The sequence below is a fragment of the Shewanella morhuae genome (assembly GCF_900156405.1).
Classification (GTDB): domain Bacteria; phylum Pseudomonadota; class Gammaproteobacteria; order Enterobacterales; family Shewanellaceae; genus Shewanella; species Shewanella morhuae.
This window is the reverse complement of record NZ_FTNN01000003.1, coordinates 115,344-172,315: the sequence shown is the minus strand read 5'-3', so window position 1 is coordinate 172,315 and position 56,972 is coordinate 115,344. Positions and strand designations below refer to the sequence as shown.

Genomic DNA, 56,972 nt, shown 5'->3' with positions numbered 1-56,972 from the left:
TTAGTTATCAATTTAAAAGGTCTGCATTGCAGACCTTTTACTTTTTGCCCATAGTAAGGATATTAACCATAGGCGTTTAGGTGGGGAAATGCGGTTTAAGCAAAAAGATGGTCCACAAAGGCGGCATTTAAAAATAAGTCATACAAGACTCAACATCTACTTAGGCGTAGCACTAACTCTTTTTGCCCAACTGCCGACTTCGGCTTTAGCGGCTAAGGTCAGTTTTAAGGAGTTTTGCCCTCAATTTGTCGGACAGTGGGCGGGTGATTCTGCCAAAGTTGGGGAAATTCCTAAAAAAGTCACCGTCAATGGTTTTTGCTCCCAAGATCAGCGGCAGTTAATCTTATCTGTGAGTATCGGCACGAGGGCGCCTTTTAGCGAAACTTGGTGGTTTCGGGAACAAGGTTCACAAGTGCTGCTGACCTACTACGACGGTGTAGCAGAAGATAAACAGCAAGTGTTTAGCTTATATCGTCAAAATGGCGATTATTCACTGCTAGGAGAAGGGATTGTCAGCACACGACCCGCATTGATCCAACTACTCTTTGATACCAAAACGCCTGCTGGCGCATGGCTGTGGACGCAAAATATTCAGTATTTAGATGATGATATTGACCGCTATCAGCTATTTCGCGGCATAGAGATGACGCCTGTCGCGCCATCTCCTTAATCGTTAATTCAGCTTACCCTTAATGGTATTTAACTGAAGTTTGCTTACAGTGCGCCTGTAAAATCTAGCTGACGCCAAGCTTCATAGCTGATAATCGCCACCGCATTAGAGAGGTTTAAACTACGACTCGTGGCGGCCATAGGGATACGTAATCTTTGTTCGGTAGGAATCGACTCGATAATGGCCATCGGTAAACCGCGGGTTTCTGGGCCAAATAGCAGTACATCATCTTTTGCAAAACGAAGTTCTGAATGTGGGCGACTTCCCTTAGTGGTACAGGCCATAATGCGCTTGCCCGCCATAGCCTCGAGAAAGGCATCAAAGTTTTTATGCCGAGTGACGTTAGTTAAATCAGCATAATCTAAGCCGGCTCGACGTAATTTTTTTTCTTCTAAATCAAAACCTAAAGGTTCAATTAAATGCAGTTGGCAGCCATTGTTAGCGCATAAACGAATAATATTGCCTGTATTAGGTGCGATTTCTGGCTCATAGAGTGCGATATGGAACATGCTTGCCCGCCTGTAGAAAATGACGGCTGATTATACGGTAAACTGCGCCCAAACGCAGTGTTTGTCATGCTTATGTTGTTAGGATTCAGACAATGCTTGCTAGTTTATTCGCCTCAAGATAACATATCTCTACATCAAGATACTTCTCAAAGACTCATTATGCCTTTTGTCATAGCCTTACTCGCCCCGGTATTTTGGGGTACGACTTATGCGTTAGTTAATTTGTATTTACAAGATATGTCGCCTTACTGGGTAGCCGTATGGCGCGCTTTACCCGCAGGGATTTTGCTGCTGATGCTGCGCCCTCGTTTGCCGACTCTGGCATGGTCAAAGTTATCTTTACTTTCTTTTTGTAATATCGGTGCCTTCTTTGCTTTGTTGTTTATTGGGGCTTATCGTTTACCTGGCGCAGTGGCGGGCACATTAGGTGCCACTCTGCCGTTAATTTTCATCATCTTAGCTTGGGTTATTGACAAAAAACGTCCGGGAATGAAGTGGTTACTATTGGGGTTAATGGGACTTGGTGGGGTAATGTTACTGCTCAACCCTTCAGCGGATCTTGATCCTATCGGCGTGCTCTGCATGTTGGGGGCGACAACCCTAGTGGCTTTGTCATCCCGCTGGATGCAACGATGGGATGTGGGTGACTACTTAGTGCTGACCGCGTGGCAGTTATTCTTGGGGGGATTGATGTTAATTCCGCTGGCGTGGTTTATGTCTGGTGCGCCACAATTACCAGCGATGCACGTGGTGCCTTCACTTATCTGGTTAGTGATAGCCAATACAGCGCTAGCCTACTGGGCTTGGTTGTGGTCGATGCGACATTTAGGGCCAGACATTATGGGTATGGTGGCATTAGTTAACCCTGTAGTCGCGGTACTATTGGGGGTATTAATCGTCGGTGAAACCTTTGATTTTCGCCAATGGGCGGGGATTGGCGTAATTTTATTGTCGCTGGTGTTGATGAAGTTGCCGCCGAAGTTCAGCATCTACCCATTTAAAAAAAATCGTCCGTAGTAATATGTTGAGATAAATGAGAAGTAGATGTTAAAACGACTAGATCTGAATTTACTGCCCGTGCTTGAAATTCTACTAGAAGAGCGCAGTGTTACCGCTGCGGCAGCTCGTTTGCATTTAAGCCAATCGGCGGTGAGTAAACAGCTGACTCGTCTTAGGGAAGTATTTGATGATCCGTTGTTTGAGCGAGCCGCCTATGGTCTTAAACCCACACCTAAGGCGTTATCCCTTGCGCCTGAGTTACGCCAATGTTTACAACAATTAGCCCAATTTACGCGGCCAGATAGTTTTGAACCCGCCTTAAGTCAGCGCCAATTTAGAATGCATTTAGTCGAAACGACTTACTCGCTCACTCTGCCTTATTTTATGCCTGAGTTGCTGGTACAAGCACCGAATGTGAGTATTAATTGCCAAACGTGGCGCCTTGATACTATGGACAGATTACTGCGTTGTGATATTGATTTGGCGATTGGTTGCCGTGAATGGGATGAGCGTTCGCCCATGCATGTGAATGATATGTCAGACGATCTCTCTTATGTCGAATTAGTACAAGATTACTCAGTATGTTTAATGCGCCGCGATCATCCTGCGTTAAAGCAAGAGTGGAATTTAGAAACTTTTTTGAGTTATCGTCAGTTACAAGTGGCTTTTGGTGGCCTAGAGCATTGGCTGCTGGATGATGTGTTGCAGCTTGAAGGGCGTAAGCGCGATATTGCAGTGAATATGACCGATTTTCAGAGTGCGCTCTCCTTATGTGAACAAAGCGATTTAATTCTCTGCGCGCCTTCCCGTTACGCCTTAGTCTTGATGAAATCCTTTGATCTGCAATATTTACCTTCGCCTATTCACTTGATCCCCGGCGCTTACTTGCTGATGTGGCATAAACATTTTGAACACGATCTGAGCCATAAATGGCTGCGAGAGTTGATCATTAGCCGAGTTCAGCAGTCACTTATCGTTTAGGCATAGTTAGTGTGTTAACTAACTCGAACTCGATAAGCCTTGCGACTCTACAGATTATTCCCTCTTTATTTGCATTAACGTTGCGACTACTCGCTCGCCATTAGTCGCAACGTTGTTTTGATAACGAAAAAATGACCTCTGAAGCATTAATTTTGTGGATAAGGCCATAAAGTTAATCAGTTACCACAGCCACAATTCCGAGTTTAGGTTAACTAGAGTAAGCACGAAGTTCGCGCCTAAATATTTCCTTTATGTTTTTACTAAAAAATTAACTCAGCGTTTATGGTATTAAATTTTAAGCGGCGCCGCGTTTCACGGGTTGGCAAAAACCACTCTGACCAAAATATTGGCTGAGGGTGTTTAAAGCTTCTTTCACTTTTGCGGGCTGCTTATCCCGCGCCGATGTCACGCTGTAAACTTTATAGGTACTGAGTGACCATTCTGGTAATAGAGTCACAAGCTGGCCGCTTTTCAGGTATTTGTAAATTTCAGGCTCTGGCAGGGCGGCAAACCCTAGGCCGTCAAGAGTGAACTGAATTAACGCCTGCATGTTGTTAACCGCAATTCGTGAGCTTGCAAGCTCAAAGCGCGCTTGGCTGTGATCATGGGTTAATATTTCGCTCTTAGTGCAGGCATGATTTACTCTGGTATAAGTATGGTTAACTCGATTAAAGGCTGCTAATTCAGTTGGATGGTGAATATTTTTATGCATGGGTAAGTAATCGGGTGAGACACACAGCAACATACGCCAATCAGCCAAATGGCGGGCAATTAAGTTGGAATCAGATAAAGGGCCGATGCAAATCGCCAAATCAATGCCGTCGTTGACTATATCTATCGGACCATCCTGTAGCAGTAAATTCAAACTAATTTGTGGATGGGCTGCTAACAGATACTTAAAGGGCTCGCTCAACAGGCCGCCGCCAAATCCTATGGGCGCGGCAATTTTCAATTCACCCGAAGGGATCCCTTTCATGTTATTAAGTTTCTGCTCTGTGGTTTCAACTATCGCGATAACTTTGCAACAATTCTTATAGAACAAACTGCCCGCCTCAGTAAGCGTGAGGTTACGAGTATTTCGGTGCAGCAAGCTGATCCCCATGTCCATTTCAAGTTTAGTCACCTGCTGGCTCACCGCTGACGAGCTAAGATTTAACTGCTGCGCTGCGGCGCTCATTGAACCTCTTTCTACGATAGTCGTAAAAACGATCATCCCTCTGATCATGTTTTTATTCATTGTTAAGTCGCTCTTACAAGTGAATACCTAAAGTCTAACTTGAGCTGATTGTAACATAGGGATACATTGTCGTATTGAAAACCATTCTCATTTAAAAGATATTAACTTAATGGAGATTTGTCGGTTATGTTGTTAAGTCGTAAGAAATACCTCGCTCAAGTGATCACTGCTTTATGTTTGTTGCCCGCAGTACCAGTAACAAGTGCCCTTGCCGATACCGCACCAGATAAAGAAAAGATGATGGAAAGAATCGTGGTGACAGCCTCGGGTTTTGAACAGCAAATTCGCGATGCACCAGCCTCTATCAGCGTGATCACCCGTGAGGATTTAGATAACCGTTTCTACCGCGACTTAACCGATGCCATGTTAGAAGTCCCTGGCGTGGTTATCACCGGCGGCGCTGACCGGCAGGATATTAGCCTGCGAGGAATGGGTAGCGAATACACGCTTATTCTCGTTGATGGTAAACGCCAGTCCTCACGCGAGACGCGCACAAATAGTGATGGTCCAGGTGTTGAAGGCGCTTGGACGCCGCCATTGGCGGCTATTGATAGAATTGAAGTTGTTCGTGGACCAATGTCATCACTTTATGGTTCGGATGCGATTGGCGGTGTAATTAATATTATTACTCGCAAGGTACCCAATGAATGGCAGGGGGAATTACGACTAGATACGACCTTGCAGGAAAAATCCACATCGGGCAACGTATACCAGAGTAATTTTTTTGTTAACGGTGGTGTGATTAAAGATCTGTTGGGGATACAGCTCTACGGTCAATATACCCAACGTGAAGAAGATCAAATCTATGGTGGTTATCGTGGTCGTGATGCGACGAATCTGACAGCAAGATTTGCACTTACTCCTAACGAAAACCACGATATCATGTTTGAAATGGGCGTATCTAATCAAGAGATTGATAGTAGCTTAGGTAAAACGGTCGCCCCTTTAGCGCCTGGTGAAACCTGCGGACGTAACGGTTGTCCCGCTTCCTCGACCACCGAATACGACAATAGTACGTTTTCGCTTTCACACACAGGGCGCTGGGACTTTGGTACCTCTGATACCTATATTAAGCATGAGGTTTTTGATAATAAAACCCGTGAGATGAAGATTACCAATACAGATGCTCAATCTAGCCTGATCACCACATTAGGCCAAAGCCATACCGCGACCTTTGGTGCGGCATTTAATCATCAGGATTTAACGGATAAGACAGGTAATAAGATCAGTGAGTTAACTGATATTAGCCGTAACCAATGGTCAGTATTTTCTGAAGATGAATGGCGTATCGTCGATAATTTTACGCTGACCATGGGACTGCGTTTTGATGATGATGAAAACTTTGGTAACCATGTTAGCCCGCGAGTTTGCGGCGTGTGGGGATTAACCGACAGCACCACTTTAAAAGGTGGGGTATCGACGGGCTTTAAAGCACCGAGCTTACGCCAGACCGTGCGCGATTGGGGGCAAGTGAGTCGTGGCGGTAACATGTATGGTAATCCGGATTTACAGCCTGAAACGTCCATTAACTATGAGCTTGGCTTATATTCGGATCTTACCGAGAGCATTACTGCCAGTGCAGGGGTGTTCTATAACGAATTTAAAGATAAAATTACCCGCGTGGCGTGCCCTGCAACCCAATGTACCGATGGCCCTAATCAGTTTGGTTCCGACCCGACAACGTACGTGAATATTGACGATGCTGTAACTCAAGGGATTGAGTTGAGTGTTGACTACCGTATTCGCTCAAACTTGAGCTTAACGGGTAATTACACTTATACGGATTCGGAGCAAAAGACGGGTGCTTATAAAGGCAGTCCATTAAATCAATTGCCTAAGCATTTGATTCAAGCGTCAGTGAACTATGAGCCCATTGATAATGTCAGCACTTGGCTGAGGGTGAATTACCGTGGCGAAGAGAGCCAGCCGACGACAGGGCCGTCATCGAGCAGTTTAATTGCGCCTTCTTATACGCTACTGGATTTGGGGGCAAATTATCAATTGAATGATAGTGTTAAATTTAGCGCGGGTATTTATAACGCCTTCGATAAAGATATTACCCAAGAAGAATACGGCTATATCGAAGATGGTCGTCGTTATTGGTTAGGTATGACGTATAGTTTTTAAGCCGACACCTTGCTGCTAACACTTAAACTAAAGCCAGAGTGAATCACTCTGGCTTTTTGTTAGCTGTATTCATCAATATAAATGACTATTTTTTTGCTAACGGGTGCGCGCAAGCTCAATGGCCGCACCTATGGCGTTTCGTGCTTGGGGGCTGTTTTTCCAGCACGTGGTGCGCAGCATACTGGCGACTAAGTTGGCAATATCATCGACTTCGTGTTGTGCTAATTGCTGTAGAGAATGGATACCAATTTCTTCAAAGCGCTGAATCACCGTCGGGCCTACGCCTTTAAGTGCCAGTAATGCTTGTTTTTCCTGTGAATTAAAACCCATAACCCATACTCCTTTATGATTGGGGATTACATTTTATCGTCAAATTAAGCCAAGATTACCTTTAAACCGAGTTAACAAAAAGGCCCTCTAAAGGGCCTATTGAATCTTCATTAACGCCAGCATCAATAAGTATTACATATCGCAAGGCTTGAGTGGTTTGCGTAATTGAGCACGCACGTTATCCATGCCTGAGTAAAACTCTTTCATCATTAATAAACCCATCATCTTACCGTTGTCGGTCACGATCAAATTATCGGGTTCCGTTGGGTCATTTTTGATCGCGCCAATTAACTTCATTGAGGTCATTTCTTTAAATAAGGCTGTATCTAAATTGACGCCAAAATTATCACGGAAATATTTACGTGATAAACGGCCAGAGAACATACCGAGCAAGAAGCGATACTGCATCACATCTTTTTTGCTGTAGTTCTTTTGCTGCTCAACGCCCATTTTTCCTGCAGCAACGCGCTCTTGGTACTTACGCAATGAGAAGGTATTGACGTAAAGGGTATCATTTAAAAAGCTGAATGAGCCAGAGCCCACGCCTAAGTATTCGTCGTAATCGATAACGTATTCGTCAAATCCTTCGTTATCGGTTTTACCAAATGCCCAGGCAGATAATTGATTATATTGGCCATTTAAACTATTTAATATTTGGCGATATTGGTTTGCCATCTCTCCTTGTGGTGCAGCCAGCTTACCTTTAACGCTCTTACGGGTCTGATGGGTGATCATCAATGGATAAGTGGTAATTTGTCTTGGGTCTAAACGCGATGCCATGTCGAGATCATGCTGGATCACTTCATCGGTTTGGCCACGGAAACCAAAAATCAGGTCAACGTTAATAATTGGGAACAGCTCTTTGGCGCCCATGATTTTGTCGAAGGTTTGCTGACCTGTGCCGAATTTTTCCAGTCTGTCGGTCATCTTTAAAATATCATCATTAAAACTTTGCACGCCAATAGACATGCGATCGACTAAGCCTTTAAGTTGTTTAAACCCTGGGCTGTCTAAATGCTGCGGGTCGGACTCGCAGGACACTTCTTTAATGCTGGGAAACAGCGTTTTAGCATGCTCAATAGTGCGGGCTAATTCATCTTCTAATACAGTGGTTGTGCCGCCGCCAATGTACATAGATTCAAAGTCATAACCTAATGCTTTGACCATATCCATTTCTTTACGCAACGAGATAAAGTAAGCGCGCGCCTTATCTTCCTTAAATATAAAACGGTGGAAGGTGCAGTAGGAACATAGGGTGTGACAGAAAGGAATATGCGCGTATAACATGTACTTTTTGCCTTCAACTGGCGCAGGCATCATTTCGGCAGAAATAGTATCAAGGCGAAGATTTTTGTCGACATAATACTGCATCACCCGTTCCATTGAGCTGAGCATCCAGTTAGGAACGGTAATATTAGCTTGATAAGGCTTAATGATAGCGCTGTTGGGCGTTTGGATAATTGAAGACATAACGATTCCTATCTGAGAGTGCTAACCGTAAATACCGGAATTGCTTTAGGTAATTCACGACCACCTAGCGTAATTAGACTAACGGGTATGTTGCCAATAAAACGTGAACTGGTTACAAGTTACGGCTTCCTAACATATAAATCACGGTGTTTTGTTAAGCAGATCATGTTTTAGTGATCTGCAATGCATTTTTAATGGCAAGTGGTTCAAAAGGGATGCTTAAAATGTGGTTCACCCTATTTTATTTAAGCTGAACTCGGGATAACGAGTGTTAAAAAATCTAAATTTAACAAACTAAATCAATGCTATAAATGATTATTTTGAAACGAAAAATATATGTTCTGACTGAATCCGCAGATTTTTGCGCATATCAAGGCGCTCTGTCGTACGCCATAGCGAGCTATGGTTAGACAGCGCAACGCAGAGAAGCCTGAAAAGATGCCGATTCAGCGGCTCTGCTTATCCCGAACGTAGGTTATTTAGTCTTAATCCCCCATAGCGGGCTTGTCTATCTAGATTGTGACTGTCATGATCTGAGCGTTAACATAACCTCTGCGGTAAAAAAGGCTGGTTATATTGGTCAATATAAATCGATTCTTTCCACTGTTAGCATTGTGTGGTGCTGTGCTGGCTTATGTTATGCCCAATAGTTTTATTGAGTTTAAATCCGCCATTGTGCCGCTGCTGGTGGTCATCATGCTATCTATGGGGCTTACCTTAAATCTGTTCGATTTTGCTAATGCCTTCAAACAGAAGCGTGCGGTACTCACGGGGTTGGTGCTGCAATTCTCAATAATGCCGCTTAGCGCATTATTGATTAGCCAGCTATTGGGCTTAGATAGGGAGCTCACCATTGGCATGGTGTTGGTGGGTAGCGTTGCGGGTGGCACGGCTTCTAACGTCGTTTGTTACTTGGCAAAAGGTGATGTGGCGTTATCAATCACTATGACGGCACTGTCGACCTTAGCGGGAGTGGTATTAACTCCGCTGATTATTAAGCTGCTGATTGGTGAGATGATCGATATCCCTTTTACCGATATGCTGCTGAGCTTGGTGAAAATCGTGTTAATTCCGGTCAGTGCTGGCGTGATTATCAATCATTTTTTTAAATCACAGGTGGCCAAAGTCGCTCCCGCATTACCGTTGATTTCAATCTTGGCAATCGTGATGGCGATTACCATTATCGTGGCGTTAAATGCCAATCAGTTTGATAAGGTCGGCTTTATTATTTTGCTGGCTGTGTTCTTACACAATGGTTTTGGTCTCGCACTAGGCTACTTTTGTTGCCGTTTATTGGGCTTTAACCATACGGTTTGTAAGACCATATCTATTGAAGTCGGCCTACAAAATTCCGGCCTCGCTACGGCTTTGTGTATTAAGTTTTTTAGCCCTATCTCTGCTATTCCTAGCGCGATATTCTCGATATGGCATAACCTGTCAGGCGCTATGTTGGCGGGCTATTGGGCGAGTTTAGAGCAAAAAAAGCGGAAAAATAATAGGGTGTAGCTGCACTTGTACAGTTTGATATTATCAAGAGAAGTGCGCTAGCAGTTGGCGGCTTTAAAGAAAAAGCCTCTGTAAGCAAACTCACAGAGGCTTTTTTTTATCGTTAAAGTAACAAGATTTATTCTTTGTACTTCAAGGTGCCGTTAGCTTTGATTTCGTCAAACCACAGGTTGTGATGTTGGCTTGCCCAGTTTTCATCACAGTAGCCCGATACCATACATTCCATCCCGCCTTCTGACATCACGGTTGCCATAAAGATGTGCACGATAGAGAAAGCACAGATCACGATAGCGCTTACAGAATGCAGCACGAGTGCTATCAAGCTCAATGTACGGCTAGGTTCAAATAGGTTAGGGAAGAGTAACAACATGCCCGAGGCCGAAATCACTAATCCAAACAGGGCAAAGGCCCAAAACCACATTTTTTCACCCGCGTTAGCAAAACCCGCATCTGGGTGCTTACCTTTGAATGGACCAAAGTTAATGTAGCCACCGACCACCATAAACCACTTTACGTCGTACATTTTTGGCAGTTGGTTTTTCGCCCATAATACGGTCATTAATGCCCAACCGATCATGAAAGGAAACGCCATTACGTCATGGATTTGTTTGGCACCGTAGACAAGGCCAGCCCAAAATCCTTCACCTAACCAAGGTTGGAAAAAGAATCGTCCAGCCAGTAAGGTTAAGCCCGTTAAAATCAACAATAAGCACGGGATCGCGCCTAACCAGTGGATTGAAACATCGAACTTAGACCAACGATGCACCAGCTTGCCAGAAAAACCATGGTGCAGCGTAGAAATGCCGTTCACCTTGATAAATAAGACAAAGATAATAATCATACCAAATAACGCTGCCATTAAGGCCGGCGCTAACCAGTCGCTGCGTAACGTTAATACCCGTAAATCATAGGTATTAATGGGTTGAGCGTGAAACTCACTTTGGGAGGTAGTGTATCCCGTGGCGCCATCTTTCAGTTGTGCCCACATTTGCGCATCAGACTGTTCAACTTGAGCCAGTTCACCACCATTAGCGAAGCACACAGCACTAAATAACAGTGCGATAGCTAACCCTATGTGCTTGAACCATTTATTTATCATATATCCTCTCTCACTCAGCTACACCTACCGAGATGGGCGCAGCCAAGTTGTGGACAGATCCTGTTGACCTGAATTAATTCCAAGCCGCGTCTTTAGCACCACGGTAAGCCACACGTTCACGGAAGATGCTCGAAATAATTTCCGCATCACCTGCTAGCAGGGCTTTAGTGGCGCACAGTTCTGCACACATGGGCAGTTTGCCTTCAGCAATACGGTTTGAGCCGTATTTTTGGCGTTCTGCGTCTGAGTGATTTTCTTCTGGGCCGCCGGCACAGAAAGTACATTTATCCATTTTTCCGCGGCTACCAAAGGCACCTTTTTTCGGGAACTGTGGTGCACCAAACGGACAGGCGTACAAGCAGTAACCGCAACCAATACAGGTATCTTTGTTATGTAGCACTATGCCGTCGTCGGTTCTGTAGAAGCAATTTGCTGGGCAAACTGCCATGCAAGGTGCATCACTGCAATGCATACAGGCGACAGAGATTGAGGCTTCTCCACGTTGGCCATCGTTAATCGTTACTACACGGCGGCGTTGAATTCCCCACTCAAGAGCGGAGTCGTTTTCGTTTTTACAGGCAGTGACACAACCGTTACATTCGATGCAGCGCTTGGTATCACACAAAAATTTCATTGTAGCCATAATGGCAATTCTCCTAGCTTAAGCTGCACTTACGCTTTAACGATCTGACAGAGTGACGCCTTGGTTTCCTGCATTTGGGTCACAGGATCATAGCCATAGGTCATCGCAGTGTTACAGGATTCACCTATAACATAAGGCACTGTGCCCTCTGGATAGTTAGGCGCTAAACTTTCTCCGTGCATCACACCGGCAAAGTGGTATGGCATAAAGGTTACACCGGGTTTAACCCTTGGGGTCACCAGTGCTTGTACCTTAATACGGCCACCTTCGGCGCCTTCTAACCACACGTCTTCACCGTTGCGTATACCGCGATCGGCAGCATCGGCAGGGTTCATTTCAACAAACATTTCCTGTTGAAGTTCAGCTAGCCATGGGTTAGAACGAGATTCTTCACCACCCCCTTCATATTCCACTAAACGACCAGAGGTTAGCGCTAATGGGTATTTACCGCTGAAATCTTGGTCTTGAATTGACTTATAAAGTGTTGGTAGACGGTGCACTTGCATGTCGGCATAGGTTGGATATTTGCTTACCAAGTCACGACGCGGCGTGTATAACGGCTCACGGTGAATTGGCACTTGGTCTGGGAAAGTCCAAACAATACAACGAGCTTTAGCGTTACCAAAAGGAATACAACCATGCTTAATCGCCACGCGAACAATGCCGCCTGACAAGTCGGTCTTCCAGCTTTTGCCTTCAGCTTCTGCTTTTTCTTCGGCGGTTAGATCGTTCCACCACCCCAGCTGCTTAAGCATATCGGCGGTAAACTCTGGATAACCGTCTTGAATTTCAGCACCTTTTGAGTAGGACCCGTCTGCTAGAATGTTTTGACCGTTATATTCAACACCATAACGGGCGCGGAAGTTACCACCACCGTCTTTTACGTGTTTTGATTGGTTATACAGAATTTGGGTACCAGGGTGTTTCGCTTCTGGCGTGCCCCAACATGGCCAAGGTAAACCATAGGTTTCGCCCTTCGCTGGGCCGCCGGCCGCTTCGAGTGTTTTATTACTAAAAGTGCCCCAGTTTTGGGTATGCAATTTGATGCGCTCAGGGCTTTGCCCCGTCATACCGATAGTCCACATACCGCGGTTGATTTCGCGGGTGATATCTTCAATCACAGGTAAGCCGTTTTCTTTAGCGATACGTTTAGTGTATTGCTCATCAATACCGAGCTTTTGCGCTAAACGGTACATGATTTCGATGTCAGTTTTAGACTCGAACAGTGGCTCTATGACTTTTTCACGCCATTGAATCGAGCGGCCAGAGTTTGATACTGAGCCTTCGGTTTCAAATTGCGTTGCAGCGGGTAATAGATACACACCATTCTTACGACGGTGCATTACGCCTGCCATAGTAGGGAATGGGTCGACAACAACGACGGTGTCCATCTTATCTAAGGCATCGCGCACGTCACGCTGGCGGGTTTCAGTGTTAACCGATTGTCCCCAGAAAAACGCCATACGGATATTGTCTTTCTGCGCTAATTTACTCTTTTCTTCTAACACACCATCGTGCCAGCGAGAACAAGGAATGCCCGGCGTGGTCATTGGGTCTTTGCCCAAATAAGGCGTTTGGTCGAAACGGTTTTTAACCCATGCCATATCCAAGTCCCACACGTGGGTCCAGTGAGTCCAAGCACCTGTTGTTAAGCCGTAGTAACCGGGTAAGTTATCAAATAACAAGCCTAAGTCTGTTGCGCCTTGGACGTTATCGTGACCACGGAAAATGTTAGTGCCGCCGCCAGAAACGCCCATATTGCCTAGCGCTAATTGCAGAATACAGTAAGCGCGGGTGTTGGCATTACCGACGTGATGTTGAGTACCACCCATGCACCAAATCACTGTGCCAGGACGGTTGTCGGCCATCAATTTGGCTGCTTGGTACACCTCGGTTTCACTTACGCCGGTGATGTTTTCCACTTCTTTAGGTGGGAACTTTTTCACTTCGGCGCGGATGCTTTCCATCTCGAAAACGCGTTGTTTGATAAAGGTCTTATCTTCCCAACCATTTTCAAAAATATGCCATAACATGCCGTAAATAAACGGAATGTCAGTACCTGGACGGATAGCGCAATGTAAGTCTGAGTGCGCTGCAGTGCGGGAGAAACGTGGGTCAACCACAATAATCTTGGCGTGTTTTCTTTCTTTTGCGATCAGAATATGTTGCATTGCCACTGGGTGAGCTTCTGCTGGGTTTGCCCCAATCAGAAAGATAGCATTGGCATTTTGAATATCGTTAAAAGAGTTAGTTTGCGCACCGTAGCCCCAAGTGTTAGCAACACCGGCTACCGTGGTAGAGTGACAAATTCGAGCTGAATGGTCGACGTTGTTTGTGCCCCACATCGCCGCTAATTTGCGGTACATGTAGCAACCTTCGTTAGAAAACTTAGCGCTACCCATGAAGTACACTGAGTCTGGGCCGGATTCTTTACGAATGTTGAGCATTTGATCGCCCACTTCGTTAATCGCATCTTCCCAAGAAAGTTTTTTCCACTTGCCATCAACCAATTTCATTGGATATTTCAGGCGTTTTTCACCGTGGCCATGTTCGCGCAATGCTGCACCTTTGGCGCAGTGACCACCGGCGTTAAACGGATGATCGAATGCCGGCTCTTGGCCTGTCCAGACGCCATTTTGCACTTCGGCATATAGACCACAACCGACCGCACAGGCACTACAAATAGTGCGCTTTACTTCGATGGGGGCATCATGCGGCACTTCTTTGGCTTCGACGCGACGCATCATGCCAGTCCCCATGAGTGATGCTGCTGCAATACCGCCAGTAGCAATACCTGCGTGCTTCATAAATTGACGACGGCTAATGCCTAACGCCGGTTTGTCTGCCACTGGGGCAGTATTGGACTTGCGAGTTAACTTCATCGCTTACTTCTCCTAGATTAGCTGCGCAAGCTATCGTAATAGCTGCTGATATGCGCAGTTTCGTGGTAACCATTTGACTCTTTAGTGGTTACCTTGCTGCTCTCGCTGGCCTTTGCCACGCTTATGCCCGTTGCCGCAATCGTGGCACCTGCTACGCTGCCGACGGTGAGCGCTTTTAGCAAAGTTCGGCGAGATAAATCGCTGGGTTGCTGCTTCATGCTGACTCCTAAAATTAAGGTGTAGTGTTAAGTTCGCACGACTTTCTTTTGGGTTATCTTGTTATCAAAAAGTGAATCTCGATGGTGGGGAAGATAATGGAATCATCTTACTTACCATCAATCATCGCGCGTGGTGGTAATCTAGTCCGAAAGGGGTAGGTGATAGTTGATCTAGAACAGTTTGCGGCCTTGGAATGAAGAGCTGTTTTCTTAAAGCGTTAACTGGCTCATAGTTTGACAGACCCCTTGGGAGTCATGGGATAGCTGCTTTTTTACCTCAGAATTTTAGTTGTTAATTTTTCGTGTTTTTACGGCAGTAATAAATAAAAAAACACCTCGCATTGCGAGGTGTTTTAAGGTCATAAAAGCTGCGGTTTAACTTAGTCTTTATAGGTTAAGCTACCGTTGGCTTTGATTTCGTCATACCAGAGATTGTGGTGCTGGATGGCCCAGTTTTCATCACAATAACCCGACTTCATACACTCCATACCGCCTTCGCTAAGTACGGTCGCCATCCAAATATGCACTATGGTAAAGGCAATCAGGATAATCGCGCTGATAGAGTGGATCAGCAGTGCGGCCATTGAGGCCGTACGGGGTAGTTCTAAGCCAGGCAATACCAACATGATGCCAGAAACACTGATGAATAAACCAAACAACATCAGCGTCCAAAACCACATTTTTTCACCAGCGTTGGCAAAACCACTGTCTGGGTGTTTACCTTTGAACGGACCAAAGTTGATATAACCACCCACCACTAAAAACCATTTTAAATCATACATTTTAAAGGTTTGTAGTGGCATCCATTTAACTACGCATACCGCCCAAGCCGCGATAAATATGGGGCCAGCCCAATCGTGGATTGTTTTGCTACCGTAGATCAATGGCGCCCAAAGGTCGGGCCCTAACATTGGCTGCACAACGTGCTTACCTAGCATAATGGTTAGACCGGTAAACATCAGTGCAATACAACTGCTTGCCATGATCCAGTGGATCCACAGATCCGCCTTAGACCAACGTGCGACCAACTTACCTGAAAAGCCTTTGCTCAGTTTTGATGGACCATTCACCAGATAAAATAATAAGAAAGCACCAAAAACACCGACCACGGCTAACGCCATGATTGGGGTCAGGTATTCGTTTCTCAGTTCTTTACCTTGGTTACCGGCAACGTTAATCAACACCCCAGTTTCTATGCCTTTAGCTGTGGTATAGCCGGCATCGCCTGCTTTTACCGCGCGCCAAAGATCGGCCTCACTGGTTTGCGCTGTCGCCTGTTGTTGACTCGATTGCTGATCACTTGCTTGTACTGGGGTTGCGCTCATGACTGAACCTAATCCCAATCCCGTGACGAGTACCAACAGAGCAAACAGACTGCGCAGTGATTTGTTTAACTGTTTGTTTAACATTTTCACTCCTTGCCAGAGGTTAGGGAAAACTCCCTAACTCTCGCTCTGCTTAGATAATCTCACCTGTCTTGGGGTTGTAGCCCCAAATCACGTTAGGATTGCCTCGAGAGGCCATACGTTGACGGTAGATGTTTGATACCACTTCCGCATCACCTGCGAGTAGCGCTTTAGTCGAACAAAGCTCTGCACACATAGGTAACTTGCCCTCAGCAATACGGTTTGCACCGTATTTTTTACGCTCGGCTTCGGAGAATGTTTCTTCTGGACCACCGGCACAGAAAGTACACTTATCCATCTTGCCACGACTACCAAAGGCTGTCTTTTTCGGGAATTGCGGTGCACCAAATGGGCAAGCATAGAAGCAATAACCACAACCGATACAGGTATCTTTGTTGTGTAGCACTATGCCGTCTTCGGTACGGTAGAAACAATCTGCCGGACATACGGCCATACAGGGAGCATCGGTACAGTGCATACATGCCACTGAAATAGATGCTTCGCCAGGTAGACCATCGTTAATCGTCACCACGCGGCGACGCTGAATTCCCCACTCGAGAGCGGAGTCGTTTTCGTTCTTACATGCCGTGACGCAACCGTTACACTCGATGCAGCGTTTGGTGTCACACAGAAATTTCATGACTGCCATAATGGCTTATCTCCTCATCAAGTAGGTTAGGCTTTGCTGATTTGGCACAAGCTGGACTTAGTTTCTTGCATCTGAGTCACAACGTCGTAGCCATAAGTTAAAATAGTGTTTGCGGATTCACCGATCACGTAAGGCACTGTGCCTTCGGGATAGTTTTTCGCGAGGCTTTCGCCTTCAAACACACCAGCAAAGTGGTATGGCATAAAACATTCACCGGCGATTACACGCGGTGTCACCATAGCCTTAACCGTAATCTTGGCGCCTTCTGGACCATGTACAAAAACGTCATCGCCATCACGGATACCGCGATCTGCCGCATCGGCGGGGCTGATTTCAATGAACATTTCTTGTTGCAGTTCAGCAAGCCAAGGGTTAGAACGAGATTCTTCACCACCGCCTTCATATTCCACTAAGCGACCAGATGTCAGTGCCAGTGGGAAGTCTTTAGCAAAGTCTTTGTCCTGAATTGACTTATACAGGGTCGGCAGACGTGCAACCATACGGTCTTCGTAGGTTGGGTACTTGGCGACTAAGTCACGACGAGGAGTGTAAAGTGGCTCACGATGTTTCGGGATATCGTCTGGGAAGGTCCAAACAATACAACGCGCCTTAGCGTTGCCGTAAGGGATACAACCGTGTTTGATTGCCACACGTTGAATACCACCAGAAATATCGGTCTTCCAGTTTTTGCCTTCAGCGTGTTTTTTCTCGTTTTCGGTTAAGTCATCCCACCAACCCAATTGCTTGAGCATATCGGCGGTAAACTCAGGGAAACCATCTTGAATTTCACTGCCTTTAGAGAAAGAACCGTCAGCAAGAATGTTGACGCCATCGTGTTCAACACCATAACGGGCACGGAAGTTACCGCCACCATCTTTAACGTGTTTTGATTGGTCGTAGAGGATTTGGGTACCAGGATGTTTCATCTCTGGCGTACCCCAACAAGGCCAAGGTAAACCATAAATTTCACCTTTGGCTGGGCCACCCGGTGCTTGTAAGCTGTTGACGTCAAAAGTGCCCCAGTTTTCTTGGTGCATTTTCAAACGTTCAGGGCTTTGACCTGTGTAACCCACAGTCCACATACCCGTGTTGAACTCGCGGGTAATGTCTTCAATTAAAGGTTCTTCGCCATTGACTTTGATGTGCTTAAACAGCTCTTGGTCAATACCGACTTTTTTAGCGAGTTTGTACATGATCACGTGATCAGGTAGCGACTCAAACAAAGGTTCGATAACCTTTGAGCGCCATTGTAACGAACGGTTAGTGGCAGAGACCGAACCGTAGGTTTCAAACTGCGTGGCCGCAGGCAGTAGGTATACACCGTCCTGACGCTGGTGCATAACGCCTGCCATCGTTGGGAATGGGTCGACGACCACAACCGTGTCCATCTTGTTCAGTGCTTCGCGCACTTCACGACCACGGGTTTCAGTGTTAACTGATTGCCCCCAAAAGAACGCTAGACGAATGTTGTCTTTCTGCGCGATTTTAGCTTTATCTTCTAACACACCATCGTGCCAGCGAGAACAAGGGATACCTGCAGAAGTTTGTGGGCTTTGACCTAAGTATTCACCTTGGTCAAAACGGGCGGCAATCCATTTAGGATCCAGATCCCATACATTTGACCAGTGAGCCCAAGCGCCAGTGGTTAAACCGTAATAACCAGGCAAGTTATCGAATAACAAACCAAAGTCAGTTGCGCCTTGGACGTTATCGTGACCACGCAGAATGTTAGTTCCGCCACCAGAAACGCCCATGTTGCCTAGGGCTAACTGTAAAATACAGTATGAACGAGTGTTGGCATTACCAACGTGGTGCTGGGTGCCACCCATACACCAAACGATAGTGCCTGGTTTGGTTTCGGCCAGCATTTTAGCGACACGGTACATTTGTGCCTTAGGTACGCCGACAACTAGCTCAACTTCTTCTGGGGTGTATTTTTTCACTTCTTCGCGGATACGTTCCATACCGTATACACGTTGTTTTAGGAACTCGGTGTCTTCCCAGCCGTTTTCAAATATGTGCCATAACAGGCCATAAATAAATGGGATATCGGTACCTGGGCGGATATGCACGTACTCGTCAGATTTAGCTGCAGTACGGGTGAAACGTGGATCAACAACAATAATTTTTGCGCCGCGTTCTTTGGCGGTCAAAAAGTGCTGCATCGCTACTGGATGTGCTTCACTAGGGTTTGAACCTATAAACATGATGCATTTAGAGTTGCGAACATCATTTAAAGAGTTAGTTTGCGCACCATAGCCCCAAGTGTTAGCAACACCGGCTACCGTGGTAGAGTGACAAATACGAGCAGAATGGTCGACGTTGTTAGTGCCCCATAGTGCCGCTAATTTGCGATACAAATAAGCTTGTTCGTTAGAGAACTTGGCGCTACCCATAAAGTAAACGGAATCTGGTCCTGATTCTTGACGGATCGTGGCCATCTTGTCGCCAACTTCATTAATCGCTTGTTCCCAAGAGAGTCTTTTCCACTTACCGCCTTCTAACTTCATTGGATATTTTAGGCGTTTTTCGCCATGGCCATGCTCACGCAGTGCCGCACCTTTCGCGCAGTGTCCACCTTGGTTAAAGGGATGGTCAAATGCCGGTTCTTGGCCTGTCCACACGCCGTTTTGTACTTCTGCATAAACACCACAGCCAACGGCGCAGTGAGAACAGATAGTTCGTTTAACTTCGGTGGGAACATTATGGTCTATGTCTTCTTGGGCCTGAGCTTTACGCATCATGCCTGTGCCTAGCATGGACGCCGCAGCGATTCCACCAGTGGCAAGACCTGCTGATTTCAAGAACTGACGACGGTTGAGCCCCAGTGCTGACGCTGTAGAGCCGACAACCTGGTCTGTTTTGCGGGTTAATCGCATCACACTCTCCTTTGGTTAGTTGTTTAGCGAGGCATAATAATGACGAATATGCTCGGTTTCGCGGTAGTTCTCACTCTTTGGCTCTACGGTTTCAGCCGTTTTTGTCGAGGCGAGTGCCTGACTACTCACGGTAACCACAGCGCCTGCCGCACTGCCTAACGCTAATGCTTTAAGCAATTGACGACGACCGATATCGGAAGCTGGCTTCTTCATAGTGTCTCCTTGTTATTGAATTAAAATGGTACAAACATCGACCATTTCGGTATTGTGAAAGCCTAAGCTCTCGGTATTGCGATGAAAGTAAACATGGGCTTACCCTCATCGTTTGAACTTATGCAGCTCTTAGCTGAGTGCTAATTCACTAGATCTACTTTTTTCGCTAAATCGCTGGTGGCGGGTTGTAAGTCAGCACTGCCTGGGCAATTAACGGGAATATCTAAGCTCAATTGCTCAAAGGCATTGGCTTCCATCTCAAAAAAGGCCTTGGCTAGTTGTGCGACGGTTGCGTAAAAAGCCGCGCTTGGCGCTTTGGCTAAACTATCGCAGAAACGGCCAATCCAGCTACCCATATGGCGTTGGTAGAAGGCAAGTTGGCGATAACTGGGTGCTTCTAATAGCAGAACACCCATGACTTCACACAGGGCGGCAACGTGATCTTCGGGCTCTTTCACGTTATCTTCGCGTTCAAAACCCAGCTGCATAAGGTCTTGGCGCAGCAATGCCAGTGGTTTATCCATTAATGAGCCAGTCATAAACCAGCTACCGTAGGGCAGGATTTCACCGCAGCCTACGCCGAGAAATAGGTTAAAATACTCGTCTTCTAGCTGGTCACTACTGAACTGCTGGGCGGCGAGTTGGAGTGATAACCAAGCTTTGGTCATCTCGTTATCTTCGTTGTCATCGATTTCAAGTGTGATCAAAAACTGCAGCAGTTCAGGACTCGGCTGACGGCGCAACAGGGCGGCAAACAGTTGATAGATATCGGCTCTCAACTGATCGTTTTCTGAAACTTGTCTTACTGATTCGGTCATTGCGGATCTCTTATCGAAGTTGCTTTTCAGGATCTTGAAGAATGTCTTCAAACATGTCTTTTACCCGGCAGTCACCGCACATTTTCAAGCGTTCAATATTGGCAGAAAATGCACTGTGCGCGCCGACCATATCCAGCATCCGATGCACCATAGATTGGGTCGCAAAAGCAGAGCCGCAGCGAATACATTCGAAAGGGGCTTCTTCTTTTAGGGTGTGTTGTTGCTGACGAACGGTTTTATCAAAATTAATTTGTGGGGTTAGGCTAATCACTTTTTCAGGACAGGCCGCCTCACATAAACCGCATTGCACGCAGTTTTGTTCAATAAAATAGAGTGCAGGTTTGTCACCACCATCTTGTAATGCCATCGTGGGGCAAATTGCCACGCAGGACATACACAAGGTGCATTTTTCGATATTTACACTGACTTTGCCAAAGGGAATATTATTGAGGCTTAGGCAAGTATCGATTTCGCCCGCTTGGCTATTGAGGTGATCTATCGCTTCAAATAAGGTGTTGCGCTTAGTGGTCGATGCAAACGCTGCGGGCACAATTACTGGCCAATCTAAGCTGATACCGAGCATCGATGACAAGTCGTTGAGCATGCTTGGGTCAATAAGGCTGATGCGTTGTGGCTGGCCCATTTCATCTAAAATACTGTTGGCTAATGAAAGCTCACCTTTAAGCATTTGAGTGAGTGTGGGGGCGGTGGCATCCGTGTTAAGGATAAGCACTTGGCGCGCGCCCCAAGCGAGTACCGACATCCAGTGATCTATGCTGGCAACAGTAATTTCTTCAAGGGCGACGGGGATAATATCTCCCGCTAAATTTTCAGTAATAAAATCAGCGCCGATAGCATTGTCGTGGAATAAAATCACGGGTGCTGTTTGAGCCTGTTCGCGAAAGCGGCTGACTACTTTGTTGAGGTATGAATACAGGGCTTGTGGCGTTGGTAAATCGTAACTAATGGCACCCGTTGGGCACGCGCTGCTACAGCTACCTGCGCCGTGGCAAAGATACGGGTCTATTTCAATTTTTTTAGCAACGCTGCTGATAGCATCCGCTGGGCAAAAATTAAGGCAGCGATTACAACTATTGATACCGTTACGGTCATGGGCGCATAAATCTGCGTTGATTTTTACGTAACGGGGTTTATCAAATTGGCCGATAAAGTCTGGGATTTGTGCCAGTGCATCGTCGAGTTTTGCCGCATCTTGGCCGACATAGAAATACCCTGGTGGCAGCATTTCTAAATTCAAACAGGCGGTGCTACTTAAATCGAGCACGATATCAAAGTGGGGTTTACGAATCGACACCACGCTGAGTTCGGCTGCACCATCTTCATGTTCCACACTGACTTGAAATTGGCCTAAAAAGCCTTTTACGCCAATGAGTTTGTTGTAGTAACTTTCGACTTCAGTGGCTGCGGCCATCACGCGCTCAAGGTGGTCTTCATCTTGGCTAGTAATGGCTTCATTGGCCAAAATAACGCGCTGCGTCATCGTGGACAATTTGTCCGCCGCGAGGCGGGCTAAGTCTTCTGGGCCTATAACGAGGACATTGCCTTCGGTGGTGTAGCTGACGGTTGGCGGGATCAGATTCTGTAACATCTGAGTTTGCGCTAACACCTGTTGTCGCGTTTGTTTTAACGCTTCTTGGTTTTGATTGGTCATCAAATGGGTGCTCACATTGCGTTCCTGAACAGTACGTTGGCTGTTTCTTGTTTTACTGTATCTAGGCAGATTTAGGCGGTTGGTAATAACTAAGTCATTGCCTTTTCTGCTTTTATCTAAGCTTATCTAGTACTTAGTACAGCAATTCACATACCAAGGTTACGGACATTAAAATTAGCTAAACTGACGTTAAACAACTCTGTTATGAGCCTGAGCTTGCGGCTCTGGTTCATTTTGGGATAGGTCATCAGCCTTTCCATCCAAATTGTCCGTTATTGGCTCTGCAGCCAATTCAGTTTTGATTTCATTTGTTTTTACTTCGCTGACATCAAGATTAGCCGATTGTTCAGCGTCTGTAGCATGTTTTACTAAGGCGGATTCTTCATCCGCAGTTTCACTTTCTTTAGTGATATAGCGGAAAACTTTTTTCGCTAATTCGGCCGAGACTTCTGGGCTGAGTTTAGGTTGATTACTATAATCGAGCGCATATTCTAAAAGCCCATCTATCTCATTGAAATGCGGTTGTTTCCACAGTGCACGTAACGCTGCAGATTTAGCCGCAGGATCGACATTCGCCCCCATAAAACTGGCAAAGCTACCGCCAATTTCAATATCATCAGGATTAGGTAAATCCGCAGCGGTGAGCATACGATTAGGGTCGTCATTTTCTGCAGGATTAACATCTTCTGTTACCGCCTCTATAGCTTGAGTCGGCTCTGCTGTGACGATCTCATCAACCCCGTTTGCCTGTTGAGGCATGGTTTCATTTTGTGTTGCTAATGTTTCTTCAGCCGCAACTTGTTCACGGCGTTGGTTCCAACGGCTTAATAATCCGCCAGTTTTCACAGTCGGCTCAGACATTAATTCCTCCGAAGTGGATCGCGACTAGGGCCTTGGTTTTTGCGCCCATCAACATGTTTACGGCGATGGGCGGCGATTTCAACTTCGCCGTGTTGAGTGATAAAGGCTTCTATCCAACAGGCGATGGCTCTTGGCATCAATAAGTTGATGACAGGTGTATTGCCTTCAAGGCAACCAGCGGCAACGTTTTGATCTGCAGATAATGCAGCTGGCACCCAAGTATTATCGGGCATTTCATCGCACACCAAGTACAGCATAGGATCATCTAAATCAATATTAAGACGGTAGCTAGCGCGTTCATCTTTATGCAATTCGAGTAACACTAAAGTTGCGCCATCGGGAGCTTGATGGGTGGCGGGCAATAGATGTTCAATTTCCCATTGTACTGAGGGCCAGCGGCCAACTAATTTCTCTATTTTTCTGAGTGAAACGTACATGGGCCAAACACTTGTTGTATGTTGCATTATCTCTCCGTCTCAGCCGTGTTGATGGCGAACCGTTGCTTTTACGGATCCGCTGTAACCAACAAATTGCGATAAATAGTCACTGCAATATCGATGCCAGTAAATGAGGGGTATTAGTTTGAACTGGATCATCAAAAACCGACCCAAAACGGGACATATTGTCCAGTCTTTGGTTTTATTTGGGACATAAAGGTGCTAATCAAAAGTCAGTATTGCGGCAGATCACGCATTTAAAGCTGAGTTTTATACCTAGGTATAAATATTGCTATGCTCAGACCATCACTCGCTAAGCGATAACGCTATGATGTTGGAAAACAGCACTATGATCTCTGAAAACAGCCCTATTTCTGATAACAGTATGACCATCGATAACAAAATGGTGACAGATAACCCTATTCAGAAGCCTCAACATCACTGTTCTTTTGTGAGAACTCAAGCCGAAGTGCCGTTAACCATTGCCGTAAAAGCAATGAATGAAGCCGGTGAAGTATTGGATAAATTCGTTGCTTGTGAACGCCCGCTTACGGTGTACCTAAACTGGCGACCAATAGTGACACTGATGACACTCGGTGCTAAACCAGAATCGCTAGCGTTAGGGTATCTTAAAAATCAGGGGTTTATTTCGGATGTTAGTCTGCTTGATTCTGTGATTGTTGATTGGGATGTAAATTCTGCCGCAGTGGTCACCCGCGAGCAAACGGCTGATTTAGATGAAAAGTTATCTGAAAAAACGGTGACGTCAGGCTGTGGTCAGGGCACTGTATATGGCAGTTTTATGCAGGGTTTAGAGGATATCAAATTACCCACACCTAGCCTGAAACAAAGTACGCTTTACAGCTTATTAAAAAATATTAACGACTATAACGAAACCTATAAAAATGCTGGTGCGGTACATGGTTGTGGCTTATGTGAAGCTGATAAAATCATGGCCTTCGTCGAAGATGTGGGTCGACATAATGCAGTTGATACCTTGGCTGGGGATATGTGGTTAACACAGGATCGTGGTGATAATAAGATTTTTTATACCACGGGCCGTTTAACCTCGGAAATGGTGATAAAAGTCGCCAAGATGGGTATCCCACTCTTATTATCGCGAAGCGGTGTGACTCAGATGGGGTTAGCGTTGGCGCAGCAATTAGGGATTACCATTATTGCCCGTGCTAAAGGTCGACACTTTTTAGTGTATCACGGTAGTGAAAATCTTGAGTTTGACGTAAATACAACCGCTTAGATCTCGAACTTTACGAAAGTACGCGATGATGGTTTACACGCAGTAACGGATGATAAAACAAGGAAAGCAGATGAATTCTGGTGGCGAATTGGTCTACATGAGCGCAAAGCAAGTGGCCGAATATTTAGATCTGAATGAGAAAAAAGTCTACGCCATGGCTAATGACAGAGTGCTTCCGGCTACCAAGATAACTGGTAAATGGTTATTTCCAAAAGTGCTGATTGATCGCTGGGTAATGGACTCGTGCCATAGCGGCATGCTTACCGACCGTTTGTTAATTACCGGTAGTGACGACCCTTTATTATCGATGTTGGTAGCGCGCTTGATGGCGCAAGTGGGTAGCCGAGAATTAATCAGTTACAGTGCCACCGGCTCACGCCTTGGGCTTGAGTTACTTGCAAAAGGTTATGCAGATGTATGTACCTTGCACTGGGGCAGTATGGAAGATAGAAATATTCGTCATCCAGCATTATTGAAAGGTTACAACAATCATCAGCAGTGGATCATGGTGCACGGTTATTCCCGTCAACAGGGGTTAATTATGCGTGCTGATATGCACCACAGATGCCAAGAGGAAGACAAAGTTATTAGTCTACCTTGGCGTTGGGTTAGTCGTCAGGGCGGGGCGGGTAGCCAGCAACATTTAGAGCATTGGTTACTAAAACAAGGTGCTCGATTAGAACAACTTAATGTAGTGCTTACAGCCTATAGCGAGCGCGAGTTAGCGGGTTATATCGCCCGTGGTGATGCAGATATTGGTTTTGGTTGTCAATCGGTTGCGCTCGAAAGTGGTTTACATTTTGTGCCTTTGATCAAAGAGTCTTTTGATTTTGTTATGCCACAGAGCATTTACTTTCGTCGCCAGTTACAGCAGCTATTTACGATGCTCTCAACGGGGAATACGCGCCAAATGGCTGCGTTACTTGGGGGTTATGATTTGACCGATTGCGGCCAATTACTCTGGAGTGCGAGTTAATATGAGCTATTTCATTATTTGTTAACATTATTGGGTGAGCATTAGCTATAAAATCAAGCCGTTTGATTTTATAGCCTAGCGCTAGCGTATATCAGCTCCATGCAATAAAACATAATTTGCTAAAGTGATTGAATTAGGTTTATTTGCCCCAAGATCGATTAAGTGCTGCAGTCTTGTAGCGTCCATTACTGAGGTCTATGTCATGCTTTATGATTTAACGGTTGTACAATTTAGCAAAATGCTGAAAAATTTAAGCGTTATTCTTGAAAAAGGCGAGTGTTTCGCAAACCTTAAGAAAGTGGATATGGCTGTTTTACTTAATTCACGTTTAGCACCAGATCAGTTTAATCTTGCTCGCCAAGTACAGATTGCCTGCGATACCGCCAAAATCGGTGTTGCCCGCTTAACGGATAATTTGGATACAGTGCCTAAGCATGATGATAATGAAACGACATTAGCTGAATTACAGGAACGTATTAGCTCAGTGTTGGCGTATTTAGCCACTTTCAAAGCAGAAGATTTTGCCAATTCTGCCACGATTCATGTGTCACAACCACGCTGGGAGGGGAAATATCTTACCGGTTATGAGTTTGCTGTTGAGCATGCAATTCCAAATATTTACTTTCATATAACAACAGCCTACGCAATTTTACGTCACAATGGTGTCGAGGTTGGCAAGAAAGATTACCTAGGCGCTATGCCATATAAGTCGTAAACCTAGTCCAGATGTAGTACTGTTGCACAGCTTAAAAGTTGTGCAGCAGAGTTTGCCCGCATATATTCGCTAACCCTTCTGCACAATTTAAGCGTTATTTTTAACAATAATATATCGCTCTGTCGCCAATAAATATTCGCTCGTTAGGTGCGTTGTTTATCGACAATGTTTCATTCTCTAAATATCACCATTTTAACGGATTAGTCGTAATACTTATTTGGTTAAATGGGATGAATGATAAACCGCTAGGTTAATAAATGGTTAATCTTAACGGGTTACTATCTTGTAGCGAATAGATTGATTGAAATAACCTGTGAAGTGTTTAAAACAGGGATTTACTGGAAGAACCGATTAATGGTTCGAATTAAAGGAGTTAGCTATGTCTGTCGAATTTCAAACTGTCGAAAGTCCAACCGATGCAACGACCATTGATTTACCGATTAAGAGTAAAAAAGCCAAAAAAACCGCTGCTGCTAGTGGCTTACGGCTCAAAGACAAGTTGGCTCAAGATACTCGCCGTCGAATTGAAATCTTGCATGAACAACGCCAATTATCCAACCGTTTCGGTATGGAAATAGAAATAGACTAGCGTTAACGGCTACCGTAAAAATAAAGGTAGCTTGCATGTACAGCTTCACGACGCCCGTCGTGGAGCTTATTTCATGAACTCATACTCCATTATCGTCACCATCCCGCCCTTATAATTTTCCCGCGAAATAATTGACCAGCCCAATGCTTGATAAAAATCGGCTTTGTCAGCGGTAAATAAATAGATTTTCTGTAAGCCAAGCGTCTTGGCATAATCAACGACAGCATTGACTAACAATTTTCCCAGCCCTTTATTGCGATGGCTTGCATTAACATACACATTGGCGAGCCAAGGGCTTAAATCAGTTCGGCTATCCATATCCTCAGCAATCAATGACGATGAGCCCGTTACTTGGTTTGCTTCTTCACCAATAAACATCTTCGGGATGACGGCATCAGTTAAATACTCACTCATTTGCGCTATCAATGTGCTGGCAGAGCTTTCTGGCGGACTCCAATGTGCCCATTCCTTATGATGCCATTGCGCTAATTGTGGGATATGTTGTGGCGCTAATTTTAGGTCAATAATTTGCATAGTCATCCCATGGCATTAACTTGCTGTATTTAATATTAAAAATAGAGTGAGTACTATTTAACTCATTGATGAATAAAAATCTGTATGTAACACTCGCGCTGATAAAGATCCCCGTGCTGATCCGCTACGATTAACCGTAGGCCTATTTATCCCGTTACGATTATTTTGGCAGGAAAATAGTAACTTTAAGACCAGTTGGAACACAATTTTCAGCTTTAATTTTGCCTTTATGCGCGGTAATGGCGGCTTCTGTTATTGCTAGTCCAAGTCCCCAGCCACCGCTTTCTCTTTGCCGTGCAGAGTCAGGGCGATAGAAGGGTTTGAAAATGGCATCGAGTTCGGCGGTATCTATGCCTGGTCCATCGTCTTTTATCGTGATTTTTACTTGATCAGCTGTTGCACTCGCCTGTAATTGAATGTCGCTTGCGGCATAGCGAATTGCATTACGCAGCAGATTTTCAATCGCGCGGGAAAGTGATTTAGGAAAATGTGCTAATTCAATTTCTTCATCAATATCGATAGTTATTCTTTTTCCCTGTTGCTCTGCTTCAAATTCCGCATCGTCTAACACTTGGCTTAGGGATTCTGCCAAACCTAAATAGACCTTGGTTTCGTTAGTGCTAAGCTTAACCCGTGAGAGTTCCAGTAATTCGCTGATGAGCTTTTCAAGCTGCTCGGCTTCATAGCCTATACGTTCCGTTTCGGTGGTCTGCTGGCCTTTTTTACGGGCGAGGGCAAGGGATAGCTGTAAGCGTGTTAAAGGAGTGCGCAGTTCATGGGAAATATCGCCCATCAGCCGTTGCTGATTATTGACCATAGCTTCGATGGAGTCTGCCATGCTGTTAAAGGCACTGGCGAGTTGGCCTATTTCGTCGTTGCGCTTGGTGGTGGCTTCATCAACACGATGCGTTAAATCACCTTGGGCAAGCGCATTAGCACTTTTTTTAAGTGAATTTAATGCTTTACCTAAATGCCACGCCAGTAGACCGCATAATAATCCCGACAGAAAAATAGCCAGGCTCAAGGTGAGTAGCTTATTTTCGGCAAAGAAGAAAAACCAAGGCCGCGGATGGTTATCGGGTAGGCGACCGTAGAGTGAATAGGTTTCTGCGCCTAAATTAAATTGATAGGGGCCAAATACCAGTTCGTCTTTAAATTGATGACTAATAGGCTGTTTTTCTTCATCGGCCATCAGCATAAAACTGCGTACACCACGACTGACTCTGTGGGTGTTAATGACTTGTCCTTGGCTATTGGTTAAATAGATCCGCAGCGGTTTGCCTTCTATATCGCGATGTTTTTCTAAGCGGCGGATAAAATCAGTCGTTAATAAGGACGGATCCTGTTGAATACGCTGAGCTACGCTAGCAAGTACTCTTTCAAGATGAGGTGGCAAAGGCGCACGGTCATGATTCTGTTGCAGTAATGGCAGCAGGCCCACTAAGGCAATGATCAGTGAGCTACAAAACCAAAATCCAAGTAATAATTTGATAAATAAACGATTAGGCACAGTGATACCGCCGTTATGGGAGCCAGATATAACCTTTACCACGGATAGTTTTTACCCTTGGCCGAGCATCGCTACGCTCTGGTAGCTTTTTACGTAAATTCGACAAATGCATGTCTAAGCTGCGGTCAAAGGGCATAAGTTTTTTGCCAAGCACTTTCTCGTTTAGATCTTCTTTATTCATCAACTCGCCAGCATGCAGTGCGAGGGTATGCAGTAGGGTGAATTCGGTGCCAGTGAGTATGATTAATTGATCGTTGCAGTAAGCCTCTTGACGTGATGGGTCTAAACGTAAATCACCAAACTCTTGTACGGGTGTTGCATGGATTTCTTGAGTGGTTAAGTTCGAGCGGCGAATAATAGCGCGGATACGCGCAATTAACTCTCTATCGTTAAACGGCTTTGGCAGATAATCGTCAGCACCAATCTCAAGTCCGACCACGCGATCGATTTCATCACCACGCGCTGTCAGCATTAATACCGGTGTTTGTTTATGTTGGCGTAGTGCACGCAGTACTTCAAAACCATTTAATTTAGGTAACATGACATCGAGCAAAATCAGATCATAATCCGTAGCAAGCGCCAGTTCTAACCCTTGTTTACCCTCGTAGGCCAAAGTTAATTGAAACCCTTCTAACTCAAGCAGTTGCCCTAGGAGCTCTGATAAACCCAGATCGTCATCGATTAATAATATCCGATTCATACATTTCCTTAATCTTGACTGTATGGCCTTGTTAGCCCATTTATTCGCTGGCGTCTTAGCCTTCGGCTGAGTATACCTGTTTTGATGTCAATTGCTGTGTAGCAATGTAAGTCAAAGTAAAGAATAGAGAATTTGCTATTTATTGTCATAACTTTACAGTGATTTACCTGTGCCATATTCTCACTTACATAGGGAGAGTTAGACTGTAAGGGTCGAAAGTGACTTGGCTTTACAGGGTCGTCACTGTGTCTTATTACTTGTCTATTAAGTTAAACCACTGAGGTTAACACTATGAAAACACTATCACCTTTGAAAGCCAGTTTATTTGCACTTTTTGCCAGCTCAGCTGTTTTTGTAACGGCAGTTAATGCCGCACCTGCTGAGAGCGGTAAAGCTGAATACCATAAGGGCTACCACATGGAACATGGCGGCCGACATATGAATAAGGGCGGTATGCACAAAATGTTTGAAGGGCTGGATTTAACCGATGCTCAAAAAGCTGACGTTAAAAAACTGTTCGCTGAACAGAAGGCAGCCAGAACAGAGAGTCGCCCGACGAAAGAGGAGCGTTTAGCAAATCGTACTGAGATGCTAACATTATTAACCGCGCCTAACTTCGATGAAACGCAAGCCAAAGCCTTAATGAGCGCGCAGCAAGAACAGCGTCAAACCCAAATGATTGAACGTATGAAAATACAAAATCAAGTTTATAATCTGTTGACGCCTGAGCAGCAAGCTAAATTTAAAGCGCGATTTGAAGCACATAGAGGTAAAGAACCTCGCGGTTAAATACGGCAGCTGATATACAATAGGGTCATTGCTTTCTAATAAAACTTCCCTATGAATCAAATTTCTCAATATGATTTTTGGGTCAAACTGGCTAGCCGCGCTTCAGTGGCTACCGCTTTGACCCTTATTGTTATCAAGATGTTTGCTTGGTTTTACTCTGGTTCTGCCAGTATGCTGGCATCCTTGACGGACTCTTTCGCCGACGCGCTCGCCTCTATTATCAACTTTATTGCTATTCGTTACGCTATTGTGCCTCCGGATCAAGACCACAGATATGGCCATGGTAAGGCAGAGCCTTTGGCTTCTTTGGCGCAATCAGCCTTCATCATGGGCTCTGCATTTCTATTGTTTTTCTACGGTGGAGAGCGCCTATTAACGCCAGCGCCAGTCGATAATGCCGCCATCGGCGTAGTGGTTTCTGTTATTGCAATTGTACTAACCTTAGCGTTAGTCATGTTACAGAAGCGCGCCTTAGCGGTGACCAAAAGCACAGTGGTAGAAGCCGATACCCTACATTACAAATCTGACTTATTCCTTAATGGCGCAGTGTTACTGGCGTTAGTGCTAGCGCAATATGGCTGGTGGTGGGCTGATGGATTGTTTGCCGTATTAATTGCATTGTATATTGGTCATCAAGCCTATGGCTTAGGCTATCGTTCAATTCAAGCCTTGTTAGATAGGGAACTCGACGACGAAACCCGTCAGCAGATTAAAACAATTGCCAAAGAAGATCCGCGTGTACAAGGGTTACATGACCTACGGACTCGTCAAGCGGGGAAAACAACCTTTATTCAGTTTCATTTAGAGCTCGATGGTAATTTGAGTTTAAATGAGGCTCACAGTATTGCTGATACAACAGGCTTACGGGTTAAAGCAGCCTTTGAAGATGCCGAGGTCATTATTCACCAAGATCCAGTACAGGTCACTTAAGTCTCTTTGATGTTAAATACATGGATGATAAAGCGGTGTTTATCGCTTAGGAGTAGGGATATATGGCGTCATGGATAGAGCAACAAAGTCACCGATTAGATGACAACACTAAGCTTATTTGTCGTTATCATAGATTATCGACCCACTTTGAGTTGCTGTTACAGCAAAACAAAGATGTATTGATTTGTCAGGTGCAGCAAGTTCAATTAGAGATAGAAAAGATGCCGCCAACACTATGGTATAAACGGCATCTTTTTTATCTTCCAAAACATATAGAGCTTACTCATGGAGCGAGGCAATATCAGCTGAGAATTTTCCCTTTTCCCTTCTTTTGGCGTGCGCGTTTGCGTTGTGCTGTAACAAGTAACATTTTGATTGAGGAATGTTTGGTAGGCCGCAAGCGTAGAAGTATGGTGCGTGCCATTTATTTTAGCCTAATCAATTTGCTACGAGTCATGCTACAAGTGTTGACTTAACGAGTTTGGTGCAGGGAACTACTAAGGTGTGCTCCACCTTGTTGGTTTAATCCATCGATAGTTCTTTTAGTTTTCGCGTTAAGGTATTTCGTCCCCAACCTAAGCGTTTGGCCGCTTCTTGTTTATGGCCTTGAGTGTGACGCAGTGCTGTTTCTAGCAGTATGCGCTCGAAGGCCGGCTGTACCTCTGTAAGCAGGTCGTTGTTTCCTTCAGATAGTTTTTGATCTATCCATTCTGTCAGAGCTGATTGCCAATCTTGGCTACCTTTTGCCGTATGGGTGGTATTCACGGGCTCTTTTAGCAGTTCTGGCGGTAAATCTTGAGGTAATATTTCTTGCCCAGATGCCATGACGGTTAGCCAGCGGCAGGTGTTTTCGAGCTGCCGAACATTACCGGTCCAAGGTAGTTGGGAGAGTTTTATCGCGGTTTCCTTGGTCATTATCTTAGTTTCTACCCCAATTTCCTTAGCAGCTGATGCGAGAAAATGTCTGGCCAGCTGAGGAATATCTTCCCGTCTTTGTGACAATGGCGGCAAGTGTACGCGGATTACATTAAGTCGATGGAATAGGTCTTCCCTAAACCCACCTTTTTGCACCAATAATTCAAGATCTTGGTGAGTCGCCGCAATAATTCGTACATCCACTTGCACAGGATTATGCCCTCCTACGCGGTAGAATTGGCCATCGGCGAGTACCCTAAGTAACCGCGTTTGTACGTCTAGCGGCATATCGCCGATTTCATCTAAAAATAGCGTGCCACCATTGGCTTGCTCGAAACGTCCTTGGCGTACATTAGCCGCGCCAGTGAAGGCGCCTTTTTCGTGGCCGAAAAGCTCAGACTCGATCAAATCCCGAGGAATAGCAGCCATATTCAAGGCGATAAAAGGTTTATCTTTACGTGGGCTGTGTTTGTGTAATGCCCCCGCGACTAATTCTTTACCCGTTCCCGATTGACCATTGATAAGCACACTAATGGATGAACGCGAGAGCCTGCCGATAGCGCGAAATACTTCCTGCATGGCTGGCGCTTCACCGATAATCTCCGGTGTTTTAACTTGGGCTTCTTTTACTGGTGCAGGACTTTGCTCTGTAGCATGGGTGATAGCGCGCTCGACCAGTGAGATAGCCTCATCGATGTCAAAGGGCTTAGGCAGATACTCAAATGCGCCTGCTTGGTAGGCGCTCACCGCACTGTCTAAATCCGAGTGTGCGGTCATGATGATGACGGGAATATGAGGGTAATGCACCTGCAACCGCTCGAGCAGGCTTAAACCGCTGGTACCTGGCATACGAATATCCGACACGATTACGCATGGTTGCGATATCTCTAATGCCTGCCACAGGGATTCGGCGGCGGCAAAACTGGCGGTACTGAGCTTGGCACTTTGCAGTGCCTTTTCGAGCACCCAACGTATCGAGCTGTCATCGTCGAGGATCCATACTTGTTCACTAATTCGCATCTTGCTTCCTCATACGACATAGGCCGGTATTGTTGAAATTATTTAACGCTTAAAATCGGTAGTGAAATGGTGAATTCGGTATGCCCTGCGCTGGAAAGGCAATCGATTCTTCCCGAGTGTAAACGGGCAATATTATGGGCAATCGAGAGGCCTAAACCTGAACCTTGTTCACGGCCTGTCACCATGGGGTAAAATAATGTGTCTATTAGCTCAGGCGGTATGCCGGGACCGTTGTCGATAATCGATAGCGTTAGCACTAGCTTGTGGCGTTTGGCACCAATGGTGACTTGATGTTGGGTCCGCGTGCGGATTAAAATCTCCCCGCCTGTATGTTCAAGTGCCTGCAGCGCATTTTGCAAAATATTCAGTACCGCTTGCTGCATCTGCTCAGCATCTATTTCGATATCAGGAATTGATGGGTCGTAATCCCGTTTAAGTCGTACGTTAGCAGGCAGCGCCACTTCTACTAACTTATAGACTTTTTGCACCACCTGATGAATGTTGTGCAGACTGTGCTGTGTCGGCCTTTGTGGTCCGAGTAGCCGGTCGACTAAATTACGCAGGCGATCCGCTTGCTCTATGATGAGCGTCGTGAATTCCTTCAATTCAGGGCTATCAAGTTCCCGTGATAATAGCTGCGCTGCGCCGCGAAGCCCGCCTAAAGGGTTTTTAATTTCATGGGCTAAATTACGCACCAAAAACTGCGCAGCTTGTTGCTGAGCATCTTGGTTGAGTTGTTGATGAATGCGTCTTTGTTGATCGACTTGGCGAAGCTCAAGCAGGCTCATTTTTGCAGTGTCATCGAGTGGGATCAATGTTAAATCAACAGTATGGTGTTGACCATCGAGGGTGACTAGCGTGGTGGTGTTTACCGTTAGCCCTTGGCTAGCTTTTACGGCGTCCATTAAAATGTGGTCTTCAACACCGAGTATTTGATAATGCTCAGACAAAGTCTGCTCTACCAATCTATGGCTACCTACGCCTAATAATTGCTCAGCCGCTGCATTGGCATAACAAGGCTTGAGATCTTGATCGATAACAAGCACTGCAGTAACTAAGTGATTGAGTAGAATCTCTTTATCCATTGACCGTTCCTAGAAATAAGGTTGCACCGTTATGTTGCACCAATTTGGTGCGAGCTGCAACTTGGCTTCATCAAACGGTTTAAGAGATGAATATTAATCTAACATTATGTATTTAAAGTCTTTAAACTAGATTCAAACCCAATATTGCTTTGATTAACGCTTAGTTGCTTGATGAAGAAATATCTTTCTTGGTGGACTTGATGCAAAGACTTTGCCGTTTTGAGTCATGGCGTCAACGACTAAGGTATGTTGACCTCTGTCGATGTTTTTAAGTTGAAAAACATTGCCAATTTGCGGTTGACCAATAGGCTTGCCATCGAGTTTGATCGCCATTAAATATTGGCCTTTAAGCTCTGGTGTGATGGTTGCAACGACTTCAAAATCACCATTATTATTTCTAACGGTTTCCTCTTCACTCGGAGAAGTAATGTCGACTTGATATTGAATTGATTCAATTGCTTGATTAGCGTCATCCATATCTGTTTTTGGCAGAGGTAAGCTAATTTGATTTAAGGTTTTATCCTTTAACTCTACGATTTGAGCATTAGGCTGTGGTTCATCGGAGTAATGGACTTTACCATCTTTATCAACCCATTTATAAACCACTGCCTGAGCCAACATACTAAATAGCATTAAGCCGATAAGTGTAAGTGAGCGCATGCAAGATCCTTGTCGTGTTTAAATGGAGTTGATCAAGATTAGACTCTTTTCTACTAAAAATCATGATGTTTGTTTAGTTTCAGTGGTCGAGATTGTTGCTAGATAGAAGGTCTACAGCGGGTAGGAAAGGCGAGGCCAAAAGAGGTGGAATTGAATATTTTAAAGCACGGGCACTCATCTCTTATGCGCCCGAGCTTAACGCTGAAATTATACGCTTGCGTCGAGATCTTTCTCGATTTGACTCGCTTTAGTCCATGCGGCATTTTGTGATAATTTAACGGCATAGCGTTGAATATGTTCAAATTTCGAGAGGTCACCACTGTTTGCTAATAGCTCTACTACGAAGGACATCATGATATCTGCCCCAGTGAGCTTATCTGCCACAAGGTAACTTTTACCTGCCAACATATCATTGAAGTAGTGGCTAATTTTGCTGACTTCTATCGCGGCATAACCTTCAAGGAAATTGGTTTTACAGCCGTCTTTTTGCACGAACATACGCAACAACAAAGGCAGCATGGCCGAGCTTTCGGCAAAGTGTAGCCATTGTAGATAATTGATGTAGTCTGCACTGTCTCTTGCTGGCGCTAAGCTATCAGCTGCAAATTTTTCAATCAGATACTCAGTAATTGCACCCGACTCGGCTATCACTTGGCCGTCGATTTCGATCACGGGTGACTTACCTAATGGATGGATTTGCTTGAGTTCAGGTGGCGCGAGAAAAGTCTGGCTATCACGCTGATAACTCTTAATTTGATAAGGTTGACCCAGTTCTTCTAGCAACCAGATGATACGTTTAGATCGTGATTTATTAAGATGGTGCAAGGTGATCATGGGCTTCCCTTTTTATTGTGACAGTACATTTTATTACTATCGCACTATTATGGTGCGATAGTACTTGGTAACAGATTAAGTACACTTCCTTCATTTTGAAGGAAGTGTATCGCATATTATTGCTTAGCCTCTAACGTTCAGTTGCGCGACGATGGCTTCTGCAACCGCTTCTGATGATCCTGGATTTTGGCCGGTGATCAAATGAGCATCCGCAACAACAAAGCTGGTCCAATCGTCACCTTTAACATAAGTACCGCCATTTTTTTGCAGCATGTCTTCGACTAAAAATGGCACGATATGCGTGAGCTGCACGGCTTCTTCTTCGGAGTTACTAAAACCAGTAACGCGTTTACCACTGACTAATGGTTTACCATCGCTGGTTTTAGGGTGCAGCAGTGCCGCTGGGGCGTGACATACCAACCCTAGCGGTTTATTGGCTTGATAAAACTGTTCTATCAAGGCGATAGAGTGTTTATCTTCGGCAAGATCCCACAGTGGGCCGTGGCCGCCTGGGTAGAAAACGGCGTCATAATCGGCAGCGTTGACTTCACTTAAGCGAGTGGTATTCGCTAACAGTGCTTGCGCTTCAGCATCTTTGCTAAAGCGTGCAGTGGCTTCGGTCTGAAAGTCAGGCTCATCACTTTTTGGATCGAGCGGTGGTTGACCGCCTAGTGGTGAGGCCAAAGTAATGTTGAAACCTTTATCTTTAAAAGTATAAAAAGGTGAGGCAAACTCTTCGAGCCAAAAGCCTGTTTTAAGACCTGTGTCGCCGAGTTTTTCGTGTGATGTTAGTACCATTAATATATTCATTTTCATACCTTTACCTAAGTTGCTCACATCGATACGTGTGAGCTCTGGGTTTAGTTCAGTTAAGGATACCGTTTGACGTTATAAAGCTAAGGTCAAAATGTCGCGGCTCATTGCGGAGTCAATATTGCCGTGTTCGCCTAGAGCGACCATGCCGTGTAGTTCAAGCTGCTTTATAACTGTTTCTACGTGGCTGGCATCAAGATCATAGGCAGATAAATGTGTCGCTATGCCCATCGCTTCAAAAAATGCTTTCGTTTTGGCAATAGCGGCATCGATACGCTCATCATCTGTACCTGTGTTGATGTGCCACACTCGGTCTGCATATTGGAGTAGCTTTTCGCGCTTGGCTTCTTTAGTACATTGCAGCAAAGCTGGCAGTACGATTGCTAGTGTGCGTGCGTGGTCGATATCGTAAAGCGCGGTCAGTTCATGGCCAATCATGTGGGTTGCCCAGTCATGGGGGACGCCTACACCAATCGTGCCATTAAGTGCCATTGTGGCCACCCACATTAAGTTAGCGCGAATGTCGTAATCCTCTGGCTGAACCAGTACTTTTGGCCCAAGCTCAATGAGAGTCTGCAATAAACCTTCGGCAAATCTGTCTTGTACGGCGGCGTTAACGGGGTAAGTCAAGTATTGCTCGGTAATGTGCACAAAAGCATCGACCACACCGTTGGCCACTTGGCGCTCAGGCAGAGTGAAGGTTTTTGTTGGATCAAGTATTGAGAATTGTGGGTAAACTAAATCATTACGGAATGGCAGCTTAGCCTGTAGTGATTTACGGGTTACAACGCTGGCATTGTTCATCTCTGAACCGGTTGCAGGCAAGGTTAATACTGAACCAAAGGGCATCGCTTGCGTCACTTTTGCACCCATTAGAATATCCCACGGTTCACCGTCAAATACCGCTGCAGCGGCAACAAATTTAGTACCATCAATGACCGAACCACCACCTACTGCGAGGAGGAAGTCGATATTCTGATCGCGTACTTGGGTAACGGCTTTCATTAAGGTTTCGTAGGTTGGGTTTGGCTCAATACCATCAAACTCGACGATGAAACGATTACCCAGCGATTGTTTTACTTCATCTAATGTACCGGTTTTTCTGGCACTGCTGCCGCCAAATAGGATCATAACCTTAGCATCGCTTGGTACTAAAGAGTCGATTTCAGCGATAGTATCTTTACCAAAACGAATACGAGTTGGATTGTAATAGTTAAAATTTAGCATGGATGGTGTAATCCCTATTATTAGGTTAATTAAGTTTTAAATTAGTAGACCAGTCGTCTATTTTGTGGTTGTAAACGATGGATTCAATTTTAATTGCTGATTTGTATCAACAAATCTCTATTAGTAAAATTGGTTTTTTAATCTAGCAAGTTGCTATGGGTTTAAAATTGCTTTAGTGGTCACCAATGTCCGTTCAAGCGCGGTAGCGCTGTGGCCTAACTTATTCATTAAGCTGGCGCCTAACCACATGTGATACAACATTTCAGCGGTCGATTGCGGATCTTGTGTAGCGATAGAGCCATCGTTGATGCCAGTCTGAACGCAAGTCGTTAATCTCTCGATAATGCTCGCGGAGCCGTGAAGTAAGGCGACACGCATGGCTTCGGATAGGTCAGCCACTTCGGCGCTGAGTTTCACAACCAAACACTTCTGATCTATGCAGCCATCGGCTTGCACATGTAACCATTGTTGCCAGTACTGCATTAAGCGTTGATAGCCCGTCAGTGTTGAGTCATTAAATAATGTGTCTAATGCTAACTGATATTTATCAAAATAATCAGTAATCAGCGCTTCGCCAAATTGTTCTTTGGATTTGAAGTAATGATAAAACGAGCCTTTAGGCACTTCAGCGGCTTGCAGCAGTAGGGATAAGCCGACGCTGGAGAAGCCTTTTCTGACGATTAGCTTATAGCCAATATCGAGAATATGTTGTCGAGTAGATTGGGTTTCAATTTTCATGGGGCTTACAATAAACCAAATTAGACCGGTCGTCTAGTGCCGTTTTAAGTCATTATATCAATGTATGTTTATTGAAGATGTGCCGAGCGAGATTTCAGCATAGCGGTAAATCTTGTAAGGAAAGCGCTTTAACCGTTGGGCTAAACAATTACTCTTAATGATTAATTTTTAACATATTCATTAGGTTATAAGTTAAGGTTTATTATACCGATCAGATTGGCTATGTTTGCTCTATTTTTACTCGCTGTGTGTGTCGTCAACCTGAGCGGTATTGTGTCTCGAATATGCGTATTTTGTGCTTAGAGATAGCTGCAACAATATTCAGCAATAGCAGTATTGCGAATTTTAAAGCTAACATTCGCGCTAAGTTCAAACTGTGTTCCTTGGTTAAATTCTTGCCATGTAGTCGTATCTGGTAGTAAAACCTCAAAACGGCCGCTTGTTACTGCCATAATTTCACCTTGAGAAGTCGAAAACTCATATTCTCCTGGTTGTACTACGCCTAAGGTTTGCTTGCTGCCATCGGCAAAAAACACGCTACGACTGGCAACCTTACCATCAAAATAAATATTAGCTTTTTTAGCTACAGATACGTTCTCGAGCAAACTCATAATTAATCCTCTACAAATAAATGTTAACTGAATTTATATGCATATTTAGTAAATATCCATACATTATTTTGGTCGACTAAAAATACATGCTGAGTAGCAAGCTAGATTTAGTGCCGATTGGTCGTTTATTTTATACGGTTGTGATGGGGTGATTTACGGTAAAAATCAGTTGATAAAGAGTAAGCATCTGCCAGCAATAAATTACTGACAGATGTTTATTTATATTACTTATTTAGCAACAAAATAAGTAATAACGCTTACGCCAAATGGTCATTTCTGAAATAGAATGTTGGAATTTACGTTTAGTCTCGCGGATCACAAACGGGATCTCCTTCACTGCAACCAGCTCAAATTGACCAATTAAGGTTTCAGTTAACCCATCTAACGTGGTGAAGTTCTCACCTTTCACTTTTACGCCACCAAGCCATTTATCCTTGGGGGTATAGTCTTCTAGCCAAGTGTACGGCGAGGCAATGACAAGGTATCCAGCTTGATTAATCCGCTGGGTAATGCTGGTTAAAAAGTGCTTAGGATCGTTAAGCCTATCGATAAGATTTGAGGCGTAAACCAAGTCATAACCTGTGTAAATTGGCTTCAAATTGCAGGCATCGCCCTGCATAAAGTTCACTTTTTTAACTTCTGGGCCATAACCTAATTTGGCTAAGTTTGCGCTCTTAAACTCCTGTAAATCGCCCTCGGTACGAATGGTATAACGTTTCTCACCTTGCTCTGTGAGTGCATACGCTTGTTGAATAAAGCGTGCCGAGAAGTCGATTCCATCGACGTGTTCAAACACTTTTGCTAGCTCAAAACTCGCTCGGCCAACGGAGCAGCCAATATCCAACGCTTTACTTGTGTGAGTGAGTTGGATTTCAGCCAGCGCTTGTTGTACGACATTAACGCAGAAATTAGGCACACCAAAATATTCGGCGCCATAGTGGAACTCAAGGTATTGGGAGATCAGTTCATCGGTTTCGTACACATTGACCTCGGCCATTTGGGTAGGGTTTTGCGTGGATTCCACATAGCGGAAACCAGCATGTTGATAAAAATGTCGACGAAATGCATAACGCGACGAGGCAATGGCTTCATTGCCTGTAGAAATCCACGAACCACCTTTAATGAGATTGTGCTTACCATCAAAGGTTGGCGTGGAGAAATCATCATAGAGAGGGTGTACTGCAAAGCCATTAAAGCCGTCTATTGCGGTTTCTGTCCACTGCCAAACATTGCCGACGATATCGAAAAAACCATTATGTGCAAAGCGATTTACAGGACAAGAAGAGGCGTAATAAGCCAAAGAGATATTGCCCGGTGCTTCCTGCCAATCGGGTGCATCAGTGGGGATATTTTCGCGTAAAATCGACCATTCCGCTTCAGTTAGCAGGCGGATATTGCTTTGCGTTTGTTCCGCTTTCCAATTGCAAAAAGCTTTGGCTTCCAGCTGATTAACCTCAACTGGCCAATTTAACGGCAGTGGGATTTCTTCCGTTAAATTACGTTGCCACCATTTATCTTGCTGTAATCGCCAAAAACGCGGCATTTTCGCTTGGGTGTAAGCGAGCCAAGCTTGACCTTCTTCATTCCAAAATTGCGGTGATTGATAGCCTTCCGCTTCGACGAACGCTAGATACTCTTGGTTCGAGACTAAAAACTGTGAGGCTTTAAAGTCAGCAACATTAAATGTTTTATTACCGTATTCGTTATCCCAGCCATAGGTCTGGTCTTGTTCTAGTTTACCTAAGGTAATTTTTTTACCTTTCACGGCAATTAAGCGGTTTGTCTCGGCGCTACCTACGTCTTGGCATGCTGGCCAAAGCTGGCTTGTGGCAACATATTCTAGCGGCAGTTGGCGGATAATCACCGATGAGGTTTCTAAGTGAATACGCTCATGTTCAATGCCCATCAAAATAATCCAAGCTAGGCTGTCTTGCGTGATTGGCAGCGTCAGTGGCATTTCATCAATAACGCGATTGACCACAGCGTTAACTTGTTGACGATAGGCGTGCACTTGCGCCACCTGCGGCCATGGGTAATGTTGCTCATTGAGGTCATCCCAAGACATTTCATCGACACCAATGGCAAACATGGATTCGAAGTTGTCATTGACCCGTTCATCGAGAAACTTTCCGAGCTTGAGCTTGTTAATGTAAAAAGTGGCCGTGTGACCAAAATAAAAGATTAACGGATGGCGCAGTGGTTCGGCTTTAAGATAATAGGCGCTATCTTCTTTGATTAAATCAAACAACGACTCATATAGAGCCCATGTTTGATTAAAATAACGTTTAAGCTCTTGACGCTTTGTCGCCTCATTTTCACCCATTAGTTTTAGGGTTTGAGGGGCTTGCGTTATAGGCTTATCCATAGGCAAGTAAACTCCGTATATATCGGCCTGCGGTGCAAGCGTGGAACATTAATCTATCGTGTGTAACGCTAATACGCGATTACTGGGCTCAGGATCACTTTGCTGGCTTATATGTTGATTCAATGCTCATGATAAAGCACGCGAACAGCTGCTTTGAAAATTTATCGGTGCATTCTGTGAACCCTGTACGGGTCCTATTCTAAATGTCTACGATTGATATGACCTCTTTATATTGGTTTTTCTTGCAAAAAAACGCTTCATTCAAGTTTGCTATACCATTCTTTATTGAGATTAAAATTATTTTATCCTTGGAGAGTATTTTCTCTGACGGGGTTAAGGCAGAATGAACCCGTCCGTAAAATTATTATGCAGGATATAACGGGATGACAATTAACGCATTATGGATACCCGCTTGGTATGAGCTTGATCCGTCGATCGTAGTGGGGATTGCTGAGGAGTTTGTTTTTCAGCAGGCTGCCGCAAACGAGGCGTTAAAGTTTTATAGCGGTAAAGAGGGCAGCGATGCCGTTAAGGCAACGGGGACGATCTCGGCTATTCATCACAATGTCTTGGGGGACATTGAGAGTGTCGATGCGCAGGGGCTCGATTATACGCTGGTGCTGCGAGATGGACGTCGCTTACTAGTGAATGCCGAGGAAAACCCTGGCTTGATTTATGAGTGGGTGGATGACAGTTGGCAGCCTTCTGATATGGTTATTACAGATTGGCAATTAACCGTAAAATTTGCGGCTTTATCACCATTAATGCCAATAAAGTAATTGAATATTTAAGTGCAGCTAACGCTCTGATATTGGCGTTGGCTGCACTTTTACTATTTCAGTCAGTTGTTGATAGTCTTGCTTAATCTGTGCGACATAGTTGTCATAAAAATCTAGCGCTGCAAACTCCTCTAAACAGAGCTGATAACGTCGTAGCTGCTCTGTTCTCTCCTCAATTGTCTCCCATTTTTCCACTAGCATAGCGTTTGATTCCATTCAAAACGTCAAAAATACAATTGATACATATGTTAACTTTTTTATTTTTGTTTAATTGTACTAAATTCTTATTTAGTTTGAATAAATTACAAGGCAGACCAATTTGTTTTTTAAATTCAATATAAACATATAGTTGCTATTTTAGTGCTGTGATATACCGCATGGTGTGTAATATTTTTCCTCATCTTATATGGGACAAATGCTTACACGCGTATGCAGCGACATTCTTATTCTATTTCTATCGTAACGATTGGATTGTACCCATACGTATTTTGTTTTAGATTGAGGGACTTTAATTCTCTGGCGTGGTGTTCCTTACCCTTGGAGTCATGTAATGGCGAATATTTTGTTAGTAGCCAATCTGAATTGTGATCGGATTTTACTACTTGATAAACCTTTAAAAACCGGTGGACGTTTCCATTACCAAGATGGTGGGCAACGACTCGGCGGCGGCGGTGCAAATACGGGATTAGGCTTAGTATGGGCCGGACATAGCGTTGCACTTGTTAGCCAAGTTGGTCGTGATGATATGGGAGATTGGCTGATTGCAGAGGCTAGTACTCAGGGCCTCGACTGCCGTTTAGTGCAGCGCCGCATGGGTAATACCTGCGAAATGCTGCTCGTGATGACACCCGATGGTGAGCGCACAATTATTCGACCACAAAGACCCGTATTTGAGTTGTCGGTACCACCAAAATGGCAACCATGGGATGCATTGTATTTTAATACTTCAGCCGAAGGTTCTGTTAGCTGGGCGAAAACAGCCCTAGAACATTGTCTTGTCGTGGCGCAACTAGCTAAGGACGATAGGCCAAGGCCTTGCCATATTTTATTGGCATCGGTGAGTGATATGCTGGGGCGTTGTGATGCCGCATCTTGGGAATATGGCGTGGGTATTGGTGGCAGCGCATTGCGTTATTTCGTGGTTACCGATGGCATCAATGGCGCTAAAGTGTATACCCAGGATAATGTACAACATGTTGCCGCAGTCCCTGCAAACGTCGTTGATACCACAGGCGCCGGTGATGCCTATGCGGCAGGACTTATCCATAGCCTATGTAGCGGTGAGTCGATTACTCAGGCTATGACCGAAGGCGCCGTGTGGGCTGCTTTTGCGGTAGCTACAGATAGCTCTGTTCCGGGAGATGCGCTGAAACAGTATTTAGCGAGCAAGGAAACGGCATCATAAATTTGTTGCGTTCTGTTTGAACCATTTTCTGCTATCAACATTTGCTGTGCCATACATGACTTATGCTTTGTTGTGCTTTGCCTATTTGTGAGTGCATATGTTTTACCTCGTTTCCCCAACGGGGCATTTTTTACTCAAAATAAAGTTATCCTATTCTTAAAATAGGTTATTGACTGAAATATTATGCGCTTATAGCGTAATCCTATTTAAGTTATTTCATATAAATCAATTTGCTTGGTTAAAAGAGAATCGTGCTGGATAGGCCATAGACAGGGAGTAGTAGATGTCAATATTGCTGATTAATAGGTTATCAGGATTGTACTTAGGGGCAGAGCTTGAAGTGATCGCCGGTGTAACTAGCGGTATTAATAGCAAGCAATCCGCCCAACAATTGTTAGTGCATAGTGGGCATGTTGAGGGTGATGTTCAGGCTGACCCTAAACACCACGGCGGGCTTGATCGGGTGCTGCATCATTTTCCCCGTGAGCATTATGGCCAGTATCGACGTTGGGACTTAATCACCCAGCTCGAAGATGCGCCCACTATGGGAGAAAATATCAGTACAGTAGGGCTTAACGAAACTCAGGTTAATATTGGCGATATCTTGCAAGTTGGCGCAGTAACAGTGCAGTTGACCCAGCCTCGCTCACCTTGTTTTAAGCTCAATTTGCAGTTTGGTCATAGAGAGTTCGCCCTCGCCATGCAGCAGAGCCAGTTATGCGGTTGGTTTTATCGCATACTCAGCCCTGGAGTAATCGGTATAAACGATAAAATTGAATTAGTTGAGCGTCGCACCGATATAAGTGTCGCAGAAGCGATGTCACTTTATTTTTCACCCACTTTTAATGCCGCTGCCTATGAACGTTTAGCTTGCTGCGAGGGTTTAGCGCAGAGTTGGGTTAATAGCTTGCAACGTCGTTTAGCGGCACAAACAGTAGAAGATTGGCAGATGCGTTTATACGGGCATAATGCTTAATAAGTAATGATATTTAACATGATAAAGTAGAGACGATTTCATGACAGAGCCTGTGACAAAAAGCGATAAGGATTTTGGTTTATTGGTGTATGCCTCAAGTTTTGTGGGCTATCTCGTACCTTTAGGATCGATACTTGGGCCATTAATTATCTGGTTAATGAAGCGCGAAGAATCGACATTTGTCGATCAATGTGGCCGTAGTTGCTTGAACTTTAAATTGAGCCTGCTGGTTTATGTGATCATCAGTGCTGTATTAGCGTTTGTCGGTATTGGTTTTATTTTTTTAGCCATACTGGGCATATTAGATTTGATATGTACTGTGTTGGCGATAATTAAGGCCAGTGAAGGTAAAGTATATAAATACCCACTGACGATTAAATTTATTTCAATGGATTAATAGCGTTATTACGTGAAGGGAAAACGCCTTAGATATTGCTATCTAAGGCGTTTTTTATGCAGCAAGAATAGGCAAGTGTTAGGTATTACACCTTAAACTTTGCCACTAGAGAATCCAAGCGATGAGACAGTTGATTCAAGGCTAAACTCGCTTGCGCTGCAGCTTGTGCTGTATCTGCCGTACGCTGAGTAATGTCGTTGATTTCAGTGACGTTACGGTTAATATCTTCAACAACGGTCGATTGCTCTTCTGTCGCGGCAGCAACTTGGATATTCATGTCACTAATCAGGCCAATTCTATCGCTAATACCAATCAAAGATTGGCTCGCTTCATCAACGGCAACTACACCTTCATGTGAGCGGGTGCGGCTTTGAGACATCGCATTTACAGCGCGGCTCGCTTCCGATTGCAGCTTGTCGATCATACCTTGCACTTCGTTGGTTGATGCTGCCGTTCGTGACGCTAAGTTACGTACTTCATCGGCAACAACGGCAAACCCGCGTCCTGCCTCACCCGCGCGCGCCGCTTCAATGGCTGCGTTGAGAGCGAGTAAGTTAGTTTGTTCAGAGATGGCACGGATCACATCTAAAATGCCTCCGATGGATTTAGTGTGCGTCGCGAGCGACTCGATCACTTCACCCACTTGGCCAACATCCTTTGATAATTGGTTAATGGTATCTCGAGCGCGTGTAACAACAGCCTGGCCACTACTGGCTTCTGTGTCGGCATCTCTAGCAGCTACTGCAGCTTGGGCAGCATTGCTAGCAATTTCGTTAACCGTTGCGCCCATTTCATTAATGGCAGTCACTACCATAACAGTGCGATCTTTCTGCTCGTTGCTGTCGTCCAGCGTTTGCTGCGCTTGGTTAGACACATCTTTAGCTGAAAAACCGAGCTGTTCGCTTGTTTCGGCAACTTCAATTACAGTCTCTTGGATTTTGCTGATGAAGCTATTAAATCCTTTTGCTAGTTGAGCTATTTCATCTTCACCATTAACGGGTAAGCGTTGGCGTAAGTCACCTTCGCCTTCACCGATATCACGGAACATTGCGGCAATTTGGGTGATAGGGCGGCTAACCGAGCCTGCAACTAATACGGCCAGTGCAATAAAGCCTGCAGCAATTAACAGTGTCCACATTAAAATTTGGTAGGCGGCGTCAGTTAGTAGTGCAAAGACTTCCGCCTTAGGCACTTGCGCAATCAGATACCAATCCATTGAAGCGATATAACTGCTGGCGACCAACATATCTTCGCCATTGATTGTGGTATTAATTAGGTTGAAATCACTGCGACTTAATAACGAACTTGAATTATCTCCTTTATACAGACTGTTTAAATTGCTCTTACCGATTTGGCTCGGATCGGGATGGAGTTTAACGTCTCCCTTAGCATCAACTAAATAGACAAAACCGGTCTTTTCAATTTTAAAGGAGTTAAGCAAACTCACCATATCATCGAGTGATTTCGCAAGCCCTACTAACCCGCGACCATTAGGCTGCTGATAGTTAATAAAAAGCTTAGCCTCGCCATTGGCCTCAGTAAATACGTTTAACATTCGCTCTTGACCGCTATCGCGATAACCAAAAAACCAATCGTCCTGCCCTGGGATGAGTACACGCAAAAAACCATCTTGAGTGTAGTAGGCCGCGGTTTGTTTATCGGCGTAGGAGGTTTGCACTAAGTTATATTGGCGAGAAATATCTTTCAGCTGGGCAACGACAATTGCCTCTTTATCCTGTGGTCGACCTTCTTCTAGCCATTGCAGTAACATACGGCTGTTTGCTAGTTGTTCTGCAGCATTCATTAAGGTTGAAATATCGAGATCGATCTTATTACGGATCTGCATCATCAAACTAGGCAGTTCCGAACCCAACATACGTTGCTGGACCACATTTTTAGCACTGCGCTGGCTTAATACGCCGACAAGTATGGTCGACAGCAGTACCGCAAATGTGACGGTAAGCAGAATTTTCTGCTTAATGGTGAGGTTATTAAATATCATAAATATCAATATGCCTTTGTTGGACTATTTTAAGTTATCGGTCGACGCACCGTGTACGATAATGATTATCGGACAATAATGTTAAAAGTTAACTTTAGTCTAGATTGATTGGCTAATAAAACAGCGTTAGCGAGGCTTATTTGGCCTAACCTGTTGCTCTTGCGGTAGATCTTATTATGTAGAGTATAGACTGAAATGCAGATGTGTTTAGAACGGACTCTTTTTTGTGCTGTGATTGTGGCTAATGTAGTGAGCAAGGGCAAGCTAAAATAGTCAATTATTTGTATTTTAGGTAAAAAAAAGGCGTCATTTAAGACGCCTTAGTTCACATATTTACAATAATTTACTACATATTAGGGTAGTTGGGGCCACCACCACCTTCGGGGGTTACCCAAGTAATATTTTGGCTTGGGTCCTTAATATCGCAGGTTTTACAGTGAATACAATTTTGTGCATTGATCACAAATTTGGGCTGACCCGCTTCTTCAACGATTTCATACACACCTGCAGGGCAATAGCGTTGTGCAGGTTCATTAAATTGGCTGAGGTTAATGCCTAGCGGAATACTGCTGTCTTTTAGGTGTAAATGGCAGGGCTGGTCTTCTTCATGGTAGGTGCTCGATAGATAAACTGAAGACAGTTTGTCAAAACTAAGCTTGCCATCTGGTTTCGGATAATCAATTTTGTTGTAACTGCTGACCGGCGCCATTTGTGCATAATCAGGCAGTTCATCACGCAATGTTATTGGGAATCTTCCACCAAACCAGTTTTGATCAATATAGTTGAAGGCGCCGCCTAAGTAAGTGCCAAACTTGTGCATAGCTGGGCCAAAATTACGCGATTTATATAATTCGTCATGCAGCCAACTTTCTTCTATATGGGTTTGGAAACAATCAAGATCTTTACCGCCTTCAACCCCCGCCATCATCGCTTTACCTAAGGTTTCAGCTGCTACAATACCGCTCTTCATCGCAGTGTGAGTACCTTTGATTTTTGCAAAGTTTAAGGTACCAGCATTACAACCTATGATAAGGCCTCCAGGGAAACTCATCTTAGGCAGTGAGTTTAAACCACCTTTAGTGATTGCGCGTGCGCCATAGCTAAGACGTTCGCCACCGGATAAATATTTGGCAATCACAGGGTGAGTTTTGTAACGCTGAAATTCATCAAAGGGGCTGAGATGCGGATTCTTATAATTCAAATCGATAATAAGCCCAACCGCAATTTGGTTGTCTTCCATATGGTAAAGGAAGCCGCCGCCAGATGACCCCTCGGTTAATGGCCAGCCTCCAGTATGAACCACTTTACCTAGCTCATGTTGTTCGGCTGGGACCTTCCAAATTTCTTTGAACCCTAAGCCATAATGTTGCGGTGTTTTACCATTATCTAAATGATATTTTTCGATCAGTTGTTTACCTAAGTGACCACGGCAACCTTCAGAAAAAACAGTGTATTTTGCATGTAACTCCATACCCGGCATATAACTGTCTTTCGGTTTGCCATCGGCGCCTATGCCCATATCGCCAATCAAAATACCTTTAACACTGTTATCGTCGTTAAACAGTAATTCACTCGCCGCAAACCCTGGGAATATTTCAACGCCTAGCTCTTCTGCACGGCCTGCAAGCCAGCGAGACAGGTTGCCAACACTGATAATAAAATTACCCTCGTTGTGCATCGTTTTTGGTACAAAAGCATTAGGCATGACTCGGCCATCGGTGGCAGAGTTCAATAAATAGATTTCGTCTTGGGTGACTGCGGTGTTTACTGGGGCATCTTTTTCGCGCCAGTCGCTAAATAGCTCACTAAGCACTTTGGGTTCGAACACTGCGCCAGACAGGATATGCGCACCCACTTCGGAGCCTTTTTCAACCACACAGACGGTAATTTCTTTACCTGAATCCTGTGAAATTTGCATTAATCGACACGCAGTTGCTAAGCCCGCTGGACCTGCACCTACGATCACAACATCGAATTCCATTGATTCGCGTTCCATCAGTTCACCTCTTCCTTTACGTTTCCCCGATTTCTATCGAGTGTTGTCGTTTGTAAACGGGCGTTTTATTGTTTGTACCACCTTACCTTAAAATAAGATAAGGTCACAGTGGATTAAGCCAATGTTGAGCCTACTTGAGTACAAATCTTTAGGTGAGGGCTGTCACAGATTATTAACGCGAGTAAAGTTTTGGTAAATAAATACCTGTTTAGGGGTATAGCTAGTGAGTACTTTCGGCCTATAATCAGCGGCGACGGTTCTCCGAGCTTGCCTGCCTAAGTTGAAAAATATGGCGGTGTAGCCGTGGTAATAATGCCACCGGGGCGGGATAAGAAATGCTCTCGCCTCCCACACTTGGAAAGGTGATCATGTCTCAATTACAAGACAGCTTTGGTCGAAAATTTCACTATTTACGCATGTCAGTCACTGACGTTTGTAACTTCAAATGCAGCTATTGCCTCCCCGACGGTTATCATCCAGATGGTAAGCCGCAATTTTTATCTCTCAATGAGATAGAAAATCTCGTTTCTGCATTCGGTCAAGTTGGTACCCAAAAAATTCGTATTACCGGTGGTGAACCTACCCTACGTAAAGACTTCACCGATATTATTCGTGTGGTAGCTGACAACCCTCATATTAAAAATATTGCTACCACGACTAACGGTTATCGCCTCGAAAAACATGCCCAAGAATGGTTTGATGCGGGTCTGCGTCGTATCAATGTTTCTGTGGACAGTTTAGATCCTAAAATGTTTTATCAGATCACCGGCGAAAATAAATTCGACGAAGTAATGCGGGGCATTGATGCCGCTCTGACGGCGGGTTTTGAGCGAGTAAAAATTAACGCTGTACTGCTTAAAGGCTTAAATGATAAAGATTTACCACGTTTTTTGCAGTGGATTAAAAATACGCCTATCGATTTACGTTTTATCGAGTTGATGGAAACGGGTCTTGGCCGTGAGTATTTTGAAGCCCACCATTTAGCGGGAGCAGATATCAAAGCTCAGTTACTGGCAGATGGTTGGCATTTAGATACGCCAAGCGCCGATGATGGTCCTGCGCAAAATTTTAGTCGCAGCGACTATAAGGGGCGTATTGGGTTGATCATGCCCTATGCCAATAATTTCTGTGCGACTTGTAATCGTCTGCGAGTCTCGGCTAAGGGCAAGTTACATTTATGCCTCTTTACCGAATCGGGTGTCGATTTACGTGATTTGTTGCAGCATTCCAGTCAACAAGCTGAATTGATCGAGCGTTTGCACGGTCAATTAGCCCAGAAGAAAGAAACCCACTACTTGCATCAAGGCATCACGGGTGTGACTCAGCATCTCGCCTCTATTGGCGGTTAGATAGAGCGATATTCGCACTCTTATCACCATCGATTGAGTGTGTGCATCGGCTAATTTTTCTTGCACTTTGTTTTACCCCACATTAAAGGATCGCTCCAATGAGCAATGTATTTACTCATATCAATGCCGATGGCAATGCCCATATGGTTGATGTAACCGAAAAAGCGGTCACCGAGCGTGAAGCCCGTGCTGAAGCCTTTATTGAGATGGCAAGCACTACCCTAGAAATGATTATGAGCGGTAGTCACCATAAGGGTGATGTGTTTGCGACCGCGCGTATTGCGGGTATCCAAGCTGCTAAAAAAACCTCAGATCTTATTCCTCTATGTCATCCACTCATGTTGACTAAGGTTGAGGTTGATTTAGAAGCGCAGCCTGAACATAACCGCGTGCGCATTACTAGCCTATGCAAATTATCCGGTAAAACCGGCGTAGAAATGGAAGCCTTAACTGCGGCCTCTGTGGCGGCGTTAACTATCTACGATATGTGCAAAGCGGTGCAAAAAGACATGGTTATTTCCCAAGTGCGCTTACTGGAAAAACGTGGCGGAAAATCTGGGCATTTTAAGGTTTAGCGGATCAAAAACGAGAGAAAATTATGATTAACGTGTTGTTTTTTGCTCAAGTTCGAGAATTATTGGGCACGGCCAAGTTAAGTGTCGATGCGAGTGAGCAAACGCAAACCGCCGAAGCACTTCGCGCAATGCTAGCGACTACCGATGAAAAATGGGCAAAAGTATTAACGTCAGACAAATTGCTGGTGGCAGTAAACCAGACCATGAGCCAGTGGGATGCACCTATTAAAGATGGTGATGAAGTTGCGTTCTTTCCACCCGTCACCGGAGGTTAATATGCGTTTATTATCCGCTGTGCGAGTGCAAGAGGTCGACTTTAATGTGCCTGATGAATATCAACAATTAATCCAAGACGATAGTGATGGAGCCGTGGTGACTTTTGTCGGTAAAGTGCGTGATTTTAATGATGGCACCGCCGTGACCGACTTAACCTTAGAGCATTATCCAGGTATGACAGAAGCCATACTCGAACAGATTGTTGTTGAAGCGCGTAGTCGTTGGCCCGTTAATAAAGTGACCGTTATCCATCGCGTTGGCACAATGGCATTAGGTGAACAAATCGTATTTATTGGCGTAACGAGTGCCCATCGTAAAGCCGCTTTTGCTGCCTGTGAGTTCTTAATCGACTTTTTAAAAACCAAAGCGCCATTCTGGAAATTAGAAGCTGGCGCTCAAGGCCAAAGTTGGGTTGAGGCGAAAGATGCCGATGAACAAGCTGCTAAGCTGTGGCAGCACAAAGACTCGTTGTAATCAGTCGCCACGTGCTGGCTCAACGTGAACGTGGCCTAGGTGATCCCATGCAGAGTTTAACCCGTTTGTTCCACGCCCTTGGCTTTACATTATTGCTTGGCTTGGCGATGGTGCCATTAGCGAGTCAGGCCGCGGATAACGCGCCTATTCCTGCAATTGCAGCCGCTGCTAATATTAAGTTTGCGCTAGATGATATCGTTAAAAACTTCACTGCAGAAACAGGCCTTAAAGTACGGGTATCCTATGGTTCATCGGGTAACTTCGTTGCGCAAATTCAGCATGGTGCCCCGTTCGAGATGCTGCTTAGCGCTGATGAGCGTTATATTACCGAGCTGAATAAAGTCGGTTTTACCCAAGACGAGGGAGTGATGTACGCCATTGGCCGTTTAGCGTTAGTTGCGCCAAAAAAGTCCCCCCTTACATTAGATATTGAACTTAATGGGCTAAAAACATTACTGGCATCGGGCAAGATTGAGCGTTTTGTAATTGCTAACCCCGATCACGCACCCTATGGTGAAAGCGCCCGTGAGTTATTGAAAAAGTTCGGTTTATGGGATGATCTGCAAACCAAGTTGATTTTAGGTGAAAATGCCGCTCAAGCGGCACAATTTGCGGTGAGTGGCTCAACTCAGGGCGGAATTATTCCGTTGTCATTGGCAATGGCACCGCAGTTTCAAGCATTAGGTCACTACGTGGCGTTACCTGCAAAGTACCATACTCCGCTTTACCAGCGTATGGCACTTATGCCTAAAGCGAGCTCAACCGCTGAACGTTTTTATCAATATCTGCAATCTGATGCTGCCCGTAGCGTATTCACTCAATATGGTTTTGGCTTACCTAACCGTTAAGGATTTAAATGGATTGGCAGGCGCTGTGGTTATCGGTAAAGCTCAGTAGTATTACAGTATTAGTGCTGATCCCTCTGGCAATACTCGCAGGCCGAGCATTAGCCTATCGCCAGTTTGTCGGTAAATCTTGGGTTGAGGCACTGATTATGGTGCCCTTAGTGTTACCGCCTACCGTGATTGGTTATTATTTATTAGTTGGGCTTGGTAGCCAAAGCTGGTTAGGACAGTGGATTGAGCAACTGTTCGGCCAGCAGTTAGTGTTTCATTTTTCTGGGCTTGTTTTAGCTTCCGTCATCGTCAACATTCCCTTTGCAGTACAACCAATACAGCGCGCTTTTGAAGCAGTGCCTAATGATGTTCGTGATGCTGCTGCCTGTTGCGGTATGAGCCGGCTTAAAATTCTGTTTAAGATTGAATTGCCTATGGTGTGGCCAGGCGTATTGACCGCACTGGTGTTATGTTTTTCCCACGTGTTAGGTGAGTTTGGTGTTGTGCTCATGATGGGCGGTAATATTGCTGGCGAAACTAAGACGATTTCGATTGCTATCTACGACAGTGTGCAGGCCTTTGATTTTAATGCCGCAGGTATTATGTCATTAGTATTATTGCTATTTGCCGTGACGGCGTTAGCGCTGACCACCAGTTTATCGCGACGTTTAGGAGGTCAGCATGGCGCAAATCATCGCTGATCTGCATTGCCAGATCCATAATCATAAGCACATCAAACTCAAAGCTGATTTTCGCTGCAAAGCAGGTGAAGTGCTAGCTGTGGTTGGCCCTTCTGGTGGCGGTAAAACAACGCTGTTGAGGATGATTGCTGGATTAAATCATCCCGATGCGGGGCAGATTAATTTTGGTGTAAAGCCTTGGTTTGATAGTGAAGCACGTATTGCCTTGAGTCCGCAGCAACGCCATATTGGTTATATGCCACAGCATTTTGGCTTATTTCCTAATCTTACTGTCTTAGAAAATGTGGTCGCAGGGCTTGATCATATCCCCAAGGCTGCGCGCATTGTGCGCGCTAAAGATTGGCTCGAACGCGTAAATTTGCACGGCTTACCCGATAGATTACCGGCGCAACTATCCGGTGGGCAGCGGCAACGAGTTGCTTTAGCACGAGCATTAGCCCGCGAGCCTTCTGTTTTGCTATTAGATGAACCCTTTTCGGCGGTAGACAGGGAAACTCGGGAGCGTTTGTATCTTGAGCTAGCTCGCCTCAAAGAGCAGTTATTATGCCCAGTTATCATGGTTACCCATGACTTAAATGAAGCTTTGTTGTTGGCCGATTCGATGATTTTGATTAGCCAAGGGCAAATGCTACAACAAGGTGCGCCCTTTGAGGTGCTGTCGCGGCCGCGTAACGAGACCGTTGCAAGGCAAATGGGGCTGAGAAATATTTTTGATGGTGAAGTGGTTTTCCAAGACGATACTAAAAATTTAACTTGGCTTAAATTCGGTGAGCAGCTCATAGCCTGTGATTATGGTAAAAATCTTCTTGTTGGTTCGCGTGTTCGTTGGGCTATTCCTAATCAAGGTATCCGCTTTAATTCTATATCAAACAAACGTTTATGCCGCAGCTTTAATAAACTAGATGTCACTATCGACACTATGTTGGTGATGGGCGAATCAGTACGGCTTATCTGCTATGTCACCGGGACTCAGTTACAACTTAACACCGAAGTCTCGCTGCACTTTGCGCAAAAGCTAGCGCTAACGAAGGGAATGCAAACTACAGTGGCGCTGAAATCAGAGCAAATTCATATTTTGGAATAGCGTGATATCCAAATCTAATGACGTTTTTTACCCAGTAATCCAATCCAAAATGTACCTTCTAACAGCATGCCTAATAGTATGAATGTCACGGCGCTTGTGACGCTGCCGTATGCATAGGCGCTTAATGCTGCGATTAGTAATAAACTTAAGCTTACCCATCGTGTGGCTGGTTTCATATTCGTTCCGATTCAAAAATTCCGTGACTTAGCCTAGCAGAGGGCGATTTATTTGCCAATCCCACTTTTTAACGACAGCGATACAATAAAATAACAGCCTAAACTCAATCACTTGATTCTAAATGGCTAAATAGAGGAGATTTGTGGGAAACTTCGTCCTTTAAAAACTAGATGATCAAAGCTTAATCTTGTTTCCATCGGTGTTTCAGCTGGCATTAGGTAGACTTAACGCATTAGCCACAACATGATTGCTATTAGGCTTGGGAGTTGGCCGCTGAGTCGATATAACAATGCCATTGTTTAGCTATTTTATGGTCAAATTTAAGTTGAAATAGTCGTAAAGTGACTTTATATCCAGTAACACATGATTGCGTGGGCTAGCTAGAGGCTGAATGCAGCAATAATAGGCTCCATCGACTTCTAGTAGCTTGTCCCATAAGATACAACTTAGCTGATTTATATGGAGGAGCCATGAGACTATGGTTGCTAGGATTCATGTTGGTATCTGGCGTCGCAACCGCGGCTCAGAGCATGTATTCGATGTTTGCGGGTGGAGACTATGTACCGCCGCTGAGCGTTATGCAGCAGATCGAAAAAGGGTTCTCTGGCGTGATTGCCGAGTTTGAGATGGAAACGCAAGAGGGCGAGTTAGTCTACCAATTTGAGCTGATTAACCCTTTAGCTAATTCTATTACTCGGTTTGAATATCGTGCCCGCGATGGCAAGTTGCTGAAACAAAAGGCGAGAAAAGTCAGTGCTGATGATCTCGGTGAGGTTGAAGCCGCACGTTTGATTGCGGCAAAAGAGCAAACATTTTCGGGTTTAATCACAAAAGCGATTAAAGAAAAGAATGCCTTTTTGACCGAGGCAAAATTAGATCACGATTTAGGTATCAGTTACTTAGAGCTTAAATTGCTCGATGATACAGGCAAGTTGAAATTGGCTTTTGATGTTGAGAATTTACGGCCATTACCCCTACTACAATGGGATTAACCCACCTAAATTAATCGCGTGCTATAGCCTGTCTTTAACATTGAGGAGCGCAACATACAGATGAAAATACTTTTAGTAGAAGATGATGCGACGACGATTGATTATATCGTCAAAGGATTTCTTGAGCAGGGCCATAATATCGAAACTGCCAGTGACGGCCATCAAGGTCTATCACTGGCGACCAGCAGTCAGTACGGTTTAATGATCCTTGACCGCATGCTACCCCAGCTCGATGGCCTAAAATTACTCGCCGCTCTAAGGGCTACGGGTAACCAAACTCCAGTGCTAATTTTATCGGCTTTAGCGCATGTCGATGAACGGGTGAAAGGCCTGCGTGCAGGTGGCGATGACTATATGACTAAGCCATTTGCGTTCTCGGAGTTATTAGTGCGCGCTGAAAAACTGATGCACCGTGGTCAATCTGTGCCAGTGATTACTGATCTAATGGTCGGCAGTTTAAAGATGGAGTTACTGACCCGTAATGTGACGTTAGATGGGCAAGAGCTGATGTTGCAACCCAAAGAATTTCAGTTACTTAAGTTTTTGATGGAACATGCAAATCAAGTGATCAGTCGCACTTTGTTATTTGAAGCCGTGTGGGATTATCATTTTGATCCACGCACCAACGTTATCGACGTACATATTGCCAAATTACGCCGTAAATTCGAAGAGTTAGGCCATGGTGAATTGATTGAAACCGTGAGAGGGGCGGGTTATCGCTTACGACAAAGGCATTAAGCCTTACCAGAGTAGCGCTTGGCGCATCACCATTATCTTTTCTACCTTAGTGGTTGTGATCATCGGGGCGTTGTTATTTGCTCTTTATCGACAGTTGATTATTGAGCAACAATACCAAGTAACGCAGTCGTTAGAGTCAGAAACTCAGCGTTATCAACAGCTTGCTATAACTGTTGATCGTCGCAGTTTTGCCGCTCAAATTCGTGCAGCCGATCCTCAAACCGCCCTAATCGCTTGGCGTGATAGCTACGATATGGTCGGTGCCTTAAGTTTTATGCCCGAAGATATGCCTATGTTGCCGCAAACGCGGGACTTCCCCATTTTGACCGGTGGACCAGAC

Annotated in this window: 58 protein-coding genes and 1 riboswitch (1 of these 59 only partly in view); of the genes, 26 read left to right on the top strand and 32 right to left on the bottom strand. The window is 44.9% G+C overall.

Features of this window, described 5'->3' with window-relative positions:
• Positions 1 to 88 precede the first annotated feature (88 nt).
• The gene (locus BW947_RS05025) at positions 89 to 670 is read left to right on the top strand and encodes a hypothetical protein (RefSeq protein WP_076497229.1); all 582 of its coding nucleotides are present in this window, start codon (positions 89 to 91) and stop codon (positions 668 to 670) included.
• A gap of 44 nt (positions 671 to 714) precedes the next feature.
• Here BW947_RS05025 and trmL read toward each other — a convergent pair whose 3' ends face one another.
• The gene (gene trmL, locus BW947_RS05020; RefSeq protein WP_076497228.1) at positions 715 to 1,179 is read right to left on the bottom strand and encodes a tRNA (uridine(34)/cytosine(34)/5-carboxymethylaminomethyluridine(34)-2'-O)-methyltransferase TrmL; all 465 of its coding nucleotides are present in this window, start codon (positions 1,177 to 1,179) and stop codon (positions 715 to 717) included.
• Positions 1,180 to 1,338: 159 nt separating this feature from the next.
• Here trmL and BW947_RS05015 point away from each other — a divergent pair, with 159 nt between their 5' ends.
• Both BW947_RS05015 and BW947_RS05010 read left to right on the top strand, forming a co-directional pair.
• Positions 1,339 to 2,196 carry a DMT family transporter gene (locus BW947_RS05015; protein WP_076497227.1) on the top strand — a complete coding sequence of 286 codons (858 nt, stop codon included), beginning with the start codon at positions 1,339 to 1,341 and terminating at the stop codon, positions 2,194 to 2,196.
• Positions 2,197 to 2,223: 27 nt separating this feature from the next.
• Entirely contained in the window at positions 2,224 to 3,159 is a 936-nt protein-coding gene (locus tag BW947_RS05010; protein WP_076497226.1) for a LysR family transcriptional regulator, read from the top strand.
• Positions 3,160 to 3,454: 295 nt separating this feature from the next.
• On the opposite strand, the gene BW947_RS05005 is transcribed toward BW947_RS05010, so the two are convergent.
• Positions 3,455 to 4,396: a LysR family transcriptional regulator gene (locus BW947_RS05005; RefSeq protein ID WP_076497225.1), complete on the bottom strand. Its 942-nt coding sequence runs from the start codon at positions 4,394 to 4,396 to the stop codon at positions 3,455 to 3,457.
• Positions 4,397 to 4,522: 126 nt separating this feature from the next.
• On the opposite strand from BW947_RS05005, the gene BW947_RS05000 reads away from it, so the two are divergent.
• Positions 4,523 to 6,523: a ligand-gated channel protein gene (locus tag BW947_RS05000; protein WP_076497224.1), complete on the top strand. Its 2,001-nt coding sequence runs from the start codon at positions 4,523 to 4,525 to the stop codon at positions 6,521 to 6,523.
• A gap of 96 nt (positions 6,524 to 6,619) precedes the next feature.
• On the opposite strand, the gene BW947_RS04995 is transcribed toward BW947_RS05000, so the two are convergent.
• Both BW947_RS04995 and BW947_RS04990 read right to left on the bottom strand, forming a co-directional pair.
• Positions 6,620 to 6,853 (bottom strand): hypothetical protein, encoded by a 234-nt coding sequence (locus BW947_RS04995; protein WP_076497223.1) that lies wholly within the window; start codon positions 6,851 to 6,853, stop codon positions 6,620 to 6,622.
• A 132-nt stretch (positions 6,854 to 6,985) separates the two neighbouring features.
• Positions 6,986 to 8,323 (bottom strand): coproporphyrinogen III oxidase family protein, encoded by a 1,338-nt coding sequence (locus BW947_RS04990; RefSeq protein ID WP_076497222.1) that lies wholly within the window; start codon positions 8,321 to 8,323, stop codon positions 6,986 to 6,988.
• Positions 8,324 to 8,896: 573 nt separating this feature from the next.
• Between BW947_RS04990 and BW947_RS04985 the strand changes: the two genes are divergently transcribed.
• Positions 8,897 to 9,829, top strand: coding sequence for a bile acid:sodium symporter family protein (locus BW947_RS04985; protein WP_076497221.1), 933 nt, complete (start codon positions 8,897 to 8,899; stop codon positions 9,827 to 9,829).
• 118 nt (positions 9,830 to 9,947) lie between these two features.
• On the opposite strand, the gene BW947_RS04980 is transcribed toward BW947_RS04985, so the two are convergent.
• The 12 genes from BW947_RS04980 to BW947_RS04925 form a co-directional block, all read right to left on the bottom strand.
• Complete coding sequence (locus BW947_RS04980; RefSeq protein ID WP_076497499.1) at positions 9,948 to 10,925, bottom strand: formate dehydrogenase subunit gamma; 978 nt, start codon at positions 10,923 to 10,925, stop codon at positions 9,948 to 9,950.
• Between the two features lie 76 nt (positions 10,926 to 11,001).
• The gene (gene fdh3B / locus BW947_RS04975) at positions 11,002 to 11,571 is read right to left on the bottom strand and encodes a formate dehydrogenase FDH3 subunit beta (protein ID WP_076497220.1); all 570 of its coding nucleotides are present in this window, start codon (positions 11,569 to 11,571) and stop codon (positions 11,002 to 11,004) included.
• 29 nt (positions 11,572 to 11,600) lie between these two features.
• Positions 11,601 to 14,453 carry a formate dehydrogenase subunit alpha gene (locus BW947_RS04970; protein ID WP_076497219.1) on the bottom strand — a complete coding sequence of 951 codons (2,853 nt, stop codon included), beginning with the start codon at positions 14,451 to 14,453 and terminating at the stop codon, positions 11,601 to 11,603.
• A 17-nt stretch (positions 14,454 to 14,470) separates the two neighbouring features.
• Positions 14,471 to 14,671 (bottom strand): twin-arginine translocation signal domain-containing protein, encoded by a 201-nt coding sequence (locus BW947_RS04965; RefSeq protein WP_076497218.1) that lies wholly within the window; start codon positions 14,669 to 14,671, stop codon positions 14,471 to 14,473.
• Between the two features lie 380 nt (positions 14,672 to 15,051).
• A complete protein-coding gene (locus BW947_RS04960) occupies positions 15,052 to 16,080 on the bottom strand; it encodes a formate dehydrogenase subunit gamma (RefSeq protein WP_076497217.1) in 1,029 nt (342 codons plus the stop codon).
• A 49-nt stretch (positions 16,081 to 16,129) separates the two neighbouring features.
• Positions 16,130 to 16,726 (bottom strand): formate dehydrogenase FDH3 subunit beta, encoded by a 597-nt coding sequence (fdh3B, locus tag BW947_RS04955; protein ID WP_076497216.1) that lies wholly within the window; start codon positions 16,724 to 16,726, stop codon positions 16,130 to 16,132.
• A gap of 26 nt (positions 16,727 to 16,752) precedes the next feature.
• A complete protein-coding gene (locus tag BW947_RS04950; RefSeq protein ID WP_076497215.1) occupies positions 16,753 to 19,605 on the bottom strand; it encodes a molybdopterin-dependent oxidoreductase in 2,853 nt (950 codons plus the stop codon).
• Positions 19,606 to 19,620: 15 nt separating this feature from the next.
• On the bottom strand, positions 19,621 to 19,818 hold the full coding sequence (locus BW947_RS04945) for a twin-arginine translocation signal domain-containing protein (protein WP_076497214.1): 198 nt from the start codon (positions 19,816 to 19,818) through the stop codon (positions 19,621 to 19,623).
• Positions 19,819 to 19,958: 140 nt separating this feature from the next.
• On the bottom strand, positions 19,959 to 20,636 hold the full coding sequence (locus BW947_RS04940; protein ID WP_076497213.1) for a TorD/DmsD family molecular chaperone: 678 nt from the start codon (positions 20,634 to 20,636) through the stop codon (positions 19,959 to 19,961).
• Positions 20,637 to 20,646: 10 nt separating this feature from the next.
• Entirely contained in the window at positions 20,647 to 22,308 is a 1,662-nt protein-coding gene (locus BW947_RS04935; RefSeq protein ID WP_076497497.1) for a 4Fe-4S binding protein, read from the bottom strand.
• A gap of 189 nt (positions 22,309 to 22,497) precedes the next feature.
• Positions 22,498 to 23,169 (bottom strand): DUF3306 domain-containing protein, encoded by a 672-nt coding sequence (locus BW947_RS04930; protein ID WP_076497212.1) that lies wholly within the window; start codon positions 23,167 to 23,169, stop codon positions 22,498 to 22,500.
• Positions 23,169 to 23,633, bottom strand: a complete 465-nt coding sequence (locus tag BW947_RS04925; protein WP_076497211.1) for a DUF3305 domain-containing protein — start codon at positions 23,631 to 23,633, stop codon at positions 23,169 to 23,171. The genes BW947_RS04930 and BW947_RS04925 overlap by 1 nt, the downstream gene beginning before the upstream one ends.
• A 358-nt stretch (positions 23,634 to 23,991) precedes the next feature.
• Between BW947_RS04925 and BW947_RS04920 the strand changes: the two genes are divergently transcribed.
• The 4 genes from BW947_RS04920 (at position 23,992) to BW947_RS04905 (ending at position 27,144) form a co-directional block, all read left to right on the top strand.
• Positions 23,992 to 24,864 (top strand): formate dehydrogenase accessory sulfurtransferase FdhD, encoded by an 873-nt coding sequence (locus BW947_RS04920; RefSeq protein WP_076497495.1) that lies wholly within the window; start codon positions 23,992 to 23,994, stop codon positions 24,862 to 24,864.
• A gap of 70 nt (positions 24,865 to 24,934) precedes the next feature.
• Positions 24,935 to 25,840 carry a helix-turn-helix transcriptional regulator gene (locus tag BW947_RS04915; protein ID WP_076497210.1) on the top strand — a complete coding sequence of 302 codons (906 nt, stop codon included), beginning with the start codon at positions 24,935 to 24,937 and terminating at the stop codon, positions 25,838 to 25,840.
• A 202-nt stretch (positions 25,841 to 26,042) separates the two neighbouring features.
• Positions 26,043 to 26,555, top strand: coding sequence for a DUF1993 domain-containing protein (locus BW947_RS04910; protein ID WP_076497209.1), 513 nt, complete (start codon positions 26,043 to 26,045; stop codon positions 26,553 to 26,555).
• A gap of 379 nt (positions 26,556 to 26,934) precedes the next feature.
• Positions 26,935 to 27,144, top strand: coding sequence for a hypothetical protein (locus BW947_RS04905; protein WP_076497208.1), 210 nt, complete (start codon positions 26,935 to 26,937; stop codon positions 27,142 to 27,144).
• A gap of 66 nt (positions 27,145 to 27,210) precedes the next feature.
• Here BW947_RS04905 and BW947_RS04900 read toward each other — a convergent pair whose 3' ends face one another.
• The 3 genes from BW947_RS04900 to BW947_RS04890 form a co-directional block, all read right to left on the bottom strand.
• A complete protein-coding gene (locus BW947_RS04900) occupies positions 27,211 to 27,678 on the bottom strand; it encodes a GNAT family N-acetyltransferase (protein WP_076497207.1) in 468 nt (155 codons plus the stop codon).
• A gap of 160 nt (positions 27,679 to 27,838) precedes the next feature.
• A complete protein-coding gene (locus tag BW947_RS04895) occupies positions 27,839 to 29,188 on the bottom strand; it encodes an ATP-binding protein (RefSeq protein ID WP_076497206.1) in 1,350 nt (449 codons plus the stop codon).
• Positions 29,189 to 29,201: 13 nt separating this feature from the next.
• On the bottom strand, positions 29,202 to 29,888 hold the full coding sequence (locus tag BW947_RS04890) for a response regulator (RefSeq protein ID WP_076497205.1): 687 nt from the start codon (positions 29,886 to 29,888) through the stop codon (positions 29,202 to 29,204).
• Between the two features lie 291 nt (positions 29,889 to 30,179).
• On the opposite strand from BW947_RS04890, the gene BW947_RS04885 reads away from it, so the two are divergent.
• The 3 genes from BW947_RS04885 to BW947_RS04875 all read left to right on the top strand — a co-directional run bounded on the left by BW947_RS04885 (position 30,180) and on the right by BW947_RS04875 (position 32,083).
• A complete protein-coding gene (locus BW947_RS04885) occupies positions 30,180 to 30,677 on the top strand; it encodes a Spy/CpxP family protein refolding chaperone (RefSeq protein WP_076497204.1) in 498 nt (165 codons plus the stop codon).
• A gap of 51 nt (positions 30,678 to 30,728) precedes the next feature.
• A complete protein-coding gene (gene fieF, locus BW947_RS04880; RefSeq protein ID WP_076497203.1) occupies positions 30,729 to 31,607 on the top strand; it encodes a cation efflux pump FieF in 879 nt (292 codons plus the stop codon).
• A 62-nt stretch (positions 31,608 to 31,669) separates the two neighbouring features.
• Positions 31,670 to 32,083, top strand: coding sequence for a hypothetical protein (locus BW947_RS04875; RefSeq protein ID WP_076497202.1), 414 nt, complete (start codon positions 31,670 to 31,672; stop codon positions 32,081 to 32,083).
• Between the two features lie 46 nt (positions 32,084 to 32,129).
• On the opposite strand, the gene glnG is transcribed toward BW947_RS04875, so the two are convergent.
• The 9 genes from glnG to ovoA all read right to left on the bottom strand — a co-directional run bounded on the left by glnG (position 32,130) and on the right by ovoA (position 41,875).
• Positions 32,130 to 33,542 (bottom strand): nitrogen regulation protein NR(I), encoded by a 1,413-nt coding sequence (gene glnG, locus BW947_RS04870; protein WP_076497201.1) that lies wholly within the window; start codon positions 33,540 to 33,542, stop codon positions 32,130 to 32,132.
• A 38-nt stretch (positions 33,543 to 33,580) separates the two neighbouring features.
• Positions 33,581 to 34,627 (bottom strand): nitrogen regulation protein NR(II), encoded by a 1,047-nt coding sequence (glnL, locus tag BW947_RS04865; RefSeq protein ID WP_076497200.1) that lies wholly within the window; start codon positions 34,625 to 34,627, stop codon positions 33,581 to 33,583.
• Between the two features lie 153 nt (positions 34,628 to 34,780).
• Entirely contained in the window at positions 34,781 to 35,287 is a 507-nt protein-coding gene (locus BW947_RS04860) for a DUF4124 domain-containing protein (RefSeq protein WP_076497199.1), read from the bottom strand.
• A gap of 207 nt (positions 35,288 to 35,494) precedes the next feature.
• The gene (locus BW947_RS04855) at positions 35,495 to 36,121 is read right to left on the bottom strand and encodes a glutathione S-transferase family protein (protein ID WP_076497198.1); all 627 of its coding nucleotides are present in this window, start codon (positions 36,119 to 36,121) and stop codon (positions 35,495 to 35,497) included.
• Between the two features lie 123 nt (positions 36,122 to 36,244).
• Complete coding sequence (locus BW947_RS04850) at positions 36,245 to 36,937, bottom strand: type 1 glutamine amidotransferase domain-containing protein (RefSeq protein ID WP_076497197.1); 693 nt, start codon at positions 36,935 to 36,937, stop codon at positions 36,245 to 36,247.
• Between the two features lie 72 nt (positions 36,938 to 37,009).
• Entirely contained in the window at positions 37,010 to 38,161 is a 1,152-nt protein-coding gene (locus BW947_RS04845) for an iron-containing alcohol dehydrogenase (protein WP_076497196.1), read from the bottom strand.
• 153 nt (positions 38,162 to 38,314) lie between these two features.
• A complete protein-coding gene (locus BW947_RS04840) occupies positions 38,315 to 38,899 on the bottom strand; it encodes a TetR/AcrR family transcriptional regulator (RefSeq protein WP_076497195.1) in 585 nt (194 codons plus the stop codon).
• Positions 38,900 to 39,198: 299 nt separating this feature from the next.
• A complete protein-coding gene (gene ppnP / locus BW947_RS04835) occupies positions 39,199 to 39,510 on the bottom strand; it encodes a pyrimidine/purine nucleoside phosphorylase (protein WP_076497194.1) in 312 nt (103 codons plus the stop codon).
• A 232-nt stretch (positions 39,511 to 39,742) separates the two neighbouring features.
• Complete coding sequence (gene ovoA, locus BW947_RS04830; RefSeq protein WP_076497193.1) at positions 39,743 to 41,875, bottom strand: 5-histidylcysteine sulfoxide synthase; 2,133 nt, start codon at positions 41,873 to 41,875, stop codon at positions 39,743 to 39,745.
• 383 nt (positions 41,876 to 42,258) lie between these two features.
• On the opposite strand from ovoA, the gene BW947_RS04825 reads away from it, so the two are divergent.
• Positions 42,259 to 42,654, top strand: a complete 396-nt coding sequence (locus BW947_RS04825; protein WP_076497192.1) for a hypothetical protein — start codon at positions 42,259 to 42,261, stop codon at positions 42,652 to 42,654.
• An 18-nt stretch (positions 42,655 to 42,672) separates the two neighbouring features.
• Here BW947_RS04825 and BW947_RS04820 read toward each other — a convergent pair whose 3' ends face one another.
• Positions 42,673 to 42,855 (bottom strand): hypothetical protein, encoded by a 183-nt coding sequence (locus BW947_RS04820; protein ID WP_076497191.1) that lies wholly within the window; start codon positions 42,853 to 42,855, stop codon positions 42,673 to 42,675.
• A gap of 349 nt (positions 42,856 to 43,204) precedes the next feature.
• Here BW947_RS04820 and BW947_RS04815 point away from each other — a divergent pair, with 349 nt between their 5' ends.
• The 3 genes from BW947_RS04815 to BW947_RS04805 all read left to right on the top strand — a co-directional run bounded on the left by BW947_RS04815 (position 43,205) and on the right by BW947_RS04805 (position 45,432).
• Positions 43,205 to 44,059 (top strand): PfkB family carbohydrate kinase, encoded by an 855-nt coding sequence (locus tag BW947_RS04815; RefSeq protein WP_076497190.1) that lies wholly within the window; start codon positions 43,205 to 43,207, stop codon positions 44,057 to 44,059.
• Positions 44,060 to 44,342: 283 nt separating this feature from the next.
• Positions 44,343 to 45,035, top strand: coding sequence for an MOSC domain-containing protein (locus tag BW947_RS04810; protein ID WP_076497189.1), 693 nt, complete (start codon positions 44,343 to 44,345; stop codon positions 45,033 to 45,035).
• A 40-nt stretch (positions 45,036 to 45,075) separates the two neighbouring features.
• Entirely contained in the window at positions 45,076 to 45,432 is a 357-nt protein-coding gene (locus tag BW947_RS04805; RefSeq protein WP_076497188.1) for a DUF4870 domain-containing protein, read from the top strand.
• A gap of 85 nt (positions 45,433 to 45,517) precedes the next feature.
• Here the strand turns inward: BW947_RS04805 and BW947_RS04800 are convergent, their stop codons facing one another.
• Positions 45,518 to 47,434, bottom strand: coding sequence for a methyl-accepting chemotaxis protein (locus BW947_RS04800; RefSeq protein WP_076497187.1), 1,917 nt, complete (start codon positions 47,432 to 47,434; stop codon positions 45,518 to 45,520).
• Positions 47,435 to 47,780: 346 nt separating this feature from the next.
• Positions 47,781 to 49,430 (bottom strand): electron transfer flavoprotein-ubiquinone oxidoreductase, encoded by a 1,650-nt coding sequence (locus tag BW947_RS04795; RefSeq protein ID WP_076497186.1) that lies wholly within the window; start codon positions 49,428 to 49,430, stop codon positions 47,781 to 47,783.
• A gap of 247 nt (positions 49,431 to 49,677) precedes the next feature.
• A riboswitch (molybdenum cofactor riboswitch) is annotated at positions 49,678 to 49,811 on the top strand.
• Between BW947_RS04795 and moaA the strand changes: the two genes are divergently transcribed.
• From moaA to BW947_RS04760, 7 genes are all read left to right on the top strand, one after another.
• The gene (gene moaA / locus BW947_RS04790) at positions 49,799 to 50,779 is read left to right on the top strand and encodes a GTP 3',8-cyclase MoaA (RefSeq protein WP_076497185.1); all 981 of its coding nucleotides are present in this window, start codon (positions 49,799 to 49,801) and stop codon (positions 50,777 to 50,779) included. It overlaps the preceding riboswitch by 13 nt.
• 98 nt (positions 50,780 to 50,877) lie before the next feature.
• Entirely contained in the window at positions 50,878 to 51,354 is a 477-nt protein-coding gene (gene moaC, locus BW947_RS04785; RefSeq protein ID WP_006079755.1) for a cyclic pyranopterin monophosphate synthase MoaC, read from the top strand.
• 23 nt (positions 51,355 to 51,377) lie between these two features.
• Positions 51,378 to 51,629 carry a molybdopterin synthase sulfur carrier subunit gene (gene moaD / locus BW947_RS04780; protein WP_076497184.1) on the top strand — a complete coding sequence of 84 codons (252 nt, stop codon included), beginning with the start codon at positions 51,378 to 51,380 and terminating at the stop codon, positions 51,627 to 51,629.
• A gap of 1 nt (position 51,630) precedes the next feature.
• A complete protein-coding gene (moaE, locus tag BW947_RS04775) occupies positions 51,631 to 52,104 on the top strand; it encodes a molybdopterin synthase catalytic subunit MoaE (RefSeq protein ID WP_076497183.1) in 474 nt (157 codons plus the stop codon).
• A 47-nt stretch (positions 52,105 to 52,151) separates the two neighbouring features.
• Positions 52,152 to 52,952 carry a molybdate ABC transporter substrate-binding protein gene (modA, locus tag BW947_RS04770; RefSeq protein WP_076497493.1) on the top strand — a complete coding sequence of 267 codons (801 nt, stop codon included), beginning with the start codon at positions 52,152 to 52,154 and terminating at the stop codon, positions 52,950 to 52,952.
• An 8-nt stretch (positions 52,953 to 52,960) separates the two neighbouring features.
• Positions 52,961 to 53,641, top strand: coding sequence for a molybdate ABC transporter permease subunit (gene modB, locus BW947_RS04765; RefSeq protein WP_076497182.1), 681 nt, complete (start codon positions 52,961 to 52,963; stop codon positions 53,639 to 53,641).
• Positions 53,622 to 54,725 carry an ABC transporter ATP-binding protein gene (locus BW947_RS04760; protein ID WP_076497181.1) on the top strand — a complete coding sequence of 368 codons (1,104 nt, stop codon included), beginning with the start codon at positions 53,622 to 53,624 and terminating at the stop codon, positions 54,723 to 54,725. The genes modB and BW947_RS04760 overlap by 20 nt, the downstream gene beginning before the upstream one ends.
• 14 nt (positions 54,726 to 54,739) lie before the next feature.
• Here the strand turns inward: BW947_RS04760 and BW947_RS18530 are convergent, their stop codons facing one another.
• The gene (locus tag BW947_RS18530) at positions 54,740 to 54,901 is read right to left on the bottom strand and encodes a hypothetical protein (protein ID WP_143562201.1); all 162 of its coding nucleotides are present in this window, start codon (positions 54,899 to 54,901) and stop codon (positions 54,740 to 54,742) included.
• A gap of 471 nt (positions 54,902 to 55,372) precedes the next feature.
• Between BW947_RS18530 and BW947_RS04755 the strand changes: the two genes are divergently transcribed.
• The 3 genes in view from BW947_RS04755 to BW947_RS04745 are tightly spaced (at most 60 nt apart) and all read left to right on the top strand, a layout consistent with a single transcriptional unit that may run on beyond the window.
• Positions 55,373 to 55,894, top strand: coding sequence for a PepSY domain-containing protein (locus BW947_RS04755; RefSeq protein ID WP_076497180.1), 522 nt, complete (start codon positions 55,373 to 55,375; stop codon positions 55,892 to 55,894).
• Positions 55,895 to 55,954: 60 nt separating this feature from the next.
• A complete protein-coding gene (locus tag BW947_RS04750) occupies positions 55,955 to 56,632 on the top strand; it encodes a response regulator transcription factor (protein ID WP_076497179.1) in 678 nt (225 codons plus the stop codon).
• A 49-nt stretch (positions 56,633 to 56,681) separates the two neighbouring features.
• On the top strand, positions 56,682 to 56,972 hold the beginning of the coding sequence (locus BW947_RS04745) for a sensor histidine kinase (protein WP_076497178.1). The gene runs 966 nt beyond the window's last position; the window shows 291 of its 1,257 coding nt (coding positions 1-291); its start codon is at positions 56,682 to 56,684; the stop codon falls past the right edge of the window.

Bases quoted from the DNA above. Each gene is read 5' to 3' on its own strand.
- BW947_RS04885 (WP_076497204.1), top strand. From the start codon at position 30,180: ATGAAAACACTATCACCTTTGAAAGCCAGTTTATTTGCACTTTTTGCC.
- BW947_RS04995 (WP_076497223.1), bottom strand. From the start codon at position 6,853: ATGGGTTTTAATTCACAGGAAAAACAAGCATTACTGGCACTTAAAGGC.
- BW947_RS04925 (WP_076497211.1), bottom strand. From the start codon at position 23,633: ATGCAACATACAACAAGTGTTTGGCCCATGTACGTTTCACTCAGAAAA.
- moaD (WP_076497184.1), top strand. From the start codon at position 51,378: ATGATTAACGTGTTGTTTTTTGCTCAAGTTCGAGAATTATTGGGCACG.
- BW947_RS04920 (WP_076497495.1), top strand. From the start codon at position 23,992: ATGACCATCGATAACAAAATGGTGACAGATAACCCTATTCAGAAGCCT.
- BW947_RS18530 (WP_143562201.1), bottom strand. From the start codon at position 54,901: ATGAAACCAGCCACACGATGGGTAAGCTTAAGTTTATTACTAATCGCA.
- fieF (WP_076497203.1), top strand. From the start codon at position 30,729: ATGAATCAAATTTCTCAATATGATTTTTGGGTCAAACTGGCTAGCCGC.
- modA (WP_076497493.1), top strand. From the start codon at position 52,152: ATGCAGAGTTTAACCCGTTTGTTCCACGCCCTTGGCTTTACATTATTG.
- BW947_RS04845 (WP_076497196.1), bottom strand. From the start codon at position 38,161: ATGCTAAATTTTAACTATTACAATCCAACTCGTATTCGTTTTGGTAAA.
- moaC (WP_006079755.1), top strand. From the start codon at position 50,878: ATGAGCAATGTATTTACTCATATCAATGCCGATGGCAATGCCCATATG.
- BW947_RS04990 (WP_076497222.1), bottom strand. From the start codon at position 8,323: ATGTCTTCAATTATCCAAACGCCCAACAGCGCTATCATTAAGCCTTAT.
- BW947_RS04810 (WP_076497189.1), top strand. From the start codon at position 44,343: ATGTCAATATTGCTGATTAATAGGTTATCAGGATTGTACTTAGGGGCA.
- BW947_RS04945 (WP_076497214.1), bottom strand. From the start codon at position 19,818: ATGAAGAAGCCAGCTTCCGATATCGGTCGTCGTCAATTGCTTAAAGCA.
- BW947_RS04915 (WP_076497210.1), top strand. From the start codon at position 24,935: ATGAATTCTGGTGGCGAATTGGTCTACATGAGCGCAAAGCAAGTGGCC.
- BW947_RS05005 (WP_076497225.1), bottom strand. From the start codon at position 4,396: ATGAATAAAAACATGATCAGAGGGATGATCGTTTTTACGACTATCGTA.
- BW947_RS05015 (WP_076497227.1), top strand. From the start codon at position 1,339: ATGCCTTTTGTCATAGCCTTACTCGCCCCGGTATTTTGGGGTACGACT.
- BW947_RS04950 (WP_076497215.1), bottom strand. From the start codon at position 19,605: ATGCGATTAACCCGCAAAACAGACCAGGTTGTCGGCTCTACAGCGTCA.
- BW947_RS04970 (WP_076497219.1), bottom strand. From the start codon at position 14,453: ATGAAGTTAACTCGCAAGTCCAATACTGCCCCAGTGGCAGACAAACCG.
- BW947_RS04750 (WP_076497179.1), top strand. From the start codon at position 55,955: ATGAAAATACTTTTAGTAGAAGATGATGCGACGACGATTGATTATATC.
- BW947_RS04940 (WP_076497213.1), bottom strand. From the start codon at position 20,636: ATGACCGAATCAGTAAGACAAGTTTCAGAAAACGATCAGTTGAGAGCC.
- BW947_RS04755 (WP_076497180.1), top strand. From the start codon at position 55,373: ATGAGACTATGGTTGCTAGGATTCATGTTGGTATCTGGCGTCGCAACC.
- BW947_RS04905 (WP_076497208.1), top strand. From the start codon at position 26,935: ATGTCTGTCGAATTTCAAACTGTCGAAAGTCCAACCGATGCAACGACC.
- BW947_RS04840 (WP_076497195.1), bottom strand. From the start codon at position 38,899: ATGAAAATTGAAACCCAATCTACTCGACAACATATTCTCGATATTGGC.
- BW947_RS04960 (WP_076497217.1), bottom strand. From the start codon at position 16,080: ATGTTAAACAAACAGTTAAACAAATCACTGCGCAGTCTGTTTGCTCTG.
- BW947_RS04900 (WP_076497207.1), bottom strand. From the start codon at position 27,678: ATGCAAATTATTGACCTAAAATTAGCGCCACAACATATCCCACAATTA.
- BW947_RS04910 (WP_076497209.1), top strand. From the start codon at position 26,043: ATGCTTTATGATTTAACGGTTGTACAATTTAGCAAAATGCTGAAAAAT.
- BW947_RS04930 (WP_076497212.1), bottom strand. From the start codon at position 23,169: ATGTCTGAGCCGACTGTGAAAACTGGCGGATTATTAAGCCGTTGGAAC.
- moaA (WP_076497185.1), top strand. From the start codon at position 49,799: ATGTCTCAATTACAAGACAGCTTTGGTCGAAAATTTCACTATTTACGC.
- fdh3B (WP_076497220.1), bottom strand. From the start codon at position 11,571: ATGGCTACAATGAAATTTTTGTGTGATACCAAGCGCTGCATCGAATGT.
- trmL (WP_076497228.1), bottom strand. From the start codon at position 1,179: ATGTTCCATATCGCACTCTATGAGCCAGAAATCGCACCTAATACAGGC.
- BW947_RS05025 (WP_076497229.1), top strand. From the start codon at position 89: ATGCGGTTTAAGCAAAAAGATGGTCCACAAAGGCGGCATTTAAAAATA.
- BW947_RS04860 (WP_076497199.1), bottom strand. From the start codon at position 35,287: ATGCGCTCACTTACACTTATCGGCTTAATGCTATTTAGTATGTTGGCT.
- BW947_RS04825 (WP_076497192.1), top strand. From the start codon at position 42,259: ATGACAATTAACGCATTATGGATACCCGCTTGGTATGAGCTTGATCCG.
- BW947_RS05010 (WP_076497226.1), top strand. From the start codon at position 2,224: ATGTTAAAACGACTAGATCTGAATTTACTGCCCGTGCTTGAAATTCTA.
- moaE (WP_076497183.1), top strand. From the start codon at position 51,631: ATGCGTTTATTATCCGCTGTGCGAGTGCAAGAGGTCGACTTTAATGTG.
- ppnP (WP_076497194.1), bottom strand. From the start codon at position 39,510: ATGAGTTTGCTCGAGAACGTATCTGTAGCTAAAAAAGCTAATATTTAT.
- BW947_RS04800 (WP_076497187.1), bottom strand. From the start codon at position 47,434: ATGATATTTAATAACCTCACCATTAAGCAGAAAATTCTGCTTACCGTC.
- BW947_RS04850 (WP_076497197.1), bottom strand. From the start codon at position 36,937: ATGAAAATGAATATATTAATGGTACTAACATCACACGAAAAACTCGGC.
- BW947_RS04795 (WP_076497186.1), bottom strand. From the start codon at position 49,430: ATGGAACGCGAATCAATGGAATTCGATGTTGTGATCGTAGGTGCAGGT.
- BW947_RS05000 (WP_076497224.1), top strand. From the start codon at position 4,523: ATGTTGTTAAGTCGTAAGAAATACCTCGCTCAAGTGATCACTGCTTTA.
- fdh3B (WP_076497216.1), bottom strand. From the start codon at position 16,726: ATGGCAGTCATGAAATTTCTGTGTGACACCAAACGCTGCATCGAGTGT.
- BW947_RS04855 (WP_076497198.1), bottom strand. From the start codon at position 36,121: ATGATCACCTTGCACCATCTTAATAAATCACGATCTAAACGTATCATC.
- BW947_RS04965 (WP_076497218.1), bottom strand. From the start codon at position 14,671: ATGAAGCAGCAACCCAGCGATTTATCTCGCCGAACTTTGCTAAAAGCG.
- BW947_RS04805 (WP_076497188.1), top strand. From the start codon at position 45,076: ATGACAGAGCCTGTGACAAAAAGCGATAAGGATTTTGGTTTATTGGTG.
- BW947_RS04890 (WP_076497205.1), bottom strand. From the start codon at position 29,888: ATGAATCGGATATTATTAATCGATGACGATCTGGGTTTATCAGAGCTC.
- BW947_RS04815 (WP_076497190.1), top strand. From the start codon at position 43,205: ATGGCGAATATTTTGTTAGTAGCCAATCTGAATTGTGATCGGATTTTA.
- modB (WP_076497182.1), top strand. From the start codon at position 52,961: ATGGATTGGCAGGCGCTGTGGTTATCGGTAAAGCTCAGTAGTATTACA.
- BW947_RS04875 (WP_076497202.1), top strand. From the start codon at position 31,670: ATGGCGTCATGGATAGAGCAACAAAGTCACCGATTAGATGACAACACT.
- BW947_RS04760 (WP_076497181.1), top strand. From the start codon at position 53,622: ATGGCGCAAATCATCGCTGATCTGCATTGCCAGATCCATAATCATAAG.
- glnG (WP_076497201.1), bottom strand. From the start codon at position 33,542: ATGCGAATTAGTGAACAAGTATGGATCCTCGACGATGACAGCTCGATA.
- BW947_RS04820 (WP_076497191.1), bottom strand. From the start codon at position 42,855: ATGCTAGTGGAAAAATGGGAGACAATTGAGGAGAGAACAGAGCAGCTA.
- BW947_RS04935 (WP_076497497.1), bottom strand. From the start codon at position 22,308: ATGACCAATCAAAACCAAGAAGCGTTAAAACAAACGCGACAACAGGTG.
- glnL (WP_076497200.1), bottom strand. From the start codon at position 34,627: ATGGATAAAGAGATTCTACTCAATCACTTAGTTACTGCAGTGCTTGTT.
- ovoA (WP_076497193.1), bottom strand. From the start codon at position 41,875: ATGGATAAGCCTATAACGCAAGCCCCTCAAACCCTAAAACTAATGGGT.